Source organism: Sphingobium sp. B2 (genome assembly GCF_007693735.1).
In the GTDB taxonomy this organism is placed as follows: domain Bacteria; phylum Pseudomonadota; class Alphaproteobacteria; order Sphingomonadales; family Sphingomonadaceae; genus Sphingobium; species Sphingobium xenophagum.
The window spans coordinates 115,033-170,099 of the sequence record NZ_VDBZ01000003.1 but is presented as its reverse complement, the minus strand read 5'-3'; the positions used below and the strand labels follow the sequence as shown (position 1 = coordinate 170,099).

Here is a 55,067-nt window from a genome sequence, read left to right as displayed (position 1 = left end):
CAGGCGGGTCCTTCGCATCCCGGATCAAGACGCAGGATTTGGGCGCTCAGCTTTGCCATCGGGCCGATGCGCGAAAGGCCGCCGGGTACGCCGCGAAAGGCGATGACGCCGCCTGCCTTTTCAAGCTGCGCGGCATAAGTGCGCAGGGTCGGGATCGGCATGGAGGACGAGGCGAAGATCAGCGGTACCCAGGCCTTGTCTGCGGGGGTGAGATGAGGTTCTGGCGTTGCCGGATCATCGGGGAGAGCGAGGCCGAGCGCTTGGTAAAGCCTGGCCTGCATGGCGTCATGCTCTGATGCCAGGCGCTCGGTCGCGGCTGCTTTGTCCGCTTTCGCCCGGGCTTCGATCTCGGAGAAGCGGCCCCTGCGCCCGAGCGCGTCAAAAGCCCGCCTGCGCATCGCTTCGCCCGGGACGGGGATGGACGTTGGACCCGCCTGTGCGTTTGTCGGCGTCGGCGGCTCAGTTGCGCTTGCCGGGCTGGCAACGCCAATCGAGGCAAAGGCGAGCAGCAGCACGGGGCTCACCCGTCGCCGCCGGTTAGGGCGTGATGGTGCGTAGATAGTCATCGGCCTTGTCCTTCATGTCGATCTGGATGTCGGATTGGGCGCGGGCCTCGATGTCGGCATAATATTCGGTGAGATCCATCCGGCTGAAATCGAGCGCCTGGAACTCTTCTGCTGAAAGACCGCGGCAATAGGGATGTTTGGGCGTGCCCCAGCCAAGCGCATTGAAGGCGGCGAGCTGGGGGCGGCCCTGTTCATGGATGATCCGGCCGAGCTTCGTGTTGAAGCAGCAGTGGCCGATCGCCTTCTGGATGCAGACGCCCAGGATGCTCGAGGCGCAATAGCTGCCGACCTCATGGCACATGTGCGAGCCCCGCAGCATGCCGGTCTCCATATCCTGCTGGTCGCAGCCCTCGAGCAGCAGTTCGATCATGTAATTGACGGCCAGGCTGATCGCGATGGAGGTAGGGTCGATGCCGACGATGATCGCGTTGGCGCCCGCGGAGGCCGCCTCGCTCGCGGTCGCGCCGGCTTTAAAGGCGGTGTAGGCTGCTTTCATGCCGGTGAAGACGCCTTTGGCGATCGCTATCTTGGTGGTAATGGAGCTGAGCGAGCCGCCCATCCCGTCCTTCACGATCTTGCCCTTGTCCTTGCAGCAATCCTGGAAGGTGGTGCTGGCGCCGGGCGGGCGGCAGCGCAGCGCGCGTCCCCCGAAAATCTCTATGGTGCCAAGGCAATTGCCCTGCGCATCGACCGGGCCGTCGGCAGGCGCGCCCGGATCATCGACCAGCTCTTGGGTCTCGATCGGGGTGAGGCTTGTATCGATGCAGCGATGGGGCGAGCAGGCAGGCACGCCGCCGCCGGCCGGTGTGCGACAGGCATAGGCCAAGCCCAAAGAGCATGCATAGGCGCCGCTGCTATCCGCCACGCAATCGACCTTGCTGATCGGGCAGAGCGACCCGCCGTCGGTTGTCGCCAGGCACTGCGCCATTTCGCCTGCGTCGGCGGCATCGCCATTGCCATTGAGGTCCGCGGCGCAGAGCTGCGCTGCATGGGCTGCTTGCATCCAGCCAAGTGCCATTACCCCCAGCGCGAGCGGGATAAGCGCGCGGGCAAAAGGAAAAGAGGGAGAGGCGAGGCGGCGGATCATCGGCTGGCCGCCGTGCAGGCCAGATCGGACCCGGCGAGCCGCACGGTCTGCATCATGACGACTGCCTCGGGAAAATCATCGAGGCAGCCGCAGTTCGAGACGATTTCCTCGCCAGGGCCCAGCGGACAGACATTGTCGCTGGTGCAGACATGGTAGAAGCTGTCCCAACCTACCGGTACATTCTGCTTTTCCGCCACGGCGCCAGCGGGCGCGACGCCGCTGTTGGCGCTGGGCGCGCGGGTCTTGCAGATGGATTCGCAGGCCGCGACCGTGGGGCGATCGGGCAGGGCGAAGGCGCGGCTGGTCTGGCTGAGCGCGCCGTTGGCGCCGAGCGTCTGATCGGCGAGCAGCGTCTCGGTCGAATGGTCGATGATGTAGGCGGCGCGGGAGAGATCTGGCTGCGTGATGCCCGATGTGTCGATCAGGCAGGCGTAGCGCCGGGTCCGCAGGAAAAAGTCGCGGCTATATTGGTAGGTGCATCGTCCCGTGCCGAACAGCCTTGTCTGAGGCAAGGGCTTAAGCCCGGTATTGACGCCGTTGCGCACGGTCTCGACGCCTTCGACATCTTCCTGCGTGAGGCGGCAGGCTGCGTCGCTTGCATAGCCGGCACACAGGTCGACAAGCCGCTCGCTCACCTCGCAGCTGGTGTCCACCTGGATCTCGACGGTGATAGTGCCCCAATTGCCCCCGCCTCCGCCGCGCACGCGCGCGCTGACCGACGTCGCGCCGGATCTGAGCCTGTCGGTAAAATCGATCGGCGTGCGGTTATACCAGGGATCACCACTGATCCGGCAGTCGCCTGATGGCAAGCCATCGCCTGCCCAGAGGCGCTTGCCCGCCGAGCCCACGACTTGCCCGTTGATCCGGCCCTGAACCCAGTCGTCCGCGCCCATCTCAATGATCCGCGCCGAAATGATCCGACGGGGCAGCAACGGATTGAAGGTGACCGTATAGGCGGGCGGATTGCTGCCGCAGTTCCCCGCACCGCTGATCTGGAACCGGAGGCATCCCGTGCCGCAGCTGCTGGTCGAGGTGATCGACCCGCTGGCGGCGACGATATCGGTGAAGTCCCAGGATTTGACGTTGATCTCGCGTTCGATCGTGCAGGACCGCGTTTCCTGCGCCTTGCCATTCCCCGCCGGTGAGGCCGCGAGCGCGGTGAAGACCGAACTGGCCTGCGAGGCGGCGTAGGCATCGCCGCTGATCGCCGTCGGGTTGGCGCGATAGCTGGTCGCGGAGACTGCCGGCGAGGACGTGCAGGCGGTCGTGTGCGCGCCGACATAGCGGATGACGGGGCCGTCGATACTGGCCTGCGCCACGGCGATCCGGGGATCGGCGGTCGTCAGCGCCCCGATCACGCCGCCACCCAAATCCTTTAGTACCGAGGGTAAATTGCCCGCGACCAGGTTCGCACCGCAGTTTGCATTGACGCAATAGCATCCGGCGAGGTCCGGTAGATCGACCTGGCTGAGCTTGAGGTCGCCGGTCTCGCCGACATCCCATTTGAAGCTCTGGCACTGGTTCCAGCTTCCCGGCGAACAGGAGATGATGCCGTTGGCGCAAATCCCCGAAACCATGACCGGGAGGGTCAGGCTGCTGTCGAAGCTGCCGTCCAGATCCTTGTCGCGCGAAATGGAGAGATGGGTGATGTCGCCGGTCGTGCCGGGCTGGACGAGCATTTCGAGCATCGTGGCGCTCTGCTGGCAGGCGAGATTGGGGGCGAAGCTGCGGCTATTGTCGACCGTGCAGACCGGCTGGTTAGCGAGACCGGGCGTCAGATAATTGTTGCTGATCGCCTCGCTGTCCGATGATTTGGCGCGCGATGCCGCCGCGACCGCCCGCGCCCGTGCATCCATGTCCTGCGCGCTGGCCGTTTGCGCCTGTGCTGTCGGGGCGAGCAGCGCGCAGAGGCCGACCAGGCTGGTGGAGAGAGGGAGTCTCACGACTGGCCCTGGCCTTTGCCGGTGCCGCCCACCCCGCGCAGGCGAAACAGGGGGCATTGTTCGGCAACGCCAGGAGGCACCGACAGGCAGCGGAACGCGGCCCGTCCACCCACGATGGTCAGCACGGCCGAAGCGAGCGGGGCTTCAGGCAGAGGGGGATAGCCTCGCTCGCCGGGGGTATATCCGGCAGTGCCGGCCTTCTTCTCCTGCGGTTTCCAAGCCGCAGGAGAAGAAACCGGGAATGGAGCGGCGCCGGATGGCGCCGACGCCGCTCCGCCCGCGCAGCGTCCGGCCGGACCGACATGGCCTTGGCGGGCAGACCGGGCAGGGAGCCGGGTCGCTGCGGGGCTTGGGGAAAGGGATTGGCTCATGGGGTCGAGACCCCCGCGCAGCAGATGACCTTTTCAAACGACATGAACTGGGCATTGTCCTTGCCGGGCGCATGTTTGCCAGAGGACCAGAGTGCGCCGGGGCGCCCGATATTGACGCATTTGCCGCCCTTCACTGGCTCCATGATCTGGAGTTTGTAGCGGCTCTTGGTCCAGATCGGCTGGGGCTTGAACGAGCAGCCGTCGGCCGAGGAGATGGTGAGCGTACCGAGCCGCCCCATCATGAAGGTGCCGCGCGCAGCGAGGCCCGCCCAGGCTTCGACGCTGTCGCCAAAATGGATATCGCCCGCGACCGGATAGGTGGCGCCCCAGCTTCCCATGCACCAAAAGAGCGGGTCGATGACCTTGCCAGCGGCCGCCGCCGCGCTGTCGGCCATGCAGGCAAGACCCGCAGCGGGATTGCCGAAGAGAATGCCCTCGGGCTGGATGATCGCGCCCAGCGTGCCGGACTGCCAGGTCGGCAGTATCTCGGTGATCATCGCGACGTCAAACCCGTCATCTTGCGTGCAGGGGAGGTCGGTGAACATGTCGAGCATCTTCCAGACCGGCGAGATATAATAATGCATCTGCGCGAACAGCTTCTGACTGTTGGTGCCGTCAGCGATAGAGGACTGGCTGCCCTGAAGCCTGCCGCCGGTGGGGAGGAGATCGGCGCCGAGCGCCATCATGCAGCCCGGCTCGGTCACGACATCGATCATGCGGTTGGGCGACCAGAAGCTCACCTTGACGCCGAACCAGAAGGTCGCGCCCTTGCGACAGGCGCATAAGGGTTTGGAAGCGGACTGGGCATCGAGTTCCTTGTCGAGCTTGTCGAAACTGCCGATGCGCACCCCGCCGATGGTGATCGGAAAGATGCAGTTCCAGCGCACCTTGGTGAGGGGATTGAAGATGGTGCCGGCCTCGCATTTGGAAGCGTGGGCAGGTGTCGACGCGCCGCCGGCAGCCAGCGCCAGGGCGAGCGGAGCGAGGCGCGTGAAGAGGCTCCGCTTCATGGCCGCGCCCTCCCGCCCGCTGTGCGGAGTGGCGCATATTCGGTAAGGACGAGCTTCTTGCCTTGTTGCGCGACGATCACCGGCGCAACAACGAGGCCAAGCCGCTCCTTGACCCGTTCCTCCAGGATGAAGAGCGGCCGTCCGCTGCGTTCTGAGAGGACTAGCGCATCGCCTGCGGTCAGCAGGATGAAATCGGTGAACCGCGCCTGTTGCAATGCCCAGCCCAGATCGCGCGGGTGGACGATGATGAGGCGCTGTGGCAGCGACACATAGTCAAGCGGATTGAAGGTGAAGCCCTTGGGATAGAGCAGCCGTCCATCGGGCAGGCGGATATCCTCCTCCACCGTATAGAAAGGGACTAGGCTGCGCACCCGATCTACCTTGGCCTGCCCCAACGGCGCTGCCTGGAGCGCCGACCAGTTCGAGCGCGGGCCAAGGCGCGAGGCAAGGCTGGGTGCCCTGGCGGCGCGGGCCTCTATCTCCGTCATGGCGTCGGGCTCGGCGATGGGCCAGGTCCGGCCAATCGTAGAGGTCGCAGCCGTTGCAGGCTGACCGCAGGCGAGGCCCAGCATCAGCGCGCCGATCAGGGCGTGGCGGGCACGATCGGGGAAGCCTGGTTCAGCGACCATGGCGCTGTCTCCACCAGGGCCGCTCGTCAGTTCTGTCGCCACAGATCGCGCAGATGAGCGCTGACGCGCCGAGCACGAAGCCCGCGAGCAGCAGAAGCTGGAGACGCAGCGGCAGCGCACCGGGCGTTTCGAGCACGAGGATCGTAAGGACGAGGAGCATGAGCTGCGTGCCCACTAGCAGGCGGATAGGCCCAGTTGCCGGGGCGGCGCTGAGGATGCCCTTCATCGCCGGTTCCACCAGTGGCGTAGCCATTTGGCCGACGTGCCCGCAGCGCCGGTCATGCCGATGAGTAATATGCCGCTCCCAAAGCAGCACGCGGCAACCATCACCGCGGCGCGCAGGATGAGAAATGGCGGCTTCTGGAGCGCGATCCCGGCGGCGCCAACGAGAAGTCCCAGCATCATCGTCTCGATCGTCACAAGCCGAAAGCGCCATTGGAAGGCCTGCGCCTCGGCCTTCTCCGCCGCGCGCGCTTCGATCAAGGCTTCCAGTTTCGGGTCGGGCTCGAATTCGAAGCGGGGCTGCTTGTGGTCGGGCGGTGCGCGCATCAGAGATGCTCCCCACATGAACCGTGGCCAAGGATTTCGCGCGGATCGACGCCGGCCAGATCGCAGACAGCCTCGAGCGGCGAGAACCCCGCGCGCAGCCGCGTCTCGAACGCCGCCACCTCCTGCGGCGCGCTGGTGTTGATCCAGTAGGAGAAGGGATCGACGACGAGGCGCGCGATGCCCAGACCCAGCGGCGAGTCAATGAAGACTTCCGAATAATGAGGCTTGTTGTTGCGTACCGACTTCAGGAGGTCGAGGACGAAGCCCGAATAATCGAGGATCTTGTTCTCTACCGCCCGGTCATAGGTCGAACCCTGGAGGAGGAAGCGGGTGGCGGCATTTTCGAGGATCACCTGTCCGGTACCACCAAAGAGCAGCAGGTCATTCATCGACTGGAGCACGACGCCGAAGCTCCCCTGATATTTACGCGCCCGCCTGTAGCCCTGGCCGAACACCTCGGCGAGCCGAGTGAGATCCTGGCCCTCGGTGCGGGTCATGAACTGGGCGGCCTCATCGCACAGGACAAAGCGGGGCCGGTCGCGCGCCGAGAGATAGAGTTCCTGGGTGACCGCGTTCACCACCACCATCACGATCACATTGAAGAGATCGGGCATGGCTTTGAGGCGCTCAAGCTCGAGCACGACGAACTCGTCTGCGGAGATGTCGAAGGTCGAGGGGCCGTTGAAATAATGGCCATAGGCGCCCGAACTGGCAAAATCGCGCAAGTTAAAGGCCAGCTCGCGCGCGGCGGGCACCAGATGATCGACCTTGTCGAGATTGCTTGAAGCATAAGCGGGATAGGCGCCGAGCCAGTCGCGCACCGCGTCGATCCCGGCTTCCGCGCGCCCGCTGTCGATCGTCCACTGGACTGCGGATTTGAGCAGGTTCCATTCGGACGTGCTGACGCCCCTGCGGTTCGCGGCATTGGCCATCTCTGCAACGATCGCGACTGCCATGGCAATGGCTGACTGGCGATCGTCGCCATCGAGCGCGAAGCCCATGTCGAAGGGGTTGAGGACGAGATGCGCCTCGCCAATGTCGATATAGCGGCCTGAGCACAATGTGCAGAGCTTGGCGTAACTCCCGCCGATATCGATGATGCGGATGAGCGCGCCCTGGGCAAAATATTGCTGGCACAGGTTATTGAGGAGGAAGCTTTTCCCCGCGCCGCTCTCGGCCGAGACGATGAAATTATAATTGTTGATGCGCGGGTCGAAGAGATCGAGCGTGACGAGCTGGCCCTTGCGCCCGGCATAGAGGAGGGCAGGGCGGCCCCCGCCGCGAAAATCGGTCTGAACCGGCGCCAGAAGCGCTGCCGCCTTGGCGGGCATGGGCAGATCGCGTTCCAGCATCCGTACCGTGCGCCGGTCGGGATAGAAGCCGAACGGCAAGGCCATCGGCAGCAGGACCGGATTGAGGTAGCTCTCCTCCTGCATCATCCAGGGCAGCGGTTCGCTCTCCCAGAGGCGCTTGGCGCGCGCGGCCATCTCGCGCGCCTGCGCGCTGTCACGGCCGAAGACCCATATGACCGGGATCACCGAGACGAAGCGGCTATTGCCCGCCTCATCGAGGACCCAGCCTATCTCCTCGATCTGCTTGCCCACCTCGACGGCAAAGCTGCCGGCGGCCTTTTGCGCGGAGAGGATCTGCGCGCGCTTGTGGATTTCAAAGCTTGAATGATCAAAGAGGATGTTGAGCGTGTAGAGGAACGGACCGCCTATCTGGTCACTATCTTCCGAAGCGCCGCGCATGCCGCCGAGCAGCCGGTTGCAGCGCTCGGCGGTGACGCGCCGGGCCGGCGACTTGGGTGTGAGGCACCGCGCGACCTGGTTGCCCAGGAACAGTTCCGGGCCATCGAAGACGAGATCGGGGCCAGCATCGATCAACTGCTTGCGCACCGGGCGCGCGGGCATGTCGTCGCTGCCGCGAGCAAAAACCCCCGGTGCGGTCTCGAACACGCCGTTGAAGATGCGGCGATAGAAGGTAATGCGCGCCTCGGGCGCGAGGCGGGTGATGCCGAGTTTGGAAAGCTGCTCCTCGATCTGACGCCGCAGGTCGGCCCCGAGGGGTTTGCGCGTCTTGATCGAGAGGAGCAGGCGAAAATTGCGCAGAGGAATGCCGTGCAGCGCATCAAGCCCCTGCGTCCCGCCGCGCAGATAGTCGCGGGTCCGGCGCGCGGAAGCCTGGATCAGCGGATCGGGCCGGGATTTGAGATCGAGAAAGGCGTCGAGCGCCTCATCGATCAGCGGGTCGGCAAAGCAATGCAGCTGAACCACGGTGCCCGGCGCGAAATGGATATTGAGGAGGCCAAGCAGAGCCTGATGGACATGGGCGAAGAGATAGGCACTGGGCACGAGTTCCCAGGCCTGGCCCCAGCCATCATCGATGCAGAGGAAGGCTTCCTCCTCCGCTACCCAGGCGACCATCGGCAGATAGTCGGAATAGGCGTCGCGCGATACGCTCTGGCGCAGCCGCTCGAAGGTCATGCCGCCGCCATGACGGGTGCCGGGCGCCCTCATTGGCCCTCCTCCCTCGGCTGTTCCTGCAAGGAAACGGGAAGGTCGCTCGTCTCCATCGGCGCGGGCTTGGCCTTCACCTGCTCGAGGACGGGCACATGGCTCGCGGGATTGACGGGGCTGACCAGATAGTCGCCGACCACCCATTGGGGCTTGTCGAGGATCGAATAGACATAGCGCGGCATGTAGAGCCGGTCGGGCCGTTCGCGGTCGGCATAGGGAAGGATGAGCGTGCGGATCGTCCGGCCAAGCCGCAGCATCGGCGTTACAGGCGCTTCGACCAGGCCCTGAAGCTCGCGATAGACGCTCATCCGATAGCCAAGATAAGGCGTGGCGGTCTTGCCCCCGGTGCGTCTCTCAAACGCTGGCGCAGCGGTCGCGCCACCTTTCAGCATCTTGCGGTCGTTCGTGACCTTAGGATCGGACCGGGAGGCGGCGCCGGCGATCGCATCCTCATAGGCGCGCTCGGGGTGAATGCACTGGCCATGGTCGCTATTCTTGCAGCTGAACTTTTCAGGATAGGGCGACATGACCGACCCGATCGCGGTGCAGGCGGGAAGGGAGGCGAGCATCAGCAGCGGTCCGCCGGCGCGGCGCAGGGGGGACGCTGAGAGGAAAGAGAGGAGCGGCATGGGCATGTCTCCTGGGATGAGGCGCGGGCACATCAGAATTTGCTTCCCGCTGTGGGCTTGATTTCGAGGGCGACACCCTCCTGGATCACCACGACCACATCCTTGGCGGCGCCCACCTCGACGATGGGACCGGCCTGGCGGGCGAGATCGAGATAGAAGTCGGTGAGCTTGTCGGAGGATTTGGAGAGGCCGCCGGCAATGCCGGTTTTGGCTGCATCACCCGGATCAAGCGACCGGACGGTGCCGAGCGCGGAGACCGACGTGTCGCCGAACGTGTTTTCGACGGACTGACTCATGCCCGAGATCGTGCCGGCAATGAAGCTGCGCGCGAGCGCGGCCCCGGCGCGGGTGACGACCCGGCCCGACAGCCCCTTCTTCCCGTCGGTATCGACGAAGAAGCCCTTGATCGGCTGATCGACCACCGAGCGTTCGTCGAAATCGACGCAGGAGAGAGAGACGAGCTGGACCTCGACCCGCTCCTTGGCGAGGCTGCCCGTCGCATTGCCGATGACAAAGCAACCCGACAGGTTCGCCTTGACGTCATTGGGGAGCACGGCGGGCGCCTGGACGCGGGCGATCAGCGGTTCAGGGTTGCTGGTCGCGTCGCGGCTCGCGAGCGCGTCGATCCCGGTCAGCAGCCGCGCCTTCATGAAACCAGGCGGCAAATAGATCGTCCGGGTCTTTTTTTTAACGCCTGTTGCCCCTTTGTCGCCCGTGTCGGGGGTGAGCGCTGCGGTAGCGGTTCCGATCGAGCCGACCTGCCGCTCCACAGGTGGGGCGGGCGGCGCAGGGGGCGCGGACGGCATGGGTGGCGGTGGCAGGCTGCCGTCAGCGCTGTCCAGTTCATGGGCGCTGGGACTCTCGGGGAAGGGCGGGATGTCGCCGGGCATGGCGCTCGGAAGATCGCCTTCCGCCGCGGCCATGGAGGCCCCGGCGCCCGGGGCGATCCTGCCCTCCTCGATCGCAGTCACCCTGTCGCCCAGCAGCGCCTGGCCGTCGAGGATCTTCTTCAAGTCCCCGCGCATCTTGGTCTCGAGGCTATCGCCGCGCAGCCCCGCGCCCATGTTAAGGCTGGACGCCGCCGGAGCCGCAGGCTCTACGTCCTTCGACCCGCTCGAGGCGGTGTAGAGGCCATAGCCAAATAGCGCGATAACGGCGCCGACACCGGCCTGACGCGCGCGCAGTTGCTGGCGAGCCGTCAGCAAGGCCCAGCGGGCCTTGAGGTCGAGCAGCGCCGGACCGCGCACCGCCGCAGGCGCGCGAGCATCGGGTTCGCCGCCCGCGCCGTTCTTGGTCTTTCTTGGGCGGGAGTAGCCCTTTATGCCGGCATGAGGCCGCTGGGTTGGTGCATCGGGCCTGGTGCTCACCGGTCGCGTGCCCGTCGGTTGCGCACCCGTCGGCTTCTCGCCGCCCTTGTCGCCGGGGCCGTTCACAGCGTCTCTCCCCGACGCAGCAGAATGAGGCGCCCGGCCTCGCCGGCCTTCAGGGACAGGCGATCGAGGGTGACGCTGAAGATGCGCTTGCCGAGCGACGCATCAAGAAATATGCGTTCGTCAATCTCGCTATCGGCGCTCGCTTCGACCCAATATTCCGACGCCGACAGGCCCGTGCCCTCGATAGCGACGCGGCGGCGCTCGGTGATGCGCAGCGAGGGCGCCGCGCTGAGCGCGACCGGCTTTGTAGAGACGGCGATCTCGGTGAAACTGGCCGGTACCCGGTCCTGCAGCATCGAGAGGGTGATCGAGACTGCGCGCTCTTCCTCGACCAGAGGCCCTAATAGCTCGCCATTGGCGCGGGCGCGCTGGCTGGCTCCGGGTGCGAGCGTCACGGTCTGGGCGGGAATGTCGGCGGGTTCGGCATAAAGCGGATAGATCGCGCCGTTACAGGTCACGAAAAATTCCGAAGGCGTGGTGACGAAGCTGCGGGTAACCTGGCCCGCATCGTCGCTTTCCCTGACGAGGAACTTGACCCAGGCGTCGGCACCCGCCTTTTCGACCGCGATCGCCTTTTCGGCGGAGAATTTGACATCCTCGATCTCGCCGCCCTGGCAGACCAGATGGTTGATGTCCCGGTTGGAGAGACGGATGCTGCTCATTTGGTCGGGCAGTGCCATGATGGCCTGCGCGAATGTCGGGACCGGAAGACAGGCGGCGATGAGCGCCGCAGGCGTCCAAAGCCGCTTACCGAAGTTCGGCATCGAAATTCTCCTCGGAAAGAGACAGAAGCCAGAAGCGTCCGGCATCGATCGTGTATCGAACGCGCAGATTGCCGCGGAACTTGCGGATGACGCCGCCGATGACGCGCACCTTTTCTACCGGCACCAGGATCTGGCGGTCCGTCCAGGTGACGGGCTGGTCAGGCCGGATATAGGTCGCAATCGAGAGCGTCGGATTATTGGCCAGTTCGTCGAGGATCGCGTTCAGGCTATCGCGGATGCCGTTATAGGCAGAAGGGTGGACGATGCTGAGCAATTCCTGGAATTGCCGGTCGGCCGACAGCGCGGAATAGGTGCCTGAAAGCGCGACGATATTGCGCGTCATGGTGCGCAGATAGGCGGGCGAGGGCTTGCCGCCGGTCACATAGAGATCGCCACCTGCGCCAAACGGGACCACGATCGTGCGCTGGTTCTGGCTTGTCGTGTAAAAGGCGATGCCAAGGACGGCGGTGATGCCGAACAGGCCCACAATCGAGAATTTGAGCAGCCTGTTCTCCTCGAACAGGTTGGACGACCCCTGGAGATAGCGATGGATCCCAAAGCTCGCGGGCTTGTCGGCCAAGGGGTCGCTGGTCTCTCGGGCGGATGATCTGCCGAACATGGGATGTCCTCACTCGCAAAAGCGGGTCTGGGTCGGGCCGGGGTAGCGGGGCAAGGCGAGCAGCCCCCAGCGCCAGGCGAGATGCGGGATGAAGCCGCGCGCCTTGGTCCGCTTCCAGGGAATGAAGAGGAGAAGGACGCCGAGGATCGACCAGCCCACATATCCGCCGACGATGACGGCAACGAAAATGGTGGACACCACAAGGATGAACTCCTGCGCGTCGAACCAGAGGATCTGGACCGGCTTGTGCAGAAATTGCGGAAGTCTCTCGTCCACGTCCTTCTCCCTTGCTTCGTCACGTCCGACCAGACGTGATTGTTACGAAGAGCGACCATTCGCTCCCCGTGTCCGGCGCGGACAAGGAACCTGAGATCCGCGCCAGTCTCTGTTTGAGGCGAATCTCAGACCATCATGCCGAAGGTCTGGAGGATGGAATCCGCCCGGATGAGGCAGACAGCAGCGACGATCGTCGGGATGCCGATCATGATGTTGGAAAAGAGGCGGCTGACCCCGAACAGGAAGGCTGCGACGCCGCCCACGAAGCCGAGCGGCCCCTTCACCCCCTGGTTCACCACGATGTCGTAGATATCGTAACCAAGGTCGCCGGCGGCTGGCGCCTGGAAGGCGTGAGCGGCCGATGCCAGGGTCATCGCGACGAGCAGAGTTCCCACGGCGTCGGCCGACGCAAAAGAGACGCGGCGCATCCGGTTCCGGGGAAGAGTGGATAGTGAAGCGAGTGTGCGCATAAGCTTTCTCCAGGCAATAAGGAGCCTTCCCATGGAAATACCTGCCGGCACCGACACGGATGTTCGTTGACGGCCAGCGAAGGGATGGGTGGCTCCTTGAAAACAGGGCCCTCTCGCCGGCATCTGTTGCTCAGGGAGTCGGCGCTTGCGCCCGCCGCCATGAGCCCGCCAAATTTGTGGGAGATCAGCTGGGCGGCTTTTTGCGCGCCAGCTTTTCCTCGAGCCAGGCCTCGATCTCGGCCTGCTGAAAACCGGAAATGACACGGCCATCCAGAATGAGCGTCGGTGTCCCTGAGATGCCCATGGCCTCGACCGCCTCGGCATTGCTGGCAACAAGCGCCGCGCCCTCCTTGCAGGCAAGCAGCGGCTTTGGCGCCTCGCCGGCATAAATGGCGCGCAAGGCACCAGCCTGGTCCTTCGAGCAGAGGATATGCTCGGCCTTGGACGCGGCTTGCGGGTGGATGCGGCTCACGAAATAGATTTGCCGTCGCACCGGCTTCCCTTCAGCAGCTTTCGCTTCCCAGAAACGATTGAGGGCGCGGCAATAGGGGCAGTCGGGATCGGTGAACTCGATGACGGTCGGCGCGTCCGGCGGGCCAATGGTGAGTGCTTGAGTGGGATCGAGCGTGCCCAGCTTTTTCCGCGCGCTGGCCTCCTGTGCGAGGGCGGTCAGGTTGACGCCGTTCCTGTCGTATATGGTGGCGAACATCAGATGGTCGCTATCAGGCGCATAATAGAGAATGCGGCCGCCGGCGCTCGCCTGGAACAGCGGGCCAGTGACGGGCGCCGGGCCGAACTCTTCGAACCGCAGGTTCGCAAAACTCTGACGGAGTTGCGCTTCTGCGGCGCGTGCAGCGACCGAAAGATCGGTTTGGGACGGTATGTCTTGCGCCACGGACGCTGAATGGGCAGCCAAAGTGGCGAGAGCGGCGGCGATGTACTGAGAGCGGACTAAGCGAGGGGTCATTGGCCCAAATCCTTGTCCAACGCAAAGCGTGGTTCGAAAAGGACTGCGTCAAACCGAATGCCTTGACCAAGCGAGATCTGCGGCACCTCGATGGCGACTGCAGCGCTAAGGGCGCGGACGAAAAACTCCCCGTTCGTTTGGGAGATCTGCAAAGTCTGCCGTTTGGACAGGTTCTGATTTTCTGCCTTGTGGCCGGCCGCTCCAGCAGGCGCGCTCAGCAAGGTGACAGGCAGCAATCCAGCCAGAATGGCTAAGCTAAATGCTGACATCGGATGGTCTCCTCTTCTTCAAGGCTCAATGCCTTGTCGGACCGGCAGGGGGGCTGAGGCGCGTGTATACAAATCTGCTCATCTGAGCGTTCACATCAACGCCCCCGTTGGGCATGAACCGGAGTAATGCTGACAGTGCGGTTCGCCGCAACAGGGAGGGCACTGAGATGCCCAAAGCGGCTTTGAAGTGCCTAAAGCGGCATCTCAATGCCGCTTTTCGCAATATGGCGCCGCTGAAACGACTATCCAAGCGGTGAACGGGGCGGATCGCGAGCCAAGAGGCGCTCGTCGCGAATCAGTCAACTGACATCTTCAAGGAAGAGATCAGAGCAGCGGCATTGGGTGCAGACGCACCGCAGGTCAATCGCGCCAATCTCAGGACATTCATGTCGGGACTTGAAGGCGAGGGCGAGTTTGACGCGCGGGCAAAGCAGAGCCGTTTTGCTGGGAAGGCGCGAGAGAGGAACATCATCCAAAACCCTCGCGACGCGCTAGTGAACTCGTAATGTGTATGCGGGCTTCGCCACATTCTTCTGATTTTAATGCCTCGAACCCCGCTCGACGGGCTGAAGCTGATCGAACCGTTCAGCAATGGCCATCCATCGCTCTACACCTGCCTCATCGCCTGCAAGTGCAAATTCTGTCACCCTGGTAGCAATATGATCGGGCGCATTCTCGCCATAGCGTCGTTCGATGGCCAGTGCCTCTGCCCATCTCTCCTGTCCTTCCGTCATAGCAACGCGCCAGCCACCTTCGCTGGTTTTGATTTGTTCCAGGCTTCGGTGGTGCGCTCCATCACGATGAGATCGTCAGGAAAGCATCGGTCCTGAAAGCCGATAATGTCCTCGAAGCTGCCGCGCAGCCATGTGCCATATTCATCTTGATGCAGCAGCACCGGCATCCTGTCATGGACTGGACGGATCGCCTCGTTGCAATCGGTCATCGCTCCGGAAAAGACCGGTCCCCACTCAGCGCTGTCGCGCCAAAGCCCGGCCCATGCAAACACGGCGCGGTCGCGAAGGGAGAACCAGGTTCTTGTTTTCGCGCCTTTGGGGCCTTCGGCTTCGGCAAAGTGCGTTAGCGGGATCAGGCAGCGAAACTCGGGCTTACGCGCGGCGCCAATCCAGAAGGGCTTCTTCAGATCGGCGATATTGTTGACCGGCTTTGGTTTGGATTGCGGCTTCATCGTTTTCAGCCGCACTGGCCAGCCCCATGTCATGCTTTGCAGCACGCGCTCGCCGTCCTGCTCGCGAACAACCATTCCAGGATAGCCGGGATAAACTTCCTCGGGAGCGTTGAACTGCGTGGGAGGAAGAGTGACGCAAAAATGCGCTGCGACTTCTGCGGCACTTTTGCGAACGGTGAACAGATTACAGATGGCGTGGTCCTCCATATGTTTCGTCAACGGCCAAAGTAACATAGGAGACTAGTCAGTAAAGTCGGCGGTAATCCAGCCACTGTTCCATCGACAGCGGTCGCCAGAGGCTCCCATTTCCCTGCCAGCGCCAAGTCTTCGGTAGCGAACGATCTGCGCTTGCGCACGGTGACAATGTTGGCACGATCATTGTTTCTCGTGTCAACCGCGGAGCGCCTTCATAGCCATATTGTGTGAGCCACGCGCCATCGCTCATCTGGCCGGTGGAACGCACAAGTGAATGAAAGGTTGTGAGCGTGAACCTGTCAGGAGGCAATCATGGCTGCGCGACCCTATTGGAAAGGCCAGATCCGGCTGGCCCTCGTGTCGATTCCCGTTGAAATCTATTCAGCGACCAAGAGCGGTGCGACGATCGCCTTCAACCAAATTCACGAGCCATCGGGCAAGCGGATCAAATATGAGAAGGTCGTCCCTGGCATTGGACCCGTCGATCTCGATGATATCGTCAAGGGATTTGAATATGCAAAGGGCGAATATGTGCTCCTGGATGAAGAGGAGATTGAAGGGGTCAAGCTGGAAAGCAGGAAGACCCTTGAACTGACCCAGTTCGTCGAAGCTCATGACATCGACATGATCTATTTCGAAAAGCCCTATTATGTGGTGCCTGCCGACGACCTGGCCGAGGAAGCCTTCATCGTTCTGCGTGAAGCGTTGCGGCGAAGCCGCAAAGTGGGGCTTGGCCAACTGGCGATGCGTGGCCGGGAATATGTGGTGAGCATCAAGGCGTGCGGCCGCGGCATGGTCATGGAGACGCTGCGCTATGCCGATGAAGTGAACAAGGCGGCCAGTTATTTTCGTGAGATCGGCGACGGTGATCCGGACGAAGAATTGCTCGATCTTGCCGCCACGCTTATCGACAAGAAGACAGGCAAATTCGATGCGAGCGAATTTCACGATCGCTATGTCGATGCATTGAAGGATCTGATCGAGCGCAAGAAAAAGGGTAAGACCCGCAATATCGACAGCGATGACGATGGCGGTTCCGACCCGCGCGGCAGCAATGTCGTTGACCTGATGGCAGCCCTCAAGAAATCGATCGGTCCTGCGGGCGGGAGTGCCGGCAAGGCCAAGACAACAACTAAGAAGGCGCCGAGTAAAGCGCCCGCCAAGGGCGCGACAAAATCGGTAGCGAAGCCAGCGCGCAAGACCCCTGCCAGGAAGCGGGCTTGACGCGGTGAACGATAATTCTCTGCGCAGCGAGGATGATGAGAGCGATACAGCCTTTGCCGAAGCATCCATCACATTATGGAGCAATCTTGTGGCGCTGATCGGCACGCACATGCTGGAGACCGGCATGGCTCGGCAGGAATTGCTCGACATGATCACGATGCTGCACGAGACCAATGAGGAGACAATCCGGTCACCGCGTGCCCGTGCGCTAGCGGGTCGTCGCCTCATGTCCGTCTATCGCGCTCTGGGAGATGCCTGAACAGCGCTCAGGCGTTCGGTCCAAAGCGCTTCCTCTCCGGGTCGCGGCTGCAATCGAACTGATCCTTCACATGCACATTGAAAAAGGCACCGGCCGACGGTGCCTCGCAAAAGGCCTTGAAGGTAGAGACTGGAACATCATGATATAAATATTTGCCTGTGTCGCGGAAGGTGATGACGAGGATGTGTCGATCCTCGTCATAAGCGATCCGGTCGATCATGGAGGAGTTGAGACGTCTGGCGCGCATGCTGTTCGAGCGTCTGGATAGCCAGACGGTTCCGCGTCAACGAGTGCCTAGCGCACCTTTTCGCACCTGGGTTGATCGGTTGCTAACGGTGCGCTCTTTGAACCAGCGCATGATCGGGAGGTTATCGCATCATGACGGATCAACCCATCGACGAGAAGCTCCGGGACATGGCCGACCATCGCGGCCTCAAGCTTTTGAAGTCGCGTAAACGCAAGCCAGGAAGCGGCGACTATGGGAAATTCGGATTGACTGATGCCCAGGGCAAGGCTCTGCTCGGCGTTAGCGAGAAGGGGCTGACCGCTTCCCCAGAGGATATCGAGGCATATCTGCGACAGGGGGCCACCAACACGTGGAAAGCATCGGCGGAAGCAACGCCCGCCCGATCGTCGGGTCCAGTCAGAGTGCGCGTACAGAATGAAGGACAGGAGAATGAACCAGTCATTCGGCCCCGGCGCCGGACCGCAGTCAAGACAAGGTCGCCAGGGTCCGAAGGGGCGGCCTCGGCCGCAGCGAACGCGAAGCGCCATGTCTCGCAAGTCTCCAAAAAAAATGCCAAGCCAGCGACGCGCAAACGCGCCAAAACGCCCGCGACTACAAAGAAGCATGATCGACAAGCCGAGGCCTGCGACGCTGAGCCGACCTGCGCCACCCTTGAAATACGCATCGCCAAACCGTCAGATGCGGCAGGATTGTCGGCGTTGCTGCGCCAGCTTGTAACCGTCAAAACGGACGAACTGAGTATTGCGCGCAATCTTGAGAAGCTACGCAAGGCTGGAGGCGGGACATGCGTCGCTGAGAAAGGCAAGATTGTCGGCAGCTGCAGCTGGACCAGCGTCCAGACGCTGCAGCATGGCCTCATCGGTCGTATAACCCACTTGTTGGTGGACAAGGGCCAGCGACGGCAGGGGGTCGGAAGTGCCTTGATGGACGAAGCATGCGCCGCGCTTCGCCAAGCGGGCTGCAGTCGAATAGAAGCCATGAGCGATATCGAGATCAGCAACGCCCATAATTTCTTCCGCGCGCGCAAGTTCAAGCAGACCAGCTACCGCTTCGCGCTAGATATTGCTTCAGACAAATGATCCGCTTTGCATCACTGCCCGCCTGACCGCGATGCTCGGTTATCGCATGAGCCCGGCTAGGCGAAGGGCGCCTTTTCAACATCTTTGCTCGCAGGACCTGATAGAGCGTGAAAGCGGCGAGGTGTGCGCGGCAATGGCGACGCGTGAAACGCGTAAAGTCGTTAGCTGATGAGGTGGAACGACTTGCGCTTACCACAGGTTGATCGGCGATAGCGTGGAAGATCGACATGGCCAGGGTTTCGAAACGGAAAATGGACGACAGTCTCGCACTCTATCGTGCGAAGCGGGATTTCACGCGAACAAAGGAGCCGTCCGGCGCAAGCCTCGCGACAGTTGGCAATGGGTTCGTCGTGCAGAAACATGCAGCGTCCCGTCTCCATTATGATTTCAGGCTTGAGCTGAACGGGGTCCTCCTTAGCTGGGCCGTTACCCGGGGGCCAAGCGCGAACCCGGATGACAAGCGGCTTGCGGTCCGTACGGAGGACCATCCCCTCGACTATGCGCGCTTCGAAGGCACGATTCCCAAGGGCGAATATGGCGGCGGCACGGTCATGCTGTGGGACAATGGCACCTGGGAGCCGGTCGCCGGAAAAGATCCGCGCAAGACATTGCCGCAAGGGCATCTTCACTTCATTCTTCATGGCCGACGCATGAAGGGCGAATGGATCCTGTTTCGCTTGAAGCCCCGCGGCAAGGAAAAGGGTGAAAACTGGATTCTTCGCAAGGTAAGCGATGTCTTTGCAGGTGGTTCGGACGATCTTGTCGGCACTCATCTCACCAGCGTCGACACCGGGCGGACCATGGAAGAGATCGCAGCCGGAAAGCCCGTGCCCAAGCGGAAGTCGCCGCGCGGCTCCACCGCCAAGCCCGCTGCTGCGCCCGTTGCAGCAAGAGCAACGAAGGCAGGCGGGAGGGGTAAAGGGACACTACCTCCGTTTCAACCTGTACAGCTGGCGACGTTGGTCGACCATGTTCCCGCGGGAGATCGGTGGGTCCATGAACTGAAATATGACGGCTATCGCATCCTGTTGGCGGTCGGTGGCGGAGACGGGAGGGCCTATACAAGGTCGGGCCTCGACTGGTCCGATCGGTTTGCCGGCATCCTTGCAGACGCGGTGACGCTGCGTGCCCGCAGCGCGCTTATCGATGGCGAGGCTGTCGTGATCCTGCCTGACGGGCGGACGAGCTTCCAGGCTCTTCAAACGGCGCTAAAGAGCGATCCGGGTAAAATCGACTATATGGCTTTTGATCTTCTGGGGCTTGACGGCGAAGACCTTAGCGGTCGACCCCTGCTCGAGCGTAAGGAGAAATTGGCAAAGCTGATCGGCGAGGGCCGGGGGCATATCCGCTATTCGGACCACATCGTCGGGAAGGGCGAGCAGCTGTTCGACAGTTTTTGCGGCGCCGGGCTGGAGGGCGTCATCTCCAAACGCATCGACGCGCGCTACACGGGTTCGCGATCGGGCTCCTGGGTAAAGACTAAATGCATTCGTCGACAGGAATTCGTCATCGTGGGCTGGACTCCCTCGGACAAGCAGCGCGGTTTCCGTGCGCTTCTGCTGGGCGTACATGAGAAGGGAAAGCTGCGTTACGCCGGTAAAGTCGGAACCGGCTTTAGCGCGGAGGAGGTCGAGCGGTTGATGGCGCTCATGACGCCGCTTGCGCAGAAGGCGCCAACTCTCGATGCGCCGCGGGCTGCCGTTCGCGGGGCGACCTGGATCAAGCCCAGACTCGTCGCCGAAATCGCCTATATCGAGTTCACTAAAGAGGGTGTGCTGCGGCATTCAAGCTATCTGGGCTTGCGCGAGGACAAGAAGCCCGAGGCTGTCGTGCTGGAGGTCGAGGCGCCTGTGATGACCGCGGTGCGACCGGCCGGGACAAGCGGCGTCAAGATCAGCAACAGGGACAGGGTGATATTTCCAGAAGGCAAGCTCACAAAGGGTGAAATGGCGGATTATTATGAGGCTGTGGCAGATATCATGCTGCCATGGGCGGGAAGCCGACCCGTCAGCCTTGTGCGATGCCCGCAGGGGCGCGACAAAAACTGCTTCTTCCAGAAGCATGATGCCGGAAGTTTTGGCGAGAGTGTCAAGCAGGTCGTGATCCTGGAGAAGGATGGCCATGAAGAACCCTATCTGTTTGTGGATTCCGCTGATGGCCTCCTCACATGCGTCCAGATGGGCACGATCGAGTTTCATGGCTGGGGCGCGCGGATCGAGGATGTCGAAAAGGCTGATCGCCTGGTGTTCGATCTCGACCCGGATGATGGGCTGGAATTCAAGGATGTTGTCGCTGCGGCGCTTCACCTGCACGATGTGCTGGGGCAGATGGGGCTTGTAACCTTTCCGATGGTGACAGGCGGCAAAGGAATTCATGTGATCGCCCCGCTGACACCAACGGCGGAATGGCCGCAGCTCAAGGACTTTGCCCATCGCTTCGCGTTGGCCCTGTCGCAGGCTGATCCCGATCGATTTACCGCTGCGCTCGCAAAGGCCAGGCGCTCGGGCAGGATATTCATCGACTATTTGCGCAATCAGCGCGGTGCGACCGCCGTCATGCCATATAGTGCGCGGTCGAGGCCCTTCGCCCCGATCGCTGTGCCGCTGACATGGGACGAACTGCGCGATCTTGATAGTGCAGCCCATTGGCATATCGGCGATGCGGCGGAAATGGTGCAGCGAGCGGGGTCCAGGAACCTGGCAAATTGGGGGCGGGCCGACCAGATCCTGCCGGACTTGTGAAGATCGCAACCTATAATGTGAATGGGGTGAACGGGCGTCTTCCCGTCCTGCTGCGTTGGCTTGGCGAAGCAGAACCGGACATCGTCACGCTCCAGGAATTGAAAGCACCGCAGGAAAAATTTCCCGCGGCGGCCATTCGCGATGCAGGCTATGACGCGATCTGGCATGGCCAGAGCCGATGGAATGGCGTGGCGATCCTCAGCCGCGTGGGCGAAATCCACGAAACGCGGCGCGCTCTGCCGGGCGACCTGCATGACGAACAGAGCCGGTATATCGAGGCAGCGGTCGGCGGTGTGCTTATTGCCGGCCTCTATCTTCCCAACGGCAATCCCCGACCCGGGCCAAAATATGATTTCAAGCTGCGATGGCTTGATCGGCTGCACGACCATCTTGCTACGCTTATTGATCTGGACGCGCCGGTTGTGATCGCGGGCGACTATAATGTCATGCCGACAGAACTCGACGTTTATGCGCCAGACCGCTGGCGAGACGACGCTTTGTTCGCGCCCGAAGTCCGCGCGGCCTATCAGCGGTTGCTCGATCAGGGCTGGACGGATGCCCTGCGATGTCTGCACCCTGACGAGACTATCTACACTTTTTGGAAATATCTGCGCTTTGCCTTCGATCGCGATGCGGGCCTTCGCATCGATCATCTCCTGTTGAACGCGAAGGCAAAGGCGCGACTGATTGCGGCGGAGGTGGACAGAGCGCCGCGCGGGTGGGAGAAAAGCAGCGACCATGCGCCGGTCTGGATTGAGCTTGGAGAAAAGCCAAGCCGCCCCAGAGCGAAGAAGCCGACCTGATCAGGCAGGCCGCCTGCTCGGAACGAAGCAAGGCGCCCCGCCCCGTTCGCCCTTGAGCAAAGGTGAAACGCAATAGGAGCAGACAATGGAAGAGCCACACCCCGAGCAGAAGCCGAATGCTGAAAAAAGCGTGTCAGCGAGCAGAATATTCAGGACCAGGCCGCACCGGGACCTTAGCCCATCGCTGACAAGGAGAAAGACCAGATAGAAGATGGCCCGGGCGACGGCGCGCCGGGACAGGGATGAAGCGCTGGCAGGTGGCCGTGGCGGTCAACAGGGAGAGGAAGGCAACTGACCGTCAAGGCCTGGGCTGTAAGCCAAAAAAGAAGGTCGGTCCTCAATCGGCCGACCTTATTGAGTTTTAGGAGAGGATGCCTGAAAGGCAGGGTAGATGTGGCATTGGGCGCTAGAGTTCGCAAATGCGAAGAGAGAACTGCCACTTGCAGCATTTGCAATCGGCTCAGCTGTCCTTGATATCGACTGCTGCAAACCACTCGGCGTACGGCGTATTGCGGGCGAGATGCCGGTTAAAATCGCGAGCGCCATCTTCCCACCAGACCGCCCCCCGCTCGCCGAGCTCCCGCTTGGCAGCATCGACCCGGACCCGCGCCTCTTGCTCCCCTGCTATGTTCCCTGCGCGCTTGGCTGATCCCACATCACGACGCGCGTCCATGAGCTGCTGGACAAGCCGATGGCGCGCATCCTCGTTCAAGGCCGGATTGGTCGCCCGCCATAATCGCCCGCGCACCACGAAATAGCGACCATCCGGGGTTACCGGATAAGCCGACGGATCAGTCTTTTCGCTCAGGAAGCTTTTTCCTCTTCGTCGCAGCGAACGTTTCAAGCTGTTTTTCGGACATGGATTTCTCCATCTCTTTCGACGCGCCTTTGAGTTTCGATTTGGGTGTTTCGCCGCGCTTGGCGGACAATGCCGCGCCTGCGGCTTTTTGCTGAGCTTTGGACGTAGCGGGCATGATCACGATCTCTCCTTTGCAGACGTCCCAACGCCCGACATGGCGTCATGCTCCATCGCGCCCAGCTTTTAGACTGCGGAAGGTGATCGACCAGCGGGGCACTTCCATCTCCGCGATGCTATGTTCCCATTCCTGCCGGACCGCTCCTGACAGCTGGTAGATGGATCGCGGCGCAAGCGCCACCGTCCTGCGGTCAAATCCACTTTTGGCCCGCCGCCTGAAGCGCATGGGTGCACCCGCGCCAAGCGAGATGCCAATGACCCGGTCGAACACCGGGCGGTCACGGTGCCACCCGATGCCTGCACCTATATCGTAGCGGATGAGGAGGGCCTGGACCAGCAGTTCCGGCGCAAGGTCGGCGAAATGCGCAGCCCGGTCTCGGATGGGGAGCAGCCAGTCGGGCATAGGGTCGGTCGGGCCGAAATGACCATTTTCAAAATCATAGGTCCAGCCATAGCTATAAGTGAGCCGTTTGCCGGTCCATTGCTGAAACCGAAATGGCGTGAGCGGCGCCGCATTGACGTGTTCGATCAGGTCCGCTTCCTCAGCCTTGCTCAAAAAGCCGGCGGCATAGTCAAGGCCGGGGATAAGGAGCGGCGCGAATAGGTCGATTTGCTGGGCATCTGCCATGGTCATAGCAACGCCATCTGGTTGTCAGCCGAGGGGGGCAACTGGCGGCTTCTCCATAGATCTTGGGTCGTTTCGACGCGGAACCGCTCGGCAGCGAAGGGCGCCCGATATTGAAATCCGATCACGCTCTCGATCGGGCCGTGCAGCCAGGCGGCATATTCGTGAGAGTCGAGCAACAGGGGCATCCGATCGTTTGTCCCCAAAATGGCTTCATTGGCAGGCATCGTCATGCCGGCATAGACAGGTCCCTGATCCGGCATGTTCCGACAGCAGCCGGCCCAGGCCATGATCGGCTGGCGCTTTAAGGAAAACCATGTCCGTGTGCGGCCGCCAGGTGGCCCGTCGGGGTTGGCAAAATGGGTCATCACGATCAGGCAGCGATAGCGCGGATCTGCCACCATCTTATCCCACATGGGATTGGTGAGATCAGCGACCAGTCCGATCCTTCCTGGCTCTTCACCGCGCTCGCGCATTTCCTGCGTCATGCGGCGAAATCCCCATGTTACGCCGCGCATGATCCGCCGACCCTCATTCTCGAAAACCACCAGCCCGTGGGCACCTTCGGTGGTCTCGGGTGGAAGCTCGATCGGGGCGGGCATATGGGCGCTAAAATGCGCGGCAACCCAGCCCATTCCCGCAGCCATGCAATGCAATCTCGACATGGGGCCGATCAATCGGGCTTCTGGCCGTCGTCGGCGACAGACTTGCAACGGTCGAGCAGACCATCGATCGGGTGGTTGCCGGTTTCTTCAAAGGCCAAGCGTGGAGTCTGGGCGTGATGCCCGAGCATCTTGCTATAGGTCTGGGTGCCTTTGCGCAGGCTTTCCCCTCTCGGCAATTCAGGCGGCTGCTCGATAATGCAGGCCAGGCCCATCGATATGCCAATGACCGCAAGATCGGGATCGCCCGTCTGATCGCTGTCCTGAACTGCTGATCCAAGGCTCAATTTGAGCGTCTGCTGGGCAACGCGAAGCTGCGTTGCCTCGCCGGGCGGCAGGCTATCTATGCCTTCAATGGCGATGATGCGCGGCGTCATGCTGCAGCCTCCTTACGAGGGAATTTCATCGTCGGTGACAAGCTCGGAATCATGGTTTGGATGATGAGCCGCCAATTTGCGAGTCGCGCTCCGATTCGGTCGAAGGCTGGAGGACCAATGGCTCTTCAGCGCCGTCCGCTCCCTGCTTGAGGCTTAATTTTTTTCGCTGCGAGACCATGGGTTTTCCTGCCTTGTTTCAGAAGCGTATCACCGAGCATGCGCCTGTTTAGCGCCGCCCCGTTGACTTGGGCCCTGTATAGAACAAAATAGGAACGAATCCAACCGCGAGCCAGAAGGAGGCCCTTCGATGATGGAAAGAGGGGCGCGCCCCCATGTTGCTGCCTTGCGCGCCCAGATTGCCGATATCGAGGGCACGGAACGTCGGCGCAAAGAGGTTTTGCCATTTGGGCTGGAGATGGTCGACGCCAAATTACCGGGCGGGGGTCTGGCGCTGGGCGCGCTACATGAAGTGGCGGGCGGCGCGCAGGGGGTGACCGATGGCGCGGCCGCTGCGTTGTTCACCGCCGGCATTCTCGCACGGGTGGGCGGCAGCATTCTGTGGTGCATGACTGAGCCGGACCTGTTTGCGCCCGCGGTCGCGCAAGCCGGGCTTGATCCCGATCGTGTCATCTATGTGGAAGCTCGCGATGAAACGGCTGTGCTTGCCTGTTTCGAGGAGGGATTGCGTCATGGTGGCCTTGGGGGCGTGGTCGCGGAACTCGCCCGCCTGTCGATGACGTCCTCGCGGCGCCTCCAACTGGCGGCCGAGAGCAGCGGCACTCTTGGAATCGCGATCCGGCGCTGGCGGCGCTTGGCCGAGGCATCGGACTTTGGCCAGCCAACGGCGGCCGCGACGCGATGGCGGGTGACGGCCGTTCCGTCTGAACCCTTGCCGGTGCCGGGGGTTGGTCGGCATCGCTGGTTTGTCGAGCTCATACGGTGCCGGGCAGGAGAGAGCGCCGATTTTCTGGTGGAAGCCTGCGATGCGACAGGTTGTCTCGCTCTTCCTGCCGACCTGGCCGACGGATCGGCTGCGTCGCAGGCTTGGGCGCAGCGCGCCGCCTCCTGACGCGCCGCTGATCCTCGCTGGCATGGAAGGGCAGCGCCGGGTGGTCACTGCGGCGAACGCCGCCGCGCGCACGATCGGTCTGGATGCAGGCATGGCCGTTACCCAAGCTCGGGCATTGCTGCCCGACCTCATCATCATCGATGCCGAGCCACAGGCGGACCGGGAAGGCCTGGAGCGTCTGGCAGTCTGGTCGCTTCGCCGCTATGCGCCGATCATAGCGGTCGACCCGCCCGACGGGCTGATGCTCGACATCACCGGCGCCGCTCATGCCTATGGCGGCGTCATGGGCCTGCTCAAGGACATGGCGCAGCGGTTGGCCGAGGTGGAAACCACAGGGCGTGCCGTGTGTGCGCCCGCCTATGGCGCCGCACATGCGCTCGCGCGCTATGGCACCGAGCCGCTGCGCGTCATCGATCCGCTCGACCTTGAGCAGGCGATTGCTGATCTGCCGCTTGGCGCACTGCGCCTCGACCGGGCTATCGTCAGCGCATTGAGCCAACTGGGTCTGGAGACGATCGCTGATCTCGAGGCCATGCCGCGCGCCTCGCTCGCGCTGCGCTTCGGATCCGGGCCGGGCCTGCGGCTCGACCAGGTCTATGGCCGCGTGTCCGAACCTTTCGAGCCGGTATTGCCGCCGGAGGCCATTGAGGTGGAGCGCCATTTTGCCGAGCCCATCGGCGCGCCCGAAACCCTGGCGCGCTATACGCATAAGCTGGTCGACGCGCTGTGCCAGCAACTGGAGGAGGCAGGTGTAGGGGCGCGACGGCTGGACCTGCGCTTTCATCGCGTCGACAACCGGATCGAGGCGATCCGGGCAGGGCTTTCCAAGCCAGGCCGCGACCCGAAACAGATGGGACGGCTGCTCTGCGACCGGATCGAGACGGTCGATCCTGGCTTTGGGGTCGAGAAAATGGCGCTGTGCGCACCCCAGACCGAGCCGCTTGGGCTGCGCACCATCTCGCACCTGGGCGAGACGCCCAGGGCTGATGTGGCAGCGCTCGTAGACATATTGGGGAACAGGGTTGGGGAGGAGCGGCTGTACCGGATCGCCGCGCGCGAGAGCGATATTCCCGAGCGTTCCGTTATCCGCATTGCCCCCATGGCCGACCCGACCCTGCTGCGCTGGCCCGAGCATTGGCCGCGCCCGGCGCGCCTCTTCAAACGCCCTCAACCGATCGATACCTTGGCCCTGTTGCCCGACCATCCACCGGTTCACTTTGTGTGGCGCGGCATACGTCGGAAGGTGAAGCGCGCGGACGGGCCAGAGCGTATTTATGGCGAATGGCATGTGAGCGAGGAGGAGTGGCTGAGCGTCCGCGATTATTTCCTCCTCGAGGATGAGACCGGGACGCGATACTGGGTGTTCCGTCAGGGCGATGGCATGGACAGCGCGACCGGTAGCCAGGGCTGGTTCCTGCACGGGTTGTTCGCCTGACAACCAACGGCGTTTATAGCCGGAGCTGGGCGCTGCAGCTCGATTGCGCTGCCAGGCCCAGGCAGTCATAGACTGCACGCATGGACGAAAACATGAATTTGACCATTCTGCGTGTCATCGAACGTGCGCCGCAATGGCTTCGGCACGATCTGGAGGCCAAGGAGGCGGTCGTACGGGCACGGGCAGAAGAGACGCTGGCCGCGATGATAGTCGATGCTTTGGCGTCAAACGCCCCATCGTCAGACTGAGTCTGGGAGGCCGCTGAGCAAGCTGCGATGCTACGCTGCTGATCTCGCACGATTTTGGGTGAAGCAGGTCTTGTACGAGCCTTTGCTGCACCTAAGTTTGGAGTGTCGCTCTTTCCCCCCCTTTGAGCGACACCTCCCTGAACCTAGGCCCCGCCGTGGCGTACGCTCCGGCGGGGTTTTCTTTGTCTATTGCTGGTTTGGGCTCCGGTAATGGTGCCTGAATGGTCCGAGGGCCATGCTCATGGCAGTGCCGTTGCGATCCTGTCAGTGTGCCAGATGGTCGCTCGAAATTCGATATATTCTGGTATTGCAAACGGCGCATGCTCTACGCAATCTGATCGTCGAGTAGCAGGCTTCAGCCTGGGGGCGGCACAGGCTTGGAATCGCGGCCGCCCTGAAACCAACTTTACTGATAGCCGCCTTCCTGTTCGCGTTTTTCAGCCGCGTCTCGCTGAGCGTCCTCAAGATCGTCGGTATCCTGGCGTTCATCATCGGCATCTACGTCACCATCGACCTCTTGGTCGGTGCCATCGGCTTGGTCGGTCTTGGGCAAATCGTCCATTGATGTACCCTTCATGTCAGCCTGATCATTTTCAACGGGGACGTTTTCGGGGGGCATAGCTCTCTCCTGTTAACCGTGCGCCAAGCCAACAGGTCAGATGCCCCCATGTTCCCGTCATTTCGTATCCGTACGGTAGTTTGTTCGCCACCGCATCATGGCCCAAGGTCATGGTTCCCCAGCCTGTCTCGACCTCCGTCAATCTGGCGACCAGGAAATTGAGGAATATGGCGAGCAGCAAGCCGCCCGGGCTTCCGGAAGCAGCGCAGGATCGGCCCGCTCGGCAAGACTGTGCCTGATCTGGAGGCCGCCCAGCATGATCGCGCAGGCATATCTCACAGGCCCTCATGATCCTGTGCGAGGGAGCTGTTCGTGCCGGTCAGGTCGGTGATCGTAGCAAGACGCTGTGGGCCACCGATGACGTCGCGTCCGGCGAAAAAGGAAGTGATCGAATCAAGAAAGTCGGTTCGGGCAGGGCATGACGCGTGCGCCCCCGACCGCACCCTTTTGTCGCGGATAGATATCCATATCAGGCAAGCTAAGCGGAAAAGCGCGCGTTCCGGATCGAATTGGCCAGCAACAAAATTGCCCCGCCAGCGGGGGCGCTGACGGAGCTTGATGCACCGGGCGTTCATGCGGGGGGCAAGTGATTTGACCCGGTATAGGCTAAACGGCGGTTGATCCGATCGGTTCCTCGCACAAGCAGATTGACTTAAAAGCGGTATAGAACAAATAAGGAACACATGCATTCGGTCCAAATGAGAATCGGCAGGTGCCATCGTGCGATATGCGGAACTGCAATGCGCTTCGCATTTCTCCTTTCTGCGCGGCGCATCGAGCTGCGAGGAATTATTTGGAGAAGGGCAGGCCTGCGGCCTCGATGCCCTTGCCATCACAGACCGAAACAGTCTGGCAGGCATCGTCCGGGCGCATGAAGCCGCCAAGGTGACCGGCGTGCGGCTGATCATCGGCTGCCGCCTGGATCTGGTCGAGGGGCATTCTCTCCTCATCTATCCCATGGATCGCCCTGGCTATGCGCGGCTTTGTCGACTGCTCAGTCGCGGCAAGAAGCGGGGTGGCAAAGGCAAGTGCATCATCGGCTGGGATGATGTGGCAGACCATGCCGAGGGCCTGCTTGCCATCCTGCTGCCGGACGAGGGGCCAGAAGTAGAAGCTGTGCTGGCGCGCTTCGCCGGGATTTTCTCAGGCCGTGCCTATGTTGCGTTGACCCTGCAGCGGCGACCGGGCGACCAGATGCGGCTCTACACATTTTCCAATCTCGCGGCGCGGCATCGCGTGCCGACAGTCGTCACCGGAGATGTCCTCTACCATCATCCCCACCGCCGGGTGCTCCAGGAGGTCATGACCTGCACCCGTCATCGCTGCACGATTGATGAACTGGGCGCTCGGCGCGAGCTTTACGCCGACCGCTATCTGATGCCCCCCGCCGAAATGCATCGGCTCTACGGCCGTTATCCCCAGGCGCTCGCGCGAACATTGGAGATCGCCGAGCGCTGCCGGTTCTCGCTCGATGAGCTCAGATATCAATATCCCCAGGAGGTGAGCGTGGCTGGCGTGACGCCGCAGGCCAGGCTTGAGAAGCTGACCTGTGAAGCGGCAAAGGCGCGTTATCCTGGCGGGGTGCCGGACAAGGTATCCCGACTGATTGCCCATGAGTTGCGGCTCATCGGCGATCTTGGATATGCGCCCTATTTCCTGACGGTAAACGCGATCGTGCGCTTTGCGCGCAGCCGGGACATTCTTTGCCAGGGTCGGGGGGCGGCCGCCAACAGCGCGGTTTGCTATGTGCTCGGCATCACATCGATCGACCCGGAGCGCTCGGACTTGCTCTTTGAGCGGTTCGTCAGCCAGGAGCGCAAGGAGCCGCCCGATATCGATGTCGACTTCGAGCATGAGCGGCGCGAGATCGTCATGCAGTGGGTGTTCGATACCTATGGCCGTGATCATGCGGCGCTATGTTCGACGGTCATTCGCTACAAGGCCAAGGGCGCCATCCGCGACGTTGGCAAGGCGTTGGGGCTTTCGGAAGATCTGATCACCGCTCTTTCCAGCCAGATCTGGGGCTGGAGCGAGGAGGGCGTGCAGGACAAGCATGTTGGCGAGCTTGGCCTTAATCTCACTGATCGCCGCCTTCGGCTCGCAATCGACCTTGCCCGTGAGCTGATCGGGACGCCGCGCCACCTTTCCCAACATCCTGGCGGGTTCGTGCTCACCCATGATCGGCTCGATGAACTGGTACCGATCGAACCGGCAGCGATGGCCGACCGTCAGGTGATTGAGTGGGACAAGGATGATATCGATGCGCTCAAATTCATGAAGGTCGATTGCCTCGCTCTGGGCATGCTGACCGCGATGAAGCGCGGGTTCGATTTTCTCGCAGCGCATAAGGGGATAGGCATGGACCTGGCTTCCATCCCGCCCGAGGATCCCCGCACCTACGCCATGATCCGGGCGGCCGATACACTGGGCACTTTTCAGATCGAAAGCCGCGCCCAGATGGCGATGCTTCCGCACATCAAGCCGCGCACCTTTTATGATCTGGTGATCGAAGTGGCGATCGTGCGGCCCGGGCCCATCCAGGGCGACATGGTGCACCCTTATCTTCGCAGACGCGCGGGCAAGGAGAAGGTCGAATATCCCAAGCCTGAACTGGAGAAGGTGCTGGGCAAGACGCTGGGCGTGCCACTGTTTCAGGAGCAGGCGATGCGGGTCGCGATCGAATGTGCAGGCTTCACCGCGTCAGAGGCGGACCAGCTGCGTCGCGCGATGGCGACATTCAAGTTCACCGGCGGGGTTTCGAAATTCAAGGAGAAGCTGGTGAGCGGCATGGTCGAGCGTGGCTATACCGCCGCGTTTGCCGAGAAGACCTTCGGGCAGCTCGAAGGCTTTGGCAGCTATGGCTTTCCAGAAAGCCATGCCGCCTCGTTCGCATTGATCGCCTATGCCTCGGCCTGGATGAAATGCTGGCACCCTGAAATCTTCTGCGCGAGCCTGCTGAACGCGCAGCCCATGGGCTTTTATGCGCCAGCCCAGATCGTAGCGGACGCACGGGCGCACAGGGTCGAGATCCGGCCCGTCTGCATCAACGCTTCGCGCTGGGACTGTACGCTTGAAGAGGCAGGCGATGATCGGTTCGCGGTTCGGCTTGGGATGCGGATGGTGACGGGGCTCAAGGAGGCCGACGCGGCGCGGATCGTTATGGCGCGGGCCGACGCGCCGTTTGTCTCAATTGAAGAGCTCTGGCGCCGGGCAGGCGTGGGGGTCGGTTCGTTGAACCGGCTGGCGGGAGCCGACGCCTTTCACGGCGCCATGCGCTTGCGACGTCGCGAAGCGCTTTGGGCGATCAAGGCGCTGCGGGATGAGCAACTGCCCTTGTTTGCCGCGGCCGATGCGCGGGAGAATGGATTTTCAGAAGAGATCATCGAACAGCCGATCGCGTTGCGGCCGATGAGCGAGGGGAGGGAGGTGGTCGAGGATTATGGCCATGTCGGGCTGACCTTGCGGCGGCATCCCGTCTCCTTCCTCCGCGACGACCTGTTGCGGCAGAGGATGATGCCCTGCAGCGCGCTCGAGACGACAAAGGACGGACGCTACATCTGGCTGGCCGGATTGGTGCTGGTGCGGCAGCGACCCGGATCGGCCAAGGGTGTCATGTTCATCACGATCGAGGATGAAAGCGGGATCGCCAACCTCATTCTCTGGCCAGGCATGTTCGAGCAGAACCGGCGGATCGTCATGGGTGCTCGGATGCTGGGGCTCTACGGTCAGGTGCAGCGCGAAGGCGAGGTCGTGCATGTGATCGTGAAGAAGCTCATCGATCTGTCGTCGCTGCTGGGATCGCTTGGACAAAGAGGCGAAGCCTTCCCGCTGGCGCGCGGACGCGGGGATGGCGCTAAAAATGGTGGTGGTCCCGACCCGAGAGGCATGCCCAATGGACGGGACATTCTCATCGCTGATCTCCATATTGATGGAATGAAGGAAACCAGGCTGAGCAGAAGCCGGGACTTTCATTAATCGGCTGGTTTTACCCAGATATTCCACGGCCGTGAAATAGCGCGGATGCACGCCGGGCCTTCGACAGGGCCCATGTCGGGTAAATTTTCGAAGGGAGTTGAGGGATCCCAACTTTCAAAATGGGAGCGATAATATTTGACCTGCCTGCCATTTCACTCAACATTGGTTGAGTCGGAATGTGAATGGATGCTTTGAGGCCCAATCAGGGAGGACCTGATGACCTCATTTCATGGCGACGCCTCTGAAGAAGGTGCGTCGATATTGGCCGAGGTCAAGTCGATCTCAGGTCGCCGTATTGAAGAACGTCGCAGGCGCCATCGCATAACCCAACGGCAACTGGCCGCCGATGTCGGGATCGGTGTGCGATGGTTGCGCGAAATTGAATCGGGTAACCCGAAGTCCCGGTTTGATGATCACATTGCGTGTGCTCACGCCCTTGGGCTGTCGGCTGCGCATCTTCTCATCCCCATGCTGTTCTTGGAGCATCATATGCACTTTCCGCGACATTTCTTCATTGATGACATGCATGAGATTGAACGCCTCTGCATCGAATTCATATCGAACCTCAACCTGCGAACCTTCCTGCAGCCCGGGAGCGAGACGCGGCGCGGAGCCGGTCCTCGATCAGGGGCGTGAACTTCTACCATGGCGCCCGAAGCTCTCACGGCAGATCGCCTCCACCGCGATATCAAGGGGTTGATCATGCGCGGTCATTTTACGCCAGGGCGGCCGCTTACTGTCCAGGCCTTGGCCGACGAGTTCGGGACGAGCATTTCACCGGTCAGGGACGCGCTTAACCGTCTGGTCGGCGAAAGGCTGGTCGAGATGCAGGGGGGAGGCGGCTTTGCCATACCGGCGATCACGCCGCGCAACACTCATGATCTCTATGCGCTGCACGCAGACCTGGTTCGAGCGGCTGTAAAAAATGCGGACGGCTTTGATACAATGATCGGGCCGCCTTTAGAACTGGTGGAAGGCATCGCAGATGCTCGCAGCATCGCCCTGGTGACCGCCGAGTTTTTCGCGCTCGTCGCCGGCTGTTCCGGTAATCTCGAACATTTTGAAGCCATCACAGCGACTGGTGAACGACTCGCGGTGCGCCGTCTCCATGAAGGAGGGACAATACGCCAGGGTATTGAGCTCACAGCGCTCTGGAATGTGACGAAATCGGACAATAAAAGTGCGATCCGCAGCGCGATGTGGCAGTATCATCGGCGACGTTTGTTACGGGTCGACGAGATATCTGTGGCGGCATCGCAATCGGGTCGGTCTCAAGGTCCGGCAGAAATCCTGTAACGCCCCTCACTGCTTTTAATGTTGGCTGAGACGATCGGTACATCAAGCTTATAAGCTCCCAAAATGAGCACTTATAAGGTCGGATATAAGCAGTCTCATCTTTTACAATCGTAAGTGCCGCTACTCGTTGCGGTCATTCGATGGAGATGAAACATGCAGAAGATCCATGACAATGAGGAAATGCTCGTCGATCTGGGTGTTGCCTCGACGGAAACGCAAGGGTCCGTCCAGGGTGCGCCCGATTCGATCGGCCTGCAGCAGCTCGATCTGGGCATTGCCGACGACTGAACGTTGGGGCGCGTGCCATCGCCTGGCGCGCGCCTTTCAGCGGAACTGACGCCATCTTATCGAGAGCTTTGTCATGGGATACCGGATGAGGGAAGGCCTTACCTTTTGCATCACGGGAGGTCGTTCGATCTTCCTTGATGTGAGAACGGCGGAGCAATATTCGACCACGGTAGCGGCGGGATAGTCCTGCTGCGGGCGGCGTAAAAGTCGTCCACCTTGAAGCCTTTCTGCCGAGTCAGGGAGGTGTGGGGATCTACAGCGTGGAACTTTATCTTCAGGTCCGTCTGGCTTGCGCGGATGGCATGAGCCAACGGGCGGCGGCGAAGCGTTTCAATGTGTCGCGCGAAACGGTACGCAAGATGCTGTCGTTTTCATCGCCGCCGGGTTACCGGCGCCAGTCCGTACCGCAGCGCCCGAAGCTGGACGGGTTTGTGGCGATCATTGATGGATGGCTTGAGGGTGACCGCAGTGTCCCGCGCAAGCAACGCCATACGGCGAAGCGGGTATTCGACCGTTTGCGCACCGAGCATGGTTTCACCGGCGGCTATACGATCATCAAGGATTACATCCGGGAGCGCGAACAGCGCAGCCGGGAGATGTTCGTGCCGCTGGCGCACCCTGCGGGAGATGCGCAGGCCGATTTCGGGGAAGCGCTGGTGGAGATCGGCGGGGTGGAGCAGAAGGCCTACTTCTTCGCGCTCGATCTGCCGCACAGTGATGCCTGCTATGTGCGGGCCTATCCGGCGGCGGTGGCGGAGGCCTGGGTGGACGGACACGTGCATGCCTTCGCGTTTTTCGGCGCGGTACCGCGCTCGATCGTCTATGACAACGATCGCTGCCTTGTGACGAAGATCCTGCCCGACGGCACGCGGCAGCGTGCCACGCTGTTCAGCGCTTTCCTGTCACATTACGTGATCCGCGACCGCTATGCTCGCCCGGGCAAGGGGAACGAGAAAGGCAATGTGGAGGGGCTGGTAGGCTATTGCCGGCGCAACTTCATGGTGCCGATCCCGAAGTTCCCGACCTGGGAGGCGTTCAACCTGTGGCTGGAGGAGCAATGCCGCAAGCGCCAGCAGGACAAGGTGCGCGGGCAGAGCGAGACGATCGGTGAGCGGCTGCAGCGCGATCTCGCGGCCATGCAGCCTCTGCCCGCTACACCCTTCGAGGCCTGCGATCAGAAAGGCGGGCGGGTCTCCTCGCAATCCCTGGTGCGCTACAGGACCAACGATTATTCGGTTCCGGTGGCCTGGGGCCATCAGGAGGTCTGGATCAGGGCCTATGTCGATGAGGTGGTGATCGGCTGCCGCAGCGAAGTCATCGCCCGTCATCCTCGTTGCTATGCCCGCGAGGAGGTTGTCTTCGACCCGCTCCATTATCTCCCGCTGATCGAGCAGAAGATCAACGCATTCGACCAGGCTGCGCCTTTGCAGGGCTGGGACCTGCCCGAAGCGTTCACGACACTGCAGCGGTTGATGGAAGGGCGCATGCACAAACATGGCAGGCGCGAATATGTGCAGGTACTGCGCCTGCTGGAAACGTTCACCCTCGCCGATCTCCAGGCGGCGGTCGAACAGGCCATCGATCTTGGCGCCATCGGCTTCGATGCCGTCAAGCACCTCGTCCTGTGCCGGATCGAACGCGTACCGCCCAGGCTGGACCTGGACGTCTATCCCTTCCTGCCACGCACCACGGTCGAGAAGACCTTTGCCAGAGCCTATCTGAGCCTGCTCTCCGACCGGCAGGAGGCCGCATGAGCGATCAGGCCCCGGAGATCCTTCTCGCTCACCATCTCAAGGCGCTCAAGCTGCCTACGTGCCTGCGTGAGCATCACAAGCTCGCGCGGCAATGTGCCGCTGAAGGCGTCGATCATATCCGCTTCCTCGCCCGCCTCGTCGAGATGGAAATGATCGACAGGGAGCGTCGCATGGTCGAGCGGCGCATCAAGGCCGCGCGCTTCCCCGCCGTCAAAAGCCTCGACAGCTTCGACTTCGCCGCCATCCCCAGGCTCAACAAGATGCAGGTGCTCGAGATGGCGCGCTGCGAGTGGATCGAGCGGCGTGAGAACGCCATCGCTCTGGGGCCATCAGGCACCGGAAAGACGCACGTAGCGTTGGGGCTCGGACTGGCAGCATGCCAGAAAGGACTGTCGGTGGGCTTCACCACCGCGGCAGCGCTGGTCAGCGAAATGATGGAGGCCCGCGACGAGCGCCGTCTTCTGCGCTTCCAGAAGCAGATGGCCGGATACAAGCTGCTCATCATCGACGAACTGGGCTTTGTGCCGCTCTCCAAGACCGGCGCCGAACTGTTGTTCGAGCTGATCTCCCAGCGTTACGAACGCGGCTCCACCTTCATCACCAGCAACCTGCCCTTCGACGAATGGACCGAAACCTTCGGATCTGAGCGTCTCACAGGCGCGCTCCTCGATCGCCTGACCCATCACGTCAGCATCCTCGAGATGAACGGCGAAAGCTATCGCCTCGCGCACAGCCGGGCCCGCAAGGCCAAAACCAGACCCTGAAAATTACACCAATGCCGGGGGGAGTGGCCCTCGGGCTACGCCCTCACGCCACTCCCCCCGGCATGTAACACGATGGCCTGGTTTTACGCCGCCGAATGGCCGACTTTTGCTCCGCCGTTGACATGAGGACTGGTTTTCGCCGCAGCGTCATTGATCTCGCCTGCAGTGCCTTGCAAGCGGTGCTGCCTGCCTCGCTGCAGTCCTGGGGATTGGCGGTCCGTTACGAGGCGTCTGCCATCCCGGATGACAGCAAGGCGCTCATGTTTACGCTTGGCTGCCTTTGCGGACTAATGCCTCGTGCCGTCGCATCGCGTCTGCTCAAACCCTTCCTCTCCCTTGCGGGTGAGAATGCGCCGTATTTGGAAGGACCGACCATGCACTTATTCGACGCCATAATACGGAAACCGCGCGCGCTCGGCATCATCTGCGCGATCGGCGCCGTCGTTCTGGGTATTTTGTATATGGTAATCGTTGGCGCGCCGGTGCGCTATCTCGGTGTCAATGCCGGTGCATTGGCTATCGGCCTTTCGATGCTGGCATTGCTCGACCGCACTGCCGCAGCGGGCCGGCGATGGGCGGGCGGTGCGAGCGTCGCGATGGCAATTGCGATGCTGGCGACAGCGCTTTTCGGCTCCGAAGTGTGTCAATCGGCGTGCAAACGGGACCCCCTATCGGCGCGCAAAAGGGACCCCCTTTCACGATGGCGCAAGGTTGATCGGACACGCGCCTTTGCGCTGCGCGCGGCGTAGGGAGGGCGGAGCCCGACCGGAGGCGCGCGCAGCGCAAAGCATCTTTTAATCGGAGGTCGGTGGGGGCGATCAGCTGCGGTTTTTGAAGCGCCAGCTGTCATTGCCGGTCTCGACGATGTCGCAATGGTGGGTGACGCGATCAAGGAGCGCGGTGGTCATCTTGGGATCGCCGAACACGGTGGGCCATTCGCCGAACGCGAGGTTGGTGGTGATGATGACGCTGGTCTGCTCGTAGAGCTTGCTGATCAGGTGGAACAGCAACTGGCCGCCCGAGCGGGCGAACGGCAGATATCCCAGTTCGTCGAGCACGATCAGGTCGAGGCGGGATAGCTGGGCGGCGAGAGCGCCGCTCTTGCCGATCCTGGCCTCCTCTTCGAGGCGGGTCACCAGATCGACGGTGTTGAAGTAGCGGCCTCGCGCACCCGAGCGAACGACATTGGCGGCGATGGCGATGGCCAGGTGGGTTTTGCCGGTGCCCGTGCCGCCGACCAGGACGATGTTGCGCCGAGCGGGCAGGAACGCGCCACTGTGCAGCGAACGCACCAGCCCCTCGTTGATCGGCGTGCCCTCGAACCGGAACGCATCGATATCCTTCACGACCGGCAGCCGGGCGGCCGCCATCCGGTATCGGATCGAGGCAGCATGGCGATGTGTTGCTTCCGCGCGCAGAAGGTCGGTCAGTATCTCCATCGTGGTGCGCTGGCGCTGAAGGCCGGTGGTGACCGCATCGTCGAACGCGCCCGCCATGCCCTTGAGCCCAAGCCCGCGCATCGCCTCGATCATGTCATGCCGCTGCATCGAAGGTCCTCAGCTGGTCGTAACGGGCGCAGTCGGCGATCGGCGGATGGCGCAAGGCGCTGTCTTCGGAGGTGATGATGGTGAGCGGTCGCGGCGGTTCGCGGCGCCGCGCCAGGATGTTGAGGATCAGGTCGTCGCTCGCCGTGCCGGTCGCCAATGCCTCGCGGACGGCCGCTTCGACCGGCTCCAGACCATCGGTCAGCACGGCCGACAGCACACGGACGAACCGGCGGTCGGCATCGTCGCCATTGCCAAGCTTGCGGCGCAGGCGCGCCAGCGCCGGCGGCAGATCCCAGTCCTGGAAGGGCGCGCCGTTCCGCAGCGCTCCGGGCTTGCGGGCCAGTACCGGCAGATAATGCCAGGGGTCATAGATCGTGCGGTTGCGCCCGAAGTAGCGGGGATGCTCGGCGACAACCTCCTCGCCGCAGCGCACGACAATGCGGTCGGCATAGGCCCGGACCTGCACCGTCCGCCGCGCCACCGTCGAGAGAACCGAGTAGCGGTTGCGATCGAAGCTGATCAGGCAGGTGCCCGTCACCGCATGCTCGCTCTCGTTAAAGCCGTCGAACGGTCCCAGCATCGGCTGCAGTGCCGATCGCTCGATCTCCAGCGCCTGCGCCACGGTCAGCTCGCCCTGTTCCGGGTGTGCCTGTCGTTCCGCCCAGCGCTGGCACTCGGCCTCCAGCCAGCCATTGAGCTCGTCGAGGCTGGCGAACCGCAACCGGGGTTGGAAGAAGCGGCCCCGGATCGTCTGCACCTGGTTCTCGACCTGGCCCTTCTCCCATCCCGCCGCCGGCGAGCAGGCGGTGGGCTCGACCATATAATGGTCGGTCATGATCAGGAACCGCCGGTTGAAGACCCGCTCCTTCCCCGTGAACACGCTCGTCACCGCCGTCTTCATATTATCGTAGATGCCGCGGCCCGGCACGCCGCCGAAGAAAGCAAAGCCGCGCGCATGCGCGTCGAACAGCATCTCCTGACTCTCGCGCGGATAGGCCCGGACATAGACCGCCCGCGATGCACACAGCCGCATATGCGCAACCTTCACGCGCATCGGCTTGCCGGCGATCTCCACATCCTCATGGCTCCAGTCGAACTGGTAGGCCTCGCCCGGCTTGAACATCAGCGGGATGAAGGCGGTGACACCATCGCCGGCATCCTTGCGCCGGTCGGCCTTCCAGCGCGCCGCGTAGCGCCGAACGGCATCGTAGGAACCCTCAAAACCTTCGCGCTCCAGCAGATCATGTATCCGCGTCATCCGCAGTCGCTCGCGCCTGCCGCGCACCTCGTTCTCTTCCAGCAGTGTGTTCAGGCGATCCTGAAACGGCCCGATCCTAGGCAGTGGCTGAACCTTGCGCTGATAGTCGAATGCGCCTTCCGGCGCCCGGATCGCCTTGCGGATCACCTTCCGCGACACATGCAAATCCCGCGCGATCGCCTTGATCGCCTTGCCGCCGGCATACTCGCGCCGAATCCGAACCACTGTCTCCAAAATCAACATCCCGATCTCGCCGCCTGAAAATCCAGCCGGCTGCTTAAACCATCGAAATGAGGGGTCCCTTTTAGACGCCGATCACCCCGCTAACGGGGTCCTTTTTGCACGCCGATCCACACCGAAGTGGATGGAGCGGCACGCTGGGTGAACCTTGGCGGGGTGGCCATTCAACCGAGCCTGATCCTCATGCCGGTGATGCTTGTCACCTTCTCGCGGATCCGTAGCGTGCTGGCGACTGTCAGCATCATAACCGCTGCTGTCGCGATGGCGCTGCAACCCGACCGGGCGATGGCCGGAATGCTCGCACTTTGCCTTGCCGCGCTCGCAGTCATGCGCCCCGACAGGCATGTTTGCGTGGCACTTGCTGCCAGCATTGCCAGCTTCGCGGTAACGCTGGTTCGCCTTGATACGCTGCCAGCCGTCCCCTATGTCGATCAGGTCCTCTATTCGTCCTTCGATATTCACATCGCTGCCGGTGTTGCAGTGCTGGGCGGCATGGCGATAATTATGGTCCCGGCGATCGTCGGTTGGAGCCGGGATACCGACAATCGCGCGATCTATTGTGCTTTCGGCACCGTCTGGTTCGCCGCGATCATTGCGGCTGCCCTGGGCAATTATCCGACGCCGATCGTGGGTTATGGAGGCAGCGCCATCATTGGCTATGTGTTGAGCCTTCTGGCGCTTCCGAAATTGTCCGGTCGCCATGCCGGGACTGCTCGGCATACACGCGGAACAATGAATGGATGCTCGTCCGACGCGCAACTGTTCGTCGCATTGGTTTGATTGCATCCTTTGTTAATAGGCACGCCCGCTGAAATTGCGGACCTTCTGCACCTGATGCGCGGAAATTGGCTTCTGGGTGTCAGATTTGGGTCGGCACAAGAAGTGCCAGTGGAGTGGGGATCTCTGCGGATTGGCTGCATGCGCTGACCCCGCCACGGCTAGCCATCGTAATTCGAGGATATCCAATCTTCCCGACCATGCCGGACACGCAGAATGATCACTTCGTCCTTATCTCCCACATCGTAAATCACCAGATGGGCCTTGTAAGGATGCACGCGGACAGGCGGTGAGATCTCCTCTCGCAAGCGCGCGGCGTGAGGATAGTCTGCGAGAAACGCGAAAATCGCGCTCAGCCCTTCGTGATAGGCGTCAGCCTGAGACAGACCGAACCCTTCCATGCCCTCGAGAAAAATGGCTGTCAGATCATCGACTGCGGCACGTGTTAAACAGAAGCGGGGCACAGTCAGGCTTACAGACCTGACTGGCCGATCGCCCGCGCACGGATATCCGCCATCGTCTCGTCGCTCAGGCCACTGGCGCGGGCTTCATCGACCAGGCGCTGCATGGCGGCAACCTTGTCGGCGCGTTCTTGGTCACGGCGGATAAGATCGCGCACATAGTCGCTGGCATTGCTATACCGGCCGGTGTCAGCCTGCGCTTCCACCCATTGCTTCATAGGGTCGGGCAGTGAGATGTTCATCGTAGCCATAGCAACCTCCAAGGCCAAGCGCATGGCAAGAATTGGCAAAGCTTGTCAATTGATATTGCCCATGGCCCGCTCCCGTGAACAGGGGCTATTGGGCAGCTGACGTCTCCACGATCTCCCTGCTTGCCTCGCGCCTCACGGCATGTCCTCCTTTAAGCTGTAGCCGTTCTTAAGATGGTCAATTCTGGCTATCGGAGAATGATCATGGAAATGTCTGAAACCGTGAATACGTCCACTAAGCGCCCGGTCTGGAATGCAGGGCGCAGTGTTGGCGCGAAGCGGGCCCTGAAACCCAAGCAAATTTGGGAGATCCGTTTCTACCCCAATCAGCGCCGTCGCTTGCGGGACCGTGCCTTGTTCGACCTTGCGATTGACAGCAAGCTGCGCGGTTGCGACCTTGTTCGCATGAAAATTGGCGATGTCGTCAGCGGAGGGCAGATCCGAGCACGTGCAATAGTCATGCAGCAGAAAACGGGTCGACCTGTTCAATTCGAACTTCTCTCCGATGCCCGGGCCAGCCTGCCGGCGTGGCTTGAGCGGCGGGGCGGCGCGATCGAAGATTATGTCTTTCCAAGCCGGGTTGACGATGTCGGTCCCCTCAGCACACGGCAATATGCCCGGCTTGTCGATGAATGGGTGACTGGGGTGGGTATGATGCGAAGCGAATATGGCAGCACTCGCTGCGCCCAACCAAGGCGTCAATCATCTACCGGGCGACTGGCAACCTGCGCGCCTTCCAGATCCTGCTCGGCCACAGCAAGATCGAGAATACGGTCCGCTATCTGGGGATCGACGTGGAAGACGCGCTGGCTCTCGCTGAGAACATTGAGATCTGAACCGTAGGCTCCCCGCAGCGTTGGCGGAAGGCCGGCTTTGGTGAGCCTTTGGGACAAACCCGTCGTTCACTACCACGATCGTGGAAGGCGGATCCCGATAGAACCGGGCATTCGCGAGTGGCGTTGATCAGCAATGTTAGGAGTTGGATAGCATATGGGAAGATTGGAGTTTGGCGGAAGGGGCAGCGGCCTCGCATATGGACATCAATGCGGCGGTGTCGGCGCAATCCTGCTGGTAGATCGTCGCCAAGGCACGGATCACAGCGTCGAGTAAACTGCCTCGGTGAGGACATCTAGCCAGGAATGGTCAGTCGTTCGGTGGGCTGGGAAGTAGATGGAGCCGAGTCCGCTGGCTAATGATCTTGGCGTCTGTTGCTAGGCGATGAGGCAAAGTGCCGTAAACGCGATGGTTGGGAGGGGTCGGAGCTAGGCCGAGCATCTGGATTGGCGGTAAGGTTGCCGCGGAACCAACGCGCCGTCGAGTGCTTACCCTTAGCATCAGACACATCGGAGCATGCTATGGCGAACCCGCCCACAACGGTAGACTATGACAGCCCCACCGGCGGATGGGGCTCGCTGCGGGGCATGGGCGAAATCGCACTGGGCGAAAGATCGACGCCAGCAGCGCTTGAGACATTGCGGAGCCAGAACAAGACCGGCGGGTTCATGTGCACCAGTTGCGCCTGGGGGAAGCCCAAGCATCCCCATGCGTTCGAATTTTGCGAGAATGGCGCGAAGGCAACCTTGTGGGAATTGACCACGCATCGCTGCACGCCTGATTTTTTTGCCAAGCATAGCGTGACTGAACTGCGCAACTGGAGCGACCATGACCTTGAGCATGAGGGACGCTTGACTCACCCTATGCGCTATGATGCCGCAAGCGACCATTATGTACCATGCAGTTGGGAAGAGGCGTTTGGCGCGATTGGCGCCGAGTTGAAGGCGATCGACCCCAAGTCGGCCATATTCTACGCATCGGGTCGCGCGAGCCTGGAAACCTCCTATGTCTACGCGCTGTTCGCGCGTCTTTACGGGCATAACAACCTGCCCGACAGTTCGAACATGTGCCACGAAACGACGTCGGTTACGTTGAACGAATTGATCGGTTCGCCGGTCGGCACGTGCATTCTCGACGATTTCGAACATTGCGATGCGATTTTCTTCTTCGGGCAGAATACCGGCACCAACAGTCCACGATTCCTGCATCCTCTGCAAAAGGCCGTCGAACGCGGTTGCAAGGTCGTCACCTTCAACCCCATTCGCGAAAAGGGGCTGATCGAATTCGTCAACCCGCAGCGACCAACGCAGATGATGACGGGCAATGGTACGCCGATCAGTTGCCAGTATCTGCAGGTGCGCGCCGGTGGGGACATCGCGGCGATCATGGGCCTGTGCAAATATGTATTTGCCGAAGATGCGCGCCGGGGCGAGACGCTGATCGACCAGGCCTTCATCGCCGAACATTGTCTGGGCTTTGATGCATTCCGCGCCAAGGCGGACGCGACCACGTGGGACCGGATCGAGCAGGAATCGGGACTTCGCCGCGTCGATATTGAAGAGGCGGGCCGGGTGTATGTCGAGGCCAAGCGCGTGATCGGGGTTTATGGCATGGGACTGACCCAACATGTTCATGGCTTTGAAAATATCGCCATGTTGCTCAATCTTCTGCTGATGTGTGGGCATATCGGCCGCACTGGCGCAGGCATATGTCCCGTGCGCGGCCATTCAAACGTCCAGGGGCAGCGCACCGTCGGTATTTCTGAGAAGCCCGAACTGGTCCCGCTCGACGCGCTCGCGGCGCAGTTCGACTTCGATCCGCCGCGCGATAAGGGCAGGACCACGGTGGAAGTGTGCGAAGGCCTGTTGGACGATACTGTGCAGGCCTTTATCGGCCTGGGCGGCAATTTCCTGCGCGCCATCCCGGATCAGGCGCGGATCGAGCCCGCTTGGGAGCGGATGCGGCTGACCGTCCAGATCGCCACCAAGTTGAACCGTGGTCATTTGTTCAATGGCAAGACGGCCTATCTGCTCCCCTGCTTGGGGCGCAGCGAAGAGGATATGCAGGCCGGTGGGCAGCAGACGGTGACGATCGAAGATAGTTTCAGCCATATCCATGCGTCGATCGGCCATCGCACTCCGGCCGGCGAGCATCTGAAGTCGGAAATGGCGATCGTCGCGGGCATCGCGAAAGCGACATTGGCACCCAATCCCAAGGTTCGCTGGGATGCATGGACCGGGGACTATAGTCTGGTCCGCGATCTAATTGCCGAAACCTATCATGAAGAATTCCACGATATGAACGCCCGTATCTTCGAGCCTGGCGGCTTCTATCGCGGCAATGGCGCGCGGGAGCGGATCTGGAAAACGAAGACCGGCAAGGCGCAGTTCACTGCGCCCGCCATGCTTGCCGCAACCGACGTGGTCGATGCAGATGGCCGCTACCGGCTAGTAACGGTTCGTTCCAACGACCAGTTCAACACCACCATCTATGGCTATAGCGACCGGCTGCGCGGCATAGAGGGCAAGCGGGATGTCATACTGATCAATCCCGCCGATATGGCGGCTGCGGGCCTGAGCAAGGGGCAGCGCGTGGCGCTGGCGGGGGATGCAGGCGATGGCCATGTCCGGCGCATAGCCAATCTGGAAATCATCCCCTTCGACCTGCCGAACGGCACGATCGTGGGCTATTATCCCGAACTCAACCCGCTGATTGCGCTGCACCATCATGACCGCAATTCCAAGACCCCTGCAAGCAAGGCGGTGCCAGTCCGCATCGAAGTCGCGCCGTGATGACTCAGGACGAGACTTTCGAGGATCCCGTGGGCGATAGCATAGCAGCGGCAGCGCCTGCCGCTTTGGCGGCCAAGGCGCATCAGCCTTGGGCGCGTATGGTCATGCTGGCGATATTGGCGGGCGCGTTCATTGCCTTCGGATCGGTCGCGGCGATGGTCGCGCAAGCCAATATGGGCGATGGCGGTGCCGCGCGGCTTTTGTCGGGGGCCGCCTTTTCAGTGGGCCTGATGATGGTCATGATCGTCGGGGTCGAACTGTTCACCGGCAATGCGATGATGCTGCTATCGACCATGACCGGCGAGCTGAAGCCGGGCCGCATGCTTGGCGCATGGGCCATGGTCTGGTCCGGCAATTTGATCGGTGCGGTCGCCATCGCTCTTTTATTTGCGGCAAGCGGCGGTTTAGGCGACGGGGTCGACGAGGCGGCGATCGCGCTGGCCACCGGCAAAATAACCAAAGCGCCTGCGGCCATATTTTGTTCGGCCATCCTCGCGAACATATTGGTATGCCTGGCGGTATGGATGTCGATGAAGGCGCGGACCATAGCAGGCAGGGCTGTGGCGATCGTCGGCCCGGTGATGATCTTCGTCGCCGCCGGACTGGAACATTCGATCGCCAACATGTCCATCCTTCCCTTGGGATGGCTGGCGGCATCGTCGCAAAGCCCCGATTTCGCCAGCGGGCTCATCAACCTGGCGTTCAGTACGGCTGGCAATATCGTCGGTGGCGCCTTGTTGGCGATCGGTATCGCCTGGGGACATGATAAGCTGCACCGACCGGATCAGGGATAGCCATTGATGGAAGGGATAGGGGGCATGACGGGCTATTGCGGCGCGGCGCCTTTGCCGACCGAGTGGATCAGTCGCTGGAATTTTGACCCGCTGCTGTTGCTGGGCCTGATGCTGTGCGCAGCGTTTGCGTTGCGGACGAAGCATCCACAAATCGCAATGGGCGGCGTCGCCTTGCTGGCCTTGGCATTTGTTTCCCCGCTCTGTGCGCTGAGCGTCGCATTATTCTCCGCCCGCGCGGTCCATCATATTCTGATTGTGGCTGTCGCCGCGCCGCTCTTCGCGCTGGGCTGGCCCTCTTGCCGCGCTCATAGCCTTGGCCTGCCGCTGCTAGTCTCTACCGTCACGCTGTGGCTGTGGCACGTGCCTTCACTCTACGACCGAGCGCTGGTCGACAGTGCGACCTATTGGGTCATGCAGGGGAGCCTGCTGGCCACCGCACTTTGGTTCTGGCGCGCGCTTTTTGCCGCGCCGGCAGTGCCCGCGATGCTCGCGGCCATCCTCGCCATGGTGCAGATGGGGATGCTGGGTGCCTTGCTGACATTTGCGACGCAACCGCTCTACCAGGCGCATATCGGGACTACGCTGCCCTGGGGCATGGACCAGCTGGTCGATCAGCAGCTTGCCGGCCTTATTATGTGGACACCAGGCGTAATCCCATATGCTATCATCGCAGCATTTGTCGGACGCCGCCTCTGGATGCGGGCAGGAATAGCCGCATGATCGTGGCGGTCAAGCTGCTGCACATTGCGGCCCTGTCGATCTGGTGCGCAGGGCTGATTGCCTTGCCTTTGCTGTTGGCCAAACATGATCATCACGATCAGCAGGCGGTCTTTTCGCGATTACGGCTTTTGACGCACCGCGCTTTCATCGGCCTCGTAACGCCCGCAGCGGTCATTGCGATCGCGATGGGCACCGCGCTCCTCTTCATGCGCGATGTTTTCGTGCCCTGGATGTTCGTCAAGCTTGTGCTGGTGGGGGTGCTGGTTCTGCTCCATGCATGGATCGGCCATATCACCATCAATATGGGAGAAAGACAGGGAGACTATGACCCGCCCCGTGCCCGGTGGCTTCTCGCCCTATCCTTGGCCGCCATGTGTGCCATCCTGGTTCTAGTGCTGGGCAAGCCGGTTATGAGCGATAGGCTCGCCCCCTCCTGGCTGACAGAGCCGATGGATCAGCCTTTGCCGGTCGATGAGGTGCCGATGTGATAATCGAACACCAGCTTGCCGCCATGCCAGCCCGTGATCGCCGTAAACCCGGCCGCGAAAGCGGAAAGCAGCAAGCCCCACGGCAGCACTGCATCTTCATAGCCGACACCGAGGCGATAGCCCCAGTTCGCGCCCAGGATCGACAACAGCATCACCGCGATGACGAAATGGGTCCAACTCGCCGCGCGAGCCCGAATGCCCGGCACAAGCAACAGTTCGACCGTACCCGACAGACCGGCGAGCAGGCCGAAGATGAACCCCATGCCGCTCGCCCACAAGGCGGCACGCGCCCAGAAGACATCGCCGGTCCACCAATAGAAGGCGTCGGCCCCCAAAGTGCACATCGTCAGCGCGATCGGAAAAGCGACCAGCATCGCGTGAATTGGGTGACCCGAAATCGCGATCTGCGATTCGGTGCGATGGAAGTGCGGCTGGGCCGAAATCGGATCGACCAGCGCATCGTCGGCTTGAGTGTCCTTGTCCATGGCCCTGCTGTGCACCGAATGGCGGCCACGATGCCAGCATTGATTGTCGGCGGCTGCGCTGGACCGTTATCGACACTGGATATCGCAGGTCCGGCCGCTGGCCATATCGCCACCCTCTGGTGGGTCATGTTGGGCGGTGCGGCGCTGCTGACACTGTTGACGCTGACCTTGCTAGCGTTGGCCTTTCGCCGTCGTAACGGGGGGACAGGCAAGCCGAACAGCGGGGTGTGGCTCGGGGGGCTAGGCCTCGCCATGCCAAGCGTTATCCTGCTGGGGCTTCTGGGCTATGCCCTGATGTTGGGGGAACGCACCATTGCCCGCCCGGCCAGGAATGTCGTCGTGGTCGAGGCGACCGGGCACCAATGGTACTGGACCTTCCGCCAGCCCGGTGCCGCCGGTGCGATCGCAACTCGCGATGTGCTGCACATTCCTGCGGGCCGACCGGTGGATGTGCGCATCGCCTCCGCCGATGTGATCCATAGTTTCTGGGTACCGCGCCTGGGTGGAAAGATGGATGCGATCCCCGGCCTGGTGAACACGCTGCGGATAGAAGCAACCGATCCTGGTCTTTTTGAGGGGCAGTGCGCGGAATTTTGTGGCCTTCACCACACCAGCAATCGGTTCCGCGTGATGGCGCATGATGCGGCGGGTTGGGCGGCCTTCCAGCGTGGGGAAGAATGACATGAACACGCTGCACCGACATCGCGCACTGACGGCGATCTGGGGTACGCCGAAAGGCTGGCGTGGGACCATCAGTTCGGTCAATCACTCCGACATTGGCCGACGTTTCATCCTGGCCGCCTTTGCCTTTTTCGCGATCGGCGGCGTGCTGGCCATGCTCATCCGGGCGCAATTGGCGACACCCAACAGCGCCTTTGTCGGCCCAGCGGTCTACAATCAGCTATTCACGATGCATGGCAGCATCATGATGTTCCTGTTCGCCATCCCGATGTTCGAGGGATTGGCGCTCTACATGTTGCCCAAAATGCTCGGCAGCCGCGACATGGCCTTCCCGCGCCTCTCGGCCTATGGCTGGTGGTGTTATCTGTTCGGTGGCACCATCCTTATCGCGGCGCTGGCATTTGGCGTTGCACCCGATGGCGGTTGGTTCATGTACACGCCGCTATCTTCCAAAGCCTATACGCCTGGCATTAATGCGGATGTCTGGCTGCTGGGCATCACCTTCGTCGAAATTTCGGCGGTTGCAGCAGCGATCGAGATCACGGTGTCGATCCTCAAACTGCGCGCGCCGGGCATGCGCCTTGACCGGATGCCGCTGTTCGCCTGGTATTTGCTAATCACCGCGCTGATGATGATCGCGGCATTTCCGCCTTTGATTCTGGGGTCGATCCTGCTCGAAGTGGAACGCGCGTTCGACTGGCCGTTTTTCGACGCGGCCCGTGGCGGCAGCGCGCTCTTGTGGCAGCATCTCTTCTGGCTGTTCGGCCATCCCGAAGTCTATATCATCTTTCTGCCTGCCGCCGGGGTCGTATCCACAGTGCTGCCTGTCATGGCCCGCACCGAAATCCTTGGCTATGGCTGGATCGTCGCAGCCTTGCTGGCGCTGGCATTTTTGAGCTTCGGGCTGTGGGTGCATCACATGTTCACCACCGGCATCCCGCATATGGCGCTCGGCTTCTTTTCGGCTGCCTCAGCGCTCGTGGCGGTGCCGACGGCGATCCAGATCTTCGCATGGATCGGCACATTGTGGAGCGGTCGCCCCGAACGCAAGCTGCCCATGCTCTATCTGCTCGGCTTCTTCTTGGTCTTCGTGCTGGGTGGGATGACCGGCGTGATGCTCGCCATGGTGCCGTTCGACTGGCAGGCCCATGACAGCTATTTCGTGGTCGCCCACCTCCATTATGTGCTGGTGGGCGGGTTCATCTTTCCAATGCTGGCGGGCGCTTATTACTGGCTGCCGCATTTCACAGGTCGGGCGCGCCTGCCGCGTTTGGGCGAAGCGGCCTTCTGGCTAATCCTGGTTGGCTTCAACATCACCTTCTTCCTGATGCATTTGACCGGATTGCTGGGCATGCCGCGCAGAATCTATTCCTATACCAAGGACATGGGCTGGACCTGGCTCAACCTTTTATCGTCGGTGGGCAGCTTCATCATGGCGTTCGGCTTTGCCCTGTTCGCGATCGACGTGTTGCTCCAGATTTTCCTCGCCCGTCGCAGCCGCCGCAACCCTTGGAGTGCGGGGACGCTGGAATGGGCTATGCCGATCCCAGCGACCGCCTATAATATTGCCAGCCTGCCGCAGGTCGAAGGGCGGGAGCCGCTTCGTAACGATCCCGAACTGGCGCTGAAACTGGCGCGGGGCGAGGGGTATCTGGCTGAAATCCGGCATGGCTGGCGCGAGACGATGGCGGTGGATGCGACGAGCGGGGCGATCGACCATGTCGTCATCCTGCCGGGCAATAGCCGCCTGCCGCTGATCACCGCCGTCGTGACCGGCTGCTTCTTCCTCTCCTTGCTGTTTGGCTATTATTGGTTTGCGCTCCTACCCTTGGCGGGGGGGATGGCACTGGCTTGGCGCTGGCTGTGGGTACTGGGTGCGCGATCCGACGTCGGTCTGGTGTCGATCGGTTGCGAACAGACGGCCCCCGTCCACCGGGAAGTGGGCGGGGCACCGGGTTGGTGGGGCAGTAGTCTGTTGCTGGTCGCAGACGGGACATTCTTCACATCCTTGGTGTTCGGCTATGCCTTCCTGTGGGTCATCGCGCCGAACTGGCCGCCGCCCGCGCAGATTGACGGGGGCGTTCTACCTGGTCTGATCGCTGCCTTGGCGGCCTTGGGCGGCACCATCCTGGCGTATCGCGCGCATGCCACGGTGAGGACTGGCGCCTTGGCGGCAGCCAAGCGGGTTGCGCTGTTGTCGGGTGGGGCGCAGGTCATCGTCATCGCTGCCCTGGTTGCGATCGGAGTGACGGCTCTGCCGTTGCCGCCCAGCCATGCCTATGCCGCAGCCAGCTGGGCGTTGATCATTTATGCGGGCTTCCACGCCTTTCTCGCCCTCTTCGGCGCCGCCTTTCTTCATGCGCGGATCGGTGCGGGCTACGTGTCCGCAGCGCGGTCGCAGGAGGCGGCCATCGCCCAGATGTTCGCGGCCTATGCAGGTGCAGTAACGGTCATCGTCCTACTATGTTTGTTCCTGCCGGAGATATTGGCATGAAGATGCTGGCTCGCGCGACCGCTGGCCTGTGGCTCTGGGCCTTTACCCTCTCGCTGCTTTACGCGTTGCACGGCATTGGCTGCGCACGCGGTTGGGACGGCCTGTCGCTGTTTGGCGGGACCATGTTCAGATGGGCGGTGGTCGTCACTTGGCTGTGCTTCGCGCTAGGCGGCGTTGCCGTTATTCTCTCGGCCAAGAGAGCGCCAAAGGGATTTGAACGACATCTGAGTATCACATCTTCGATCGTTGGGCTCGTAAGCACTTTGGTCGTCGGATTGCCAACGGTTATGACCTCGGCTTGTTTGTAAGGCCCCGCGTCAATGCAATATCATTCCAGCTGGAGCGGTCGAGGAAGGTCCAGTGAAACAGCTACGCCATCTCCATACCATTAATCTTCACAGCTGACAGGCTAAGCAGCGTCGCGCGCAGGAGAATTCGACGGCAAACGATTGACGTGCAGGATGCACTCGCACTTGCTGAAAATACTGAAATCTAAAGAGTTGGCTCCTCGTTCCCACCGAGGACCCAATTATAGGGGGTGTGGGACAACGCCGCCATTCGCGGGAGCATGCCCTATCGATGGAGTAATGAAAAATTCTGGGCCACGGTGGACGGACTCTCGCGGTTTGGCTTTCTTGTCCAGCAGTCACCAAATCGAAGTGCATCGAGCGTGCCTCGGCGCGCGCGCTTCAGGTTCGGGTCGGCAAAGCCGCCGCCCTCCCGACGGCCAACGATCGATCCTGTTCAGCAAAGTCTTGTCCAACTAGAGCAGAATCCGATCATTCTGGTTCATACCCTGTTGCAGTGAAATAATTCGCGCACTCTTCGGGAGTGAAACGGGGCAGTGCATCGCGGATAGCATCTGCGATAGCTGTCATCGATCCTGCGGTTTGTCACACCCTGAATGCTGTCGACGAGTGGAATGAGTTCCGGAGACGTATACCAGTGGTTAGGGCGCCCGATCGAAACGGGCGGTTCGGCATAGTCGCCATTTGCATCGGGACCGACGCCACGAAGCTCATAGCTAACAAATTGTGGATTGAGCCGCAGAACGTGTGTGGCCTCTCCATCCTTCTCGCCTCCTTCGTCGAAAGAGGAATAATAGGCCGTGAACGCCTTGGTCAGGCTGCTCCCGACTGGTGCGATCCGCCGATGATCATGATCGGTCGTGACAAGCGTCGGATAGGGCGAGACCGACGCGTTGCTGCAAGGAAAGCTCTGCGCCATTGCAGGCGTAGCGATCCGCACAAGATGATGGCAAAGACCCATGATCGCATATCGGCTTACCCCTTTTCACCGCTATGTGCCTAGCACTGATGGCAGTCAGTATCCTGATCGAGCGAACATAGCATGGTCATATCAGGCTGCCTTCGACAAATAGCGCGAAGCCTGCTTTCCATGCGCCTGCAATCGGGCCATGGGGAGGCATGCGAAAACTACTTGCCCTTGCCCTCATCTTTGGAGCTTTCACCGCACCGGCGCAGGCCTGGGGGCCGATCGGCCACCGGGTCACCGGCGCCATCGCGGATGATAATCTGAGCGGCGTCGCGCGCGCCAATGTGAAGATTCTGCTCGGAACAGAAAATCTGGCCGAGGCGGCAACCTGGCCCGACGACATGAAATCCGACCCGGACGATTTCTGGCAGAATAAGGCCAACCCCTGGCATTATGTGACGGTCCGGGAAGGGGATGATTACAAGGTGACGGATGCCCCGACCGAGGGCGATGCCATGACCGCCCTCACGCGCTTCACGGCTACGCTGCGCGATCCCCAAGCCTCAGCAGACCACAAGCGTCTTGCCCTTCGCTTCATTGTCCACATCATCGGCGACCTTCACCAGCCTCTCCATGCCGGTGGAGGAAATGATCGGGGCGGCAATGACTTCAAGGTGACCTGGTTCGGCCGACCCTCCAACCTGCATTCGGTCTGGGACTCTGCGATGATCGAGCAGCGCTCGCTCTCCTATTTGGAACTCGCCGGCTGGCTTTCCCGGTCGATCACGCCTGCGCAGGTCGTCGCATGGAATGAGCGCGACCCTTCGGTGTGGCTGCATGAAAGCATCGCTCTGCGCAAGACGATCTACCCGACCGATACCAATCTCTCCTGGGACTATGCCTATCGGCATCGCGCTGAGCTGGACGACAGGCTCAAACGTGCCGGTATCCGTATAGCCGCCTATCTCAACTGGGTGTTCGAGCCGTCCGATCCAAAATTGGCAGAGGCGAAATAACATGCCCAGGGGTTCACAGCATGAACTGATCGGCCTTCTGCTTGGCGAGGGGGCATATCCGGTCCTGCGATTGGCCGATGGCGGGGAATGGCGCCTGGATGTGAGCGGCCGTTATCATCATTTGCTGGGCCGCAAGGTTCGCGTTCTTGGGAGAAGGTCGGAATTCGACATGCTGGATGTCAAACGCATTGAACCAGCCTGAGACCGGTGGCTAGGGCGCGCTTCTGGCGAAGAGCGCGAAACGGCAGATACCTCCCAACAGCCATCGAAAAAGCAGACCGTCGGACCTTGAAGATCTGAACCTGACAGCTGAACGGCGACGAAGCGTCGGTTGTGATGGGCAAGACATGGGACATAACCGCCGTTCTCCAGCGGATATTGGATGGCATTTTCTGTCAGAAGCTACCGCCCCGCATCCCCCCCCTCAGGTCGTCCCGATACCCTCATGCTTATGCCTCAATCGCGGCGCGCACCTTGGCCGCCAGCTCCTCGATTGCGTAGGGCTTGCTGATCAGCGCGACGCCCGGATCGAGCACGCCATTGTGCACAATCGCGTTGCGTGTGTAGCCGGTGGTGAACAGCACCTTGAGCCCCGGCCGCCGTTTGCGCGCTTCGTCCGCAAGCTTGCGGCCATTGATGTCGGGCATGACGATGTCAGTGAAGAGGAGTGTGATCTCCGGATGCGCGTCAAGCAACCGCAGCGCCGCGACCGCTCCGTCGGCTTCGAGCACGCGGTAACCAAGTTCGGTGAGCGCATCGACACTGAACTGTCGCACAGCGGGCTCGTCGTCGACGACCAGCACGACCTCCTTCTGCTCGCCAAGCAGGAGGTCGCTGCCCCATTGGCCTTCCGGCTCCGCGTCTTCGCCGATATAACGCGGGAGATAGATCTTGATCGTCGTGCCTGCGCCATCTTCGGAATAAATCTTCACATGCCCGCCCGACTGACGGACGAAACCGTAAACTTGGCTGAGGCCAAGGCCCGTACCCTTGCCCACCGCCTTGGTGGTGAAAAAGGGATCGAAGGCCTTGGCAATAACGTCGGGCGGCATGCCGATTCCGGTATCGGAGACTGTGATCATTACATATTGACCGATCGGCACTCCGAAGTTGGCTGCGACATGGCGCTCGTCGAAATAGACATTCTGCGTTTCGATCGTGAGGCGGCCACCCTCGGGCATCGCGTCGCGTGCATTGACCGCGAGGTTGAGGATTGCACTTTCAAGCTGGTTCCGGTCGGCATGGGTGCGCCAGAGGCCGGCGCCGAGCACCGTTTCCAGCCGGATGTCAGTGCCAATCGAATGTGAGAGCAGGTCCGACATGTTGGGCACGAGTTTGTTCGCATCGAGCACCTCGGGGTTGAGCGGCTGCTGGCGCGAGAAGGCGAGCAGCCGCTGTGTGAGCGTGGCGGCGCGTTGCGCGCCTTCGTGCGCGGCATCGATAAAACGTTTGGCGCGCGGATCGCTGACCCCGACCCGGCGGTTGAGCAGATCGAGCGAGCCGATCACCACCGCGAGCATGTTGTTGAAATCGTGCGCGATGCCGCCCGTCAACTGGCCTACCGCTTCCATCTTCTGCGCCTGGCGCAATGCCTCTTCGGCATGTTCTCGCTCTGCCACCTCTTCCGCCACCCGACGCTCGAGATGCTGGTTGAGTTCGTACAGTTCGGCTTCCTTGCGCTTGCGCTCCGTCACATCGATCGCCGTGCCGACGACGCGAAGGCAGCGATCCATCTCGTCGAAAATGCCCCGGCCCTTCGCGGCGACCCAGCGGATGATGCCGTCCTCCTTGCCCACGGTACGATATTCGACATCATAGAGCGCACGCTGTTCGGGCTCACAGGCGGCAGCAAAAGCAGCGCTGGTATGCGGCCGGTCTTCGGGGTGCAGGCCCTCGTAGAAATCGAGCATCGAGACCGGCACATCGGCCGAAATGCCGAACATGCGCTTTACGATTGGCGGCCAGATGAGGATGTCATGAATGACATCGACGTCCCAGAATCCCACTTCGGCCGCTTGGGTCGCGAGGCGCAGTCGCTCCTCGTTCATGGAAAGCTCGGCACGGCTCTGTTGCCGTTCAGTCAGATCGAGCATGGCGCCGATCATGCGAACAGCCTTGCCGGCATCTTCCCGGATAATGTGGCCGCGGTCGAAGATCGCCGCATAGCTGCCGTCAGCACGCCGGAATCGATATTCGTCCGACCAGCTGTCAGCGGTGCCATCAATCGCGGCATGAATACTGTTATCGACCCGTGCGCGATCGTCAGGATGAATCTGCTCGATCCACCATTCTCCCGTGGGCTCCACAGTGTCGGGCGCATACCCATGCACGGTTTCGAGCGCCTCGTTCCACGTCACCTGGTTGGAGGCAAAATCCCAGTCCCAAATCGCGTCGTTGGTGGCACGACCGACCAGCCGGTAGCGCTCCTCGACGCTGCGCAGTTCGCGCATCGCAATCGTGCGCTCCCTGATGGTTTCGCTCAGTTCGTCGGCCCGGATGCTCTGTGCGACCATGGTCTTGCGCAGTTCGAGCTGGACCATCACCTGCCGCGCAAGTACTTCGAGCACCAGGCGTTGGTGGTCCGATATGCCTGCGGGCCGGGGCACGCGATCAAGCACGCAGACGGTGCCAATCGGCAGGCCCTCGTCACTCCGCAGCAAGGCACCGGCGTAGAAGCGCAGGCCATCCTCTGCGGTCACCAACGGATTGCAGGCGAACCTGGAATCCTCCATCGTATCGGGCACTACCATGAAATCATTCTGCAGGATGGCATGCGCGCAGATCGAGACGTCGAGCGGCAATTCCCGCGCACCAATGCCGAGCTCCGCCTTGAACCACTGCCGGTTGCCGGCGACGAGGTTCACAACGGCGATCGGTGCCCCAAATGTCTCGGCCGCAAGCCTAACGAGATCGTCAAACTCTGATTCGGTCGGGGTATCGAGGATCGCATAGCTTTCGAGCGCGGCGAGACGGTCGTTTTCGGACCAGGACTGGGGGCCTAACGGACCCGATTGAGTATCTAACGACGAGTTCATTCGTTCTGGTTAGCACGACTTATTTGTCGCGCACGACGAAATGTCGATGCTTATGTGAG

General features: G+C 61.7%; 58 protein-coding genes and 1 pseudogene (1 of these 59 running past the window's edge). 26 read left to right on the top strand and 33 right to left on the bottom strand.

Annotated features, from left to right (window positions below; translation table 11 throughout):
- The 19 genes from FE851_RS19155 to FE851_RS19065 form a co-directional block, all read right to left on the bottom strand.
- A protein-coding gene (locus tag FE851_RS19155; RefSeq protein WP_261371087.1) for a type-F conjugative transfer system pilin assembly protein TrbC crosses the window boundary here: on the bottom strand, positions 1–566 show its 5' portion. Its footprint begins 253 nt before the window's first position; the window shows 566 of its 819 coding nt (coding positions 1–566); the start codon lies at positions 564–566; its stop codon lies beyond the left edge, outside the window.
- Positions 538–1,584 (bottom strand): conjugal transfer protein TraN, encoded by a 1,047-nt coding sequence (gene traN, locus FE851_RS19150; protein ID WP_186378947.1) that lies wholly within the window; start codon positions 1,582–1,584, stop codon positions 538–540. Before traN ends, FE851_RS19155 begins: the two co-directional genes overlap by 29 nt.
- Positions 1,585–1,649: 65 nt before the next feature.
- Positions 1,650–3,596 carry a hypothetical protein gene (locus FE851_RS19145; protein WP_145206036.1) on the bottom strand — a complete coding sequence of 649 codons (1,947 nt, stop codon included), beginning with the start codon at positions 3,594–3,596 and terminating at the stop codon, positions 1,650–1,652.
- Positions 3,593–3,967 carry a hypothetical protein gene (locus FE851_RS19140; protein WP_145206029.1) on the bottom strand — a complete coding sequence of 125 codons (375 nt, stop codon included), beginning with the start codon at positions 3,965–3,967 and terminating at the stop codon, positions 3,593–3,595. Before FE851_RS19140 ends, FE851_RS19145 begins: the two co-directional genes overlap by 4 nt.
- Complete coding sequence (locus FE851_RS19135) at positions 3,964–4,977, bottom strand: TraU family protein (RefSeq protein ID WP_145206026.1); 1,014 nt, start codon at positions 4,975–4,977, stop codon at positions 3,964–3,966. The genes FE851_RS19140 and FE851_RS19135 overlap by 4 nt, the downstream gene beginning before the upstream one ends.
- Positions 4,974–5,606: a conjugal transfer protein TraW gene (locus FE851_RS19130; RefSeq protein ID WP_145206023.1), complete on the bottom strand. Its 633-nt coding sequence runs from the start codon at positions 5,604–5,606 to the stop codon at positions 4,974–4,976. Before FE851_RS19130 ends, FE851_RS19135 begins: the two co-directional genes overlap by 4 nt.
- Positions 5,596–5,832, bottom strand: a complete 237-nt coding sequence (locus FE851_RS19125) for a hypothetical protein (RefSeq protein WP_145206020.1) — start codon at positions 5,830–5,832, stop codon at positions 5,596–5,598. Before FE851_RS19125 ends, FE851_RS19130 begins: the two co-directional genes overlap by 11 nt.
- On the bottom strand, positions 5,829–6,155 hold the full coding sequence (locus tag FE851_RS19120) for a hypothetical protein (protein WP_145206017.1): 327 nt from the start codon (positions 6,153–6,155) through the stop codon (positions 5,829–5,831). The genes FE851_RS19125 and FE851_RS19120 overlap by 4 nt, the downstream gene beginning before the upstream one ends.
- A complete protein-coding gene (locus FE851_RS19115; protein ID WP_145206014.1) occupies positions 6,155–8,674 on the bottom strand; it encodes a TraC family protein in 2,520 nt (839 codons plus the stop codon). The genes FE851_RS19120 and FE851_RS19115 overlap by 1 nt, the downstream gene beginning before the upstream one ends.
- Positions 8,671–9,303 carry a TraV family lipoprotein gene (locus FE851_RS19110; RefSeq protein WP_145206010.1) on the bottom strand — a complete coding sequence of 211 codons (633 nt, stop codon included), beginning with the start codon at positions 9,301–9,303 and terminating at the stop codon, positions 8,671–8,673. Before FE851_RS19110 ends, FE851_RS19115 begins: the two co-directional genes overlap by 4 nt.
- Positions 9,304–9,335: 32 nt before the next feature.
- On the bottom strand, positions 9,336–10,736 hold the full coding sequence (locus FE851_RS19105) for a TraB/VirB10 family protein (RefSeq protein ID WP_261371086.1): 1,401 nt from the start codon (positions 10,734–10,736) through the stop codon (positions 9,336–9,338).
- A complete protein-coding gene (locus tag FE851_RS19100; protein WP_145206007.1) occupies positions 10,733–11,500 on the bottom strand; it encodes a type-F conjugative transfer system secretin TraK in 768 nt (255 codons plus the stop codon). Before FE851_RS19100 ends, FE851_RS19105 begins: the two co-directional genes overlap by 4 nt.
- Positions 11,484–12,119 (bottom strand): TraE/TraK family type IV conjugative transfer system protein, encoded by a 636-nt coding sequence (locus tag FE851_RS19095; RefSeq protein WP_145206003.1) that lies wholly within the window; start codon positions 12,117–12,119, stop codon positions 11,484–11,486. Before FE851_RS19095 ends, FE851_RS19100 begins: the two co-directional genes overlap by 17 nt.
- A gap of 9 nt (positions 12,120–12,128) precedes the next feature.
- Entirely contained in the window at positions 12,129–12,395 is a 267-nt protein-coding gene (locus tag FE851_RS19090; protein ID WP_145206001.1) for a type IV conjugative transfer system protein TraL, read from the bottom strand.
- 125 nt (positions 12,396–12,520) lie between these two features.
- A complete protein-coding gene (locus FE851_RS19085; protein WP_145205998.1) occupies positions 12,521–12,865 on the bottom strand; it encodes a hypothetical protein in 345 nt (114 codons plus the stop codon).
- A 184-nt stretch (positions 12,866–13,049) separates the two neighbouring features.
- Entirely contained in the window at positions 13,050–13,832 is a 783-nt protein-coding gene (locus tag FE851_RS19080; protein WP_145205995.1) for a DsbC family protein, read from the bottom strand.
- Positions 13,829–14,101, bottom strand: coding sequence for a hypothetical protein (locus FE851_RS19075; protein ID WP_145205992.1), 273 nt, complete (start codon positions 14,099–14,101; stop codon positions 13,829–13,831). Before FE851_RS19075 ends, FE851_RS19080 begins: the two co-directional genes overlap by 4 nt.
- Before the next feature lie 539 nt (positions 14,102–14,640).
- Positions 14,641–14,835: a DUF6961 family protein gene (locus FE851_RS19070; protein ID WP_145205990.1), complete on the bottom strand. Its 195-nt coding sequence runs from the start codon at positions 14,833–14,835 to the stop codon at positions 14,641–14,643.
- Positions 14,832–15,494 carry an SOS response-associated peptidase gene (locus tag FE851_RS19065; RefSeq protein WP_145205988.1) on the bottom strand — a complete coding sequence of 221 codons (663 nt, stop codon included), beginning with the start codon at positions 15,492–15,494 and terminating at the stop codon, positions 14,832–14,834. Before FE851_RS19065 ends, FE851_RS19070 begins: the two co-directional genes overlap by 4 nt.
- Before the next feature lie 300 nt (positions 15,495–15,794).
- On the opposite strand from FE851_RS19065, the gene FE851_RS19060 reads away from it, so the two are divergent.
- Both FE851_RS19060 and FE851_RS19055 read left to right on the top strand, forming a co-directional pair.
- On the top strand, positions 15,795–16,706 hold the full coding sequence (locus tag FE851_RS19060) for a Ku protein (protein WP_145205984.1): 912 nt from the start codon (positions 15,795–15,797) through the stop codon (positions 16,704–16,706).
- 4 nt (positions 16,707–16,710) lie between these two features.
- On the top strand, positions 16,711–16,965 hold the full coding sequence (locus tag FE851_RS19055) for a hypothetical protein (protein WP_145205982.1): 255 nt from the start codon (positions 16,711–16,713) through the stop codon (positions 16,963–16,965).
- Positions 16,966–16,972: 7 nt separating this feature from the next.
- Here the strand turns inward: FE851_RS19055 and FE851_RS19050 are convergent, their stop codons facing one another.
- The gene (locus tag FE851_RS19050; protein ID WP_261371085.1) at positions 16,973–17,212 is read right to left on the bottom strand and encodes a KTSC domain-containing protein; all 240 of its coding nucleotides are present in this window, start codon (positions 17,210–17,212) and stop codon (positions 16,973–16,975) included.
- A gap of 167 nt (positions 17,213–17,379) precedes the next feature.
- Here FE851_RS19050 and FE851_RS19045 point away from each other — a divergent pair, with 167 nt between their 5' ends.
- The 3 genes from FE851_RS19045 to xth all read left to right on the top strand — a co-directional run bounded on the left by FE851_RS19045 (position 17,380) and on the right by xth (position 21,835).
- A complete protein-coding gene (locus tag FE851_RS19045; RefSeq protein ID WP_186378917.1) occupies positions 17,380–18,291 on the top strand; it encodes a GNAT family N-acetyltransferase in 912 nt (303 codons plus the stop codon).
- 227 nt (positions 18,292–18,518) lie between these two features.
- Complete coding sequence (gene ligD, locus FE851_RS19040; protein ID WP_145205976.1) at positions 18,519–21,032, top strand: DNA ligase D; 2,514 nt, start codon at positions 18,519–18,521, stop codon at positions 21,030–21,032.
- Positions 21,029–21,835 carry an exodeoxyribonuclease III gene (xth, locus tag FE851_RS19035; RefSeq protein ID WP_145205973.1) on the top strand — a complete coding sequence of 269 codons (807 nt, stop codon included), beginning with the start codon at positions 21,029–21,031 and terminating at the stop codon, positions 21,833–21,835. The genes ligD and xth overlap by 4 nt, the downstream gene beginning before the upstream one ends.
- A 460-nt stretch (positions 21,836–22,295) precedes the next feature.
- Here the strand turns inward: xth and FE851_RS19030 are convergent, their stop codons facing one another.
- The 5 genes from FE851_RS19030 to FE851_RS19010 form a co-directional block, all read right to left on the bottom strand.
- A complete protein-coding gene (locus FE851_RS19030; RefSeq protein ID WP_315850626.1) occupies positions 22,296–22,547 on the bottom strand; it encodes a hypothetical protein in 252 nt (83 codons plus the stop codon).
- A gap of 79 nt (positions 22,548–22,626) precedes the next feature.
- Positions 22,627–22,809, bottom strand: a complete 183-nt coding sequence (locus FE851_RS19025; protein WP_145206609.1) for a DUF3008 family protein — start codon at positions 22,807–22,809, stop codon at positions 22,627–22,629.
- Between the two features lie 45 nt (positions 22,810–22,854).
- Positions 22,855–23,445, bottom strand: a complete 591-nt coding sequence (locus tag FE851_RS19020; protein ID WP_315850625.1) for an alpha-ketoglutarate-dependent dioxygenase AlkB — start codon at positions 23,443–23,445, stop codon at positions 22,855–22,857.
- On the bottom strand, positions 23,442–24,101 hold the full coding sequence (locus FE851_RS19015) for an SOS response-associated peptidase family protein (protein WP_145205970.1): 660 nt from the start codon (positions 24,099–24,101) through the stop codon (positions 23,442–23,444). The genes FE851_RS19020 and FE851_RS19015 overlap by 4 nt, the downstream gene beginning before the upstream one ends.
- Before the next feature lie 8 nt (positions 24,102–24,109).
- The gene (locus FE851_RS19010) at positions 24,110–24,475 is read right to left on the bottom strand and encodes a hypothetical protein (protein WP_145205967.1); all 366 of its coding nucleotides are present in this window, start codon (positions 24,473–24,475) and stop codon (positions 24,110–24,112) included.
- A gap of 307 nt (positions 24,476–24,782) precedes the next feature.
- Here FE851_RS19010 and FE851_RS19005 point away from each other — a divergent pair, with 307 nt between their 5' ends.
- The 3 genes from FE851_RS19005 to FE851_RS26295 all read left to right on the top strand — a co-directional run bounded on the left by FE851_RS19005 (position 24,783) and on the right by FE851_RS26295 (position 27,227).
- A complete protein-coding gene (locus tag FE851_RS19005) occupies positions 24,783–25,544 on the top strand; it encodes an ImuA family protein (RefSeq protein WP_145205964.1) in 762 nt (253 codons plus the stop codon).
- Entirely contained in the window at positions 25,459–26,979 is a 1,521-nt protein-coding gene (locus FE851_RS19000; protein WP_145205961.1) for a Y-family DNA polymerase, read from the top strand. The genes FE851_RS19005 and FE851_RS19000 overlap by 86 nt, the downstream gene beginning before the upstream one ends.
- Before the next feature lie 80 nt (positions 26,980–27,059).
- On the top strand, positions 27,060–27,227 hold the full coding sequence (locus FE851_RS26295; RefSeq protein WP_315850624.1) for a DUF6771 family protein: 168 nt from the start codon (positions 27,060–27,062) through the stop codon (positions 27,225–27,227).
- Between the two features lie 406 nt (positions 27,228–27,633).
- Here the strand turns inward: FE851_RS26295 and FE851_RS26290 are convergent, their stop codons facing one another.
- A complete protein-coding gene (locus FE851_RS26290) occupies positions 27,634–27,789 on the bottom strand; it encodes a hypothetical protein (RefSeq protein WP_186378916.1) in 156 nt (51 codons plus the stop codon).
- 774 nt (positions 27,790–28,563) lie between these two features.
- Between FE851_RS26290 and FE851_RS18995 the strand changes: the two genes are divergently transcribed.
- The 7 genes from FE851_RS18995 to FE851_RS18965 all read left to right on the top strand — a co-directional run bounded on the left by FE851_RS18995 (position 28,564) and on the right by FE851_RS18965 (position 36,672).
- A complete protein-coding gene (locus FE851_RS18995) occupies positions 28,564–31,821 on the top strand; it encodes an error-prone DNA polymerase (RefSeq protein ID WP_145205959.1) in 3,258 nt (1,085 codons plus the stop codon).
- Positions 31,822–32,037: 216 nt separating this feature from the next.
- Positions 32,038–32,457 carry a helix-turn-helix domain-containing protein gene (locus tag FE851_RS18990; protein WP_145205956.1) on the top strand — a complete coding sequence of 140 codons (420 nt, stop codon included), beginning with the start codon at positions 32,038–32,040 and terminating at the stop codon, positions 32,455–32,457.
- Between the two features lie 9 nt (positions 32,458–32,466).
- Positions 32,467–33,117 (top strand): GntR family transcriptional regulator, encoded by a 651-nt coding sequence (locus FE851_RS18985; RefSeq protein WP_145205952.1) that lies wholly within the window; start codon positions 32,467–32,469, stop codon positions 33,115–33,117.
- Between the two features lie 153 nt (positions 33,118–33,270).
- Entirely contained in the window at positions 33,271–33,405 is a 135-nt protein-coding gene (locus FE851_RS18980; RefSeq protein ID WP_145205949.1) for a benenodin family lasso peptide, read from the top strand.
- 260 nt (positions 33,406–33,665) lie between these two features.
- Positions 33,666–35,159, top strand: coding sequence for an IS21 family transposase (gene istA / locus FE851_RS18975; RefSeq protein ID WP_011950768.1), 1,494 nt, complete (start codon positions 33,666–33,668; stop codon positions 35,157–35,159).
- The gene (istB, locus tag FE851_RS18970) at positions 35,156–35,923 is read left to right on the top strand and encodes an IS21-like element ISSsp5 family helper ATPase IstB (RefSeq protein WP_007686288.1); all 768 of its coding nucleotides are present in this window, start codon (positions 35,156–35,158) and stop codon (positions 35,921–35,923) included. Before istA (FE851_RS18975) ends, istB (FE851_RS18970) begins: the two co-directional genes overlap by 4 nt.
- A gap of 95 nt (positions 35,924–36,018) precedes the next feature.
- Positions 36,019–36,672 carry a hypothetical protein gene (locus FE851_RS18965; protein ID WP_186378915.1) on the top strand — a complete coding sequence of 218 codons (654 nt, stop codon included), beginning with the start codon at positions 36,019–36,021 and terminating at the stop codon, positions 36,670–36,672.
- 69 nt (positions 36,673–36,741) lie between these two features.
- Here FE851_RS18965 and istB (FE851_RS18960) read toward each other — a convergent pair whose 3' ends face one another.
- Together istB (FE851_RS18960) and istA (FE851_RS18955) are read right to left on the bottom strand one after the other, a co-directional pair.
- Positions 36,742–37,470, bottom strand: coding sequence for an IS21-like element helper ATPase IstB (istB, locus tag FE851_RS18960; RefSeq protein WP_011950403.1), 729 nt, complete (start codon positions 37,468–37,470; stop codon positions 36,742–36,744).
- Positions 37,457–38,971: an IS21 family transposase gene (istA, locus tag FE851_RS18955; RefSeq protein ID WP_041378971.1), complete on the bottom strand. Its 1,515-nt coding sequence runs from the start codon at positions 38,969–38,971 to the stop codon at positions 37,457–37,459. Before istA (FE851_RS18955) ends, istB (FE851_RS18960) begins: the two co-directional genes overlap by 14 nt.
- 138 nt (positions 38,972–39,109) lie before the next feature.
- On the opposite strand from istA (FE851_RS18955), the gene FE851_RS18950 reads away from it, so the two are divergent.
- Positions 39,110–39,748: a hypothetical protein gene (locus FE851_RS18950; protein WP_261371084.1), complete on the top strand. Its 639-nt coding sequence runs from the start codon at positions 39,110–39,112 to the stop codon at positions 39,746–39,748.
- A gap of 158 nt (positions 39,749–39,906) precedes the next feature.
- Here the strand turns inward: FE851_RS18950 and FE851_RS18945 are convergent, their stop codons facing one another.
- Both FE851_RS18945 and FE851_RS18940 read right to left on the bottom strand, forming a co-directional pair.
- Positions 39,907–40,209, bottom strand: a complete 303-nt coding sequence (locus FE851_RS18945; protein WP_145205943.1) for a type II toxin-antitoxin system RelE/ParE family toxin — start codon at positions 40,207–40,209, stop codon at positions 39,907–39,909.
- Between the two features lie 8 nt (positions 40,210–40,217).
- Positions 40,218–40,457 (bottom strand): type II toxin-antitoxin system ParD family antitoxin, encoded by a 240-nt coding sequence (locus FE851_RS18940; protein WP_145205940.1) that lies wholly within the window; start codon positions 40,455–40,457, stop codon positions 40,218–40,220.
- Positions 40,458–40,658: 201 nt separating this feature from the next.
- Here FE851_RS18940 and FE851_RS18935 point away from each other — a divergent pair.
- The 5 genes and pseudogenes from FE851_RS18935 (at position 40,659) to FE851_RS18915 (ending at position 46,082) form a co-directional block, all read left to right on the top strand.
- A pseudogene (locus FE851_RS18935) lies at positions 40,659–41,290 on the top strand (tyrosine-type recombinase/integrase).
- A 519-nt stretch (positions 41,291–41,809) separates the two neighbouring features.
- Positions 41,810–44,080, top strand: a complete 2,271-nt coding sequence (locus FE851_RS18930) for an FdhF/YdeP family oxidoreductase (RefSeq protein ID WP_145205937.1) — start codon at positions 41,810–41,812, stop codon at positions 44,078–44,080.
- Positions 44,080–44,874, top strand: coding sequence for a formate/nitrite transporter family protein (locus FE851_RS18925; RefSeq protein ID WP_145206607.1), 795 nt, complete (start codon positions 44,080–44,082; stop codon positions 44,872–44,874). Before FE851_RS18930 ends, FE851_RS18925 begins: the two co-directional genes overlap by 1 nt.
- Positions 44,875–44,880: 6 nt before the next feature.
- Entirely contained in the window at positions 44,881–45,594 is a 714-nt protein-coding gene (locus FE851_RS18920) for a cytochrome c oxidase assembly protein (protein WP_145205934.1), read from the top strand.
- Positions 45,591–46,082: a CopD family protein gene (locus FE851_RS18915; protein WP_145205931.1), complete on the top strand. Its 492-nt coding sequence runs from the start codon at positions 45,591–45,593 to the stop codon at positions 46,080–46,082. Before FE851_RS18920 ends, FE851_RS18915 begins: the two co-directional genes overlap by 4 nt.
- Here FE851_RS18915 and FE851_RS18910 read toward each other — a convergent pair.
- Entirely contained in the window at positions 46,049–46,567 is a 519-nt protein-coding gene (locus tag FE851_RS18910; protein ID WP_145205928.1) for a DUF2231 domain-containing protein, read from the bottom strand. The two genes, FE851_RS18915 and FE851_RS18910, sit on opposite strands and share 34 nt — an antisense overlap.
- Positions 46,568–46,597: 30 nt before the next feature.
- Between FE851_RS18910 and coxB the strand changes: the two genes are divergently transcribed.
- Genes coxB through FE851_RS18895 form a run of 3 tightly spaced genes read left to right on the top strand, consistent with a single transcriptional unit; the run spans position 46,598 to position 50,050 of the window.
- Complete coding sequence (coxB, locus tag FE851_RS18905) at positions 46,598–47,248, top strand: cytochrome c oxidase subunit II (RefSeq protein WP_261371083.1); 651 nt, start codon at positions 46,598–46,600, stop codon at positions 47,246–47,248.
- Position 47,249: 1 nt separating this feature from the next.
- On the top strand, positions 47,250–49,742 hold the full coding sequence (ctaD, locus tag FE851_RS18900; protein WP_145205922.1) for a cytochrome c oxidase subunit I: 2,493 nt from the start codon (positions 47,250–47,252) through the stop codon (positions 49,740–49,742).
- Positions 49,739–50,050, top strand: coding sequence for a hypothetical protein (locus FE851_RS18895; protein WP_145205919.1), 312 nt, complete (start codon positions 49,739–49,741; stop codon positions 50,048–50,050). The genes ctaD and FE851_RS18895 overlap by 4 nt, the downstream gene beginning before the upstream one ends.
- Positions 50,051–50,531: 481 nt before the next feature.
- Here FE851_RS18895 and FE851_RS26555 read toward each other — a convergent pair whose 3' ends face one another.
- Positions 50,532–50,969: a hypothetical protein gene (locus FE851_RS26555; RefSeq protein ID WP_222422974.1), complete on the bottom strand. Its 438-nt coding sequence runs from the start codon at positions 50,967–50,969 to the stop codon at positions 50,532–50,534.
- A 200-nt stretch (positions 50,970–51,169) separates the two neighbouring features.
- Between FE851_RS26555 and FE851_RS18890 the strand changes: the two genes are divergently transcribed.
- Both FE851_RS18890 and FE851_RS18885 read left to right on the top strand, forming a co-directional pair.
- Complete coding sequence (locus tag FE851_RS18890) at positions 51,170–51,973, top strand: S1/P1 nuclease (protein WP_145205916.1); 804 nt, start codon at positions 51,170–51,172, stop codon at positions 51,971–51,973.
- Between the two features lies 1 nt (position 51,974).
- Complete coding sequence (locus FE851_RS18885) at positions 51,975–52,175, top strand: DUF5818 domain-containing protein (RefSeq protein WP_145205913.1); 201 nt, start codon at positions 51,975–51,977, stop codon at positions 52,173–52,175.
- Positions 52,176–52,422: 247 nt separating this feature from the next.
- Here the strand turns inward: FE851_RS18885 and FE851_RS18880 are convergent, their stop codons facing one another.
- On the bottom strand, positions 52,423–55,008 hold the full coding sequence (locus FE851_RS18880; RefSeq protein WP_145205910.1) for a PAS domain-containing protein: 2,586 nt from the start codon (positions 55,006–55,008) through the stop codon (positions 52,423–52,425).
- Positions 55,009–55,067 lie beyond the last annotated feature (59 nt).

Excerpts from the sequence above, each read along its gene's own strand:
- traN (WP_186378947.1), bottom strand. The coding sequence starts at position 1,584 with ATGGCACTTGGCTGGATGCAAGCAGCCCATGCAGCGCAGCTCTGCGCC.
- FE851_RS19140 (WP_145206029.1), bottom strand. The coding sequence starts at position 3,967 with ATGAGCCAATCCCTTTCCCCAAGCCCCGCAGCGACCCGGCTCCCTGCC.
- FE851_RS19135 (WP_145206026.1), bottom strand. The coding sequence starts at position 4,977 with ATGAAGCGGAGCCTCTTCACGCGCCTCGCTCCGCTCGCCCTGGCGCTG.
- FE851_RS19130 (WP_145206023.1), bottom strand. The coding sequence starts at position 5,606 with ATGGTCGCTGAACCAGGCTTCCCCGATCGTGCCCGCCACGCCCTGATC.
- FE851_RS19125 (WP_145206020.1), bottom strand. The coding sequence starts at position 5,832 with ATGAAGGGCATCCTCAGCGCCGCCCCGGCAACTGGGCCTATCCGCCTG.
- FE851_RS19120 (WP_145206017.1), bottom strand. The coding sequence starts at position 6,155 with ATGCGCGCACCGCCCGACCACAAGCAGCCCCGCTTCGAATTCGAGCCC.
- FE851_RS19115 (WP_145206014.1), bottom strand. The coding sequence starts at position 8,674 with ATGAGGGCGCCCGGCACCCGTCATGGCGGCGGCATGACCTTCGAGCGG.
- FE851_RS19110 (WP_145206010.1), bottom strand. The coding sequence starts at position 9,303 with ATGCCGCTCCTCTCTTTCCTCTCAGCGTCCCCCCTGCGCCGCGCCGGC.
- FE851_RS19100 (WP_145206007.1), bottom strand. The coding sequence starts at position 11,500 with ATGCCGAACTTCGGTAAGCGGCTTTGGACGCCTGCGGCGCTCATCGCC.
- FE851_RS19095 (WP_145206003.1), bottom strand. The coding sequence starts at position 12,119 with ATGTTCGGCAGATCATCCGCCCGAGAGACCAGCGACCCCTTGGCCGAC.
- FE851_RS19085 (WP_145205998.1), bottom strand. The coding sequence starts at position 12,865 with ATGCGCACACTCGCTTCACTATCCACTCTTCCCCGGAACCGGATGCGC.
- FE851_RS19080 (WP_145205995.1), bottom strand. The coding sequence starts at position 13,832 with ATGACCCCTCGCTTAGTCCGCTCTCAGTACATCGCCGCCGCTCTCGCC.
- FE851_RS19075 (WP_145205992.1), bottom strand. The coding sequence starts at position 14,101 with ATGTCAGCATTTAGCTTAGCCATTCTGGCTGGATTGCTGCCTGTCACC.
- FE851_RS19070 (WP_145205990.1), bottom strand. The coding sequence starts at position 14,835 with ATGACGGAAGGACAGGAGAGATGGGCAGAGGCACTGGCCATCGAACGA.
- FE851_RS19065 (WP_145205988.1), bottom strand. The coding sequence starts at position 15,494 with ATGGAGGACCACGCCATCTGTAATCTGTTCACCGTTCGCAAAAGTGCC.
- FE851_RS19060 (WP_145205984.1), top strand. The coding sequence starts at position 15,795 with ATGGCTGCGCGACCCTATTGGAAAGGCCAGATCCGGCTGGCCCTCGTG.
- FE851_RS19050 (WP_261371085.1), bottom strand. The coding sequence starts at position 17,212 with ATGCGCGCCAGACGTCTCAACTCCTCCATGATCGACCGGATCGCTTAT.
- FE851_RS19045 (WP_186378917.1), top strand. The coding sequence starts at position 17,380 with ATGGCCGACCATCGCGGCCTCAAGCTTTTGAAGTCGCGTAAACGCAAG.
- ligD (WP_145205976.1), top strand. The coding sequence starts at position 18,519 with ATGGCCAGGGTTTCGAAACGGAAAATGGACGACAGTCTCGCACTCTAT.
- FE851_RS19025 (WP_145206609.1), bottom strand. The coding sequence starts at position 22,809 with ATGCCCGCTACGTCCAAAGCTCAGCAAAAAGCCGCAGGCGCGGCATTG.
- FE851_RS19020 (WP_315850625.1), bottom strand. The coding sequence starts at position 23,445 with ATGACCATGGCAGATGCCCAGCAAATCGACCTATTCGCGCCGCTCCTT.
- FE851_RS19015 (WP_145205970.1), bottom strand. The coding sequence starts at position 24,101 with ATGTCGAGATTGCATTGCATGGCTGCGGGAATGGGCTGGGTTGCCGCG.
- FE851_RS19010 (WP_145205967.1), bottom strand. The coding sequence starts at position 24,475 with ATGACGCCGCGCATCATCGCCATTGAAGGCATAGATAGCCTGCCGCCC.
- FE851_RS19005 (WP_145205964.1), top strand. The coding sequence starts at position 24,783 with ATGATGGAAAGAGGGGCGCGCCCCCATGTTGCTGCCTTGCGCGCCCAG.
- FE851_RS19000 (WP_145205961.1), top strand. The coding sequence starts at position 25,459 with ATGCGACAGGTTGTCTCGCTCTTCCTGCCGACCTGGCCGACGGATCGG.
- FE851_RS26295 (WP_315850624.1), top strand. The coding sequence starts at position 27,060 with ATGGACGAAAACATGAATTTGACCATTCTGCGTGTCATCGAACGTGCG.
- FE851_RS26290 (WP_186378916.1), bottom strand. The coding sequence starts at position 27,789 with ATGGACGATTTGCCCAAGACCGACCAAGCCGATGGCACCGACCAAGAG.
- FE851_RS18990 (WP_145205956.1), top strand. The coding sequence starts at position 32,038 with ATGACCTCATTTCATGGCGACGCCTCTGAAGAAGGTGCGTCGATATTG.
- FE851_RS18985 (WP_145205952.1), top strand. The coding sequence starts at position 32,467 with ATGGCGCCCGAAGCTCTCACGGCAGATCGCCTCCACCGCGATATCAAG.
- FE851_RS18980 (WP_145205949.1), top strand. The coding sequence starts at position 33,271 with ATGCAGAAGATCCATGACAATGAGGAAATGCTCGTCGATCTGGGTGTT.
- istB (WP_007686288.1), top strand. The coding sequence starts at position 35,156 with ATGAGCGATCAGGCCCCGGAGATCCTTCTCGCTCACCATCTCAAGGCG.
- FE851_RS18965 (WP_186378915.1), top strand. The coding sequence starts at position 36,019 with ATGGCCGACTTTTGCTCCGCCGTTGACATGAGGACTGGTTTTCGCCGC.
- istB (WP_011950403.1), bottom strand. The coding sequence starts at position 37,470 with ATGCAGCGGCATGACATGATCGAGGCGATGCGCGGGCTTGGGCTCAAG.
- istA (WP_041378971.1), bottom strand. The coding sequence starts at position 38,971 with ATGTTGATTTTGGAGACAGTGGTTCGGATTCGGCGCGAGTATGCCGGC.
- FE851_RS18940 (WP_145205940.1), bottom strand. The coding sequence starts at position 40,457 with ATGGCTACGATGAACATCTCACTGCCCGACCCTATGAAGCAATGGGTG.
- FE851_RS18930 (WP_145205937.1), top strand. The coding sequence starts at position 41,810 with ATGGCGAACCCGCCCACAACGGTAGACTATGACAGCCCCACCGGCGGA.
- FE851_RS18925 (WP_145206607.1), top strand. The coding sequence starts at position 44,080 with ATGACTCAGGACGAGACTTTCGAGGATCCCGTGGGCGATAGCATAGCA.
- FE851_RS18920 (WP_145205934.1), top strand. The coding sequence starts at position 44,881 with ATGGAAGGGATAGGGGGCATGACGGGCTATTGCGGCGCGGCGCCTTTG.
- FE851_RS18915 (WP_145205931.1), top strand. The coding sequence starts at position 45,591 with ATGATCGTGGCGGTCAAGCTGCTGCACATTGCGGCCCTGTCGATCTGG.
- FE851_RS18910 (WP_145205928.1), bottom strand. The coding sequence starts at position 46,567 with ATGGACAAGGACACTCAAGCCGACGATGCGCTGGTCGATCCGATTTCG.
- coxB (WP_261371083.1), top strand. The coding sequence starts at position 46,598 with ATGCCAGCATTGATTGTCGGCGGCTGCGCTGGACCGTTATCGACACTG.
- ctaD (WP_145205922.1), top strand. The coding sequence starts at position 47,250 with ATGAACACGCTGCACCGACATCGCGCACTGACGGCGATCTGGGGTACG.
- FE851_RS18895 (WP_145205919.1), top strand. The coding sequence starts at position 49,739 with ATGAAGATGCTGGCTCGCGCGACCGCTGGCCTGTGGCTCTGGGCCTTT.
- FE851_RS26555 (WP_222422974.1), bottom strand. The coding sequence starts at position 50,969 with ATGGCGCAGAGCTTTCCTTGCAGCAACGCGTCGGTCTCGCCCTATCCG.
- FE851_RS18890 (WP_145205916.1), top strand. The coding sequence starts at position 51,170 with ATGCGAAAACTACTTGCCCTTGCCCTCATCTTTGGAGCTTTCACCGCA.
- FE851_RS18885 (WP_145205913.1), top strand. The coding sequence starts at position 51,975 with ATGCCCAGGGGTTCACAGCATGAACTGATCGGCCTTCTGCTTGGCGAG.
- FE851_RS18880 (WP_145205910.1), bottom strand. The coding sequence starts at position 55,008 with ATGAACTCGTCGTTAGATACTCAATCGGGTCCGTTAGGCCCCCAGTCC.